A 57,671-nucleotide genomic window follows, 5' to 3' on the forward strand; every position below is an offset into this window, starting at 1 on the left:
CAGGCTTAAACCCCGATGATATCCGCAGTATCAATGTATTGAAGGGCGAGCAGGCCCAGCAGTTTGACCCAGTGGCTAGCAAGCGAGGATTGATTTTTATCACCACTAGAGCAGGGGCAGCAACTCCGGAGGTGATAGCCTTCAACAATAGGGTAGACTCCATTGCTCCAATCTATACCTCGGAGCCGGCTGAGGTAAATGCTATCGCGCCCAAGGGCCTAGCCTACATCACTAAGAACTACCCTAGCGCCCGAGTGATTGCTGTGACTAAGTACACACGCGTGAGCAATAGTGGCGTGCAATACCGGGTACAGCTAGCCGAAGGGAAGCGACCATTTTATGTCTTTCTTACGCCACAGGGAGATTTTTTAACCGAAGAGCGCCATTAATATTCCATCCGTTTTTGAATTCTCACATCCTTAGCTTTTCTATAAACCCGACTACTTACGAGCGCTCTAGCTGCATTACTGCACTTGCATTGTGCCTAGGTAACTGCGAGCAACAGTAGGCCAAGCCGGTTTCGACGGCGCCTCTCCCCCAAATGCAAGCGGCCCGCTATTATTTAAACGCGAAGCCTTCGACCAAGAAAGTCATTGAGCAGCTTGACCCTCCGTCTATGACGCACCTAGAGGTACTGGACAACTAGCAAGCCGCCACCTACGCCCAGGACCCTGACGTGAGGCGCGTGATACTAGCCCAAGCCAAGTAGCCTCGCACGCCAACAGCGGCCCGCATAATTCTCTTTTCTCATTCTCAAAAATCGCTTTGTCATGCTAAACAAACCAGCTTCCCGTGCTTCCCAACTTGGCCGCTACCTACTGGCCGCCCCCTTCATGCTGGCCCTGACCCTAGGGCACTCGGCCGCCCATGCCCAGGTGGCGCCCACGCCCGCCCAGGTGGCGCCCACGCCCGCCCCGGCCGCTCCGCCTATCCCACAAAATGTAACTTACTATATTGATGGTCAGAAAGCTGACAAGGATGCCTTGGGGAAGATTGTGCCTGATAACATCAGCTCTATCAATGTGTTGAAGGGCACTCAGCAACAACAGATTTTTGGCACTAGCTCGGCCGATGGTACGCTTGTTGTCACGACCAAAGCCAATGTCAACTCGCCGGCTGTACTAGCTCTGCGCAAGCGCATCGAAGCTGTAGCACCAACGGTAGGGCCTACGCCCGAGCAGTCGGCGGCCATCGCCGCCGTGCAGGCCTACATGACCAAGAACTATCCTACTGCCAAGGTGCAAATGGTAGGCCCAGCCAAGAATCAACCCGGCCGTTACCATACCATTTTTGAGCAGGATGGCAAGCGCCTACAACTCTTTTTTGATGGCCAGGGCAACCCCGTAAAAGAGTAACTGCGCTGCTAATAGGCACCTAGGGCAGTCGACCAGAAAAGATAGCTGAGTTTTGGGCGTTACGTTCGCTCAGGATTCGGCTATCTTTTTCTTTGCCTTGCTTTTACCCTTTCCTATGTCTAGTTCTTACCTACTAAGTTGGCGTGGTGGGCTGCTGGCCTGGCTACTGTTAGCAAGTCTCATTACCCGCGCCCAGGCCTACATCAACCTAGGGCTAGAGCCCCGCGCCAACCACGGCCAGCCGCTGGCACTGTGGGCCCAAACGGTACCACCAGGTGGGCGAGTGGTGTTTGATAGCACGGTATTTCGTCAGGGGAGAGGCAGCCTGCGACTGGAGCTACCTACCGCGGCTGAGCCTCGCGCGGCGTATATATCTACCAGTCTGGTGCCCCTTGACTCGACACGTGGGCAACTCGTGACAGTAAGCGTGTGGGTGCGCACGCAGGGCTGGCGGGGTACCATCCGGCTCAATGCTAGCAACACGGCCACTACCATTGCGGGCCTCACGAGCCAGTCGGCTTTCGCCATCGACTCGCTGCCCAATGCCGACTGGCACCGCCTCGCGCTACAGCTGCCTGTGCGTGCTGTGGCCTATAGCTTTGATATAACTATGCAGCTGCGCGGTAGTGGCCGGGTGTGGCTCGACGATATGCAACTAAGCGTGCGGGGCCGGCCGCTACCCGAGCTGCCGGTGCCAGCCACCGCCGCCCTGCTGCTGCCAGCAGCGGAAGTGCTTACCACTAACTGGGATTTTGAGCGGCGCTTGCCCCGCCTAGGGGGAGCCTACTCGCCCGGCGCAACGGTTACCCTTGATAGTGCTAGTCCGCAGCATGGCCGCCGCTACCTGCGCCTGGTGCCAGCCAGTGCGCCTGGCCAGAGAGCCCCCGCTGCCTACCTAGGAGCCCTGCGACTTATTCCTAATCAAGGCGGCCAGCGGCTTCGGGTGATGGGTTACTGGCGGCGACTTATTAGCGGCCCTAATATGGGGCCTGCCCCTAGCTTTAGCTATCGACTGCTCTCCTTTATACCACGCCCCGACGGCGGCACCTGGAAGGCAGACACCCTAGGCACTACCAGCAACCTGCCCACGCCCGGCGCGCAATGGACGAGCTTTGCCTTTGAAGTGCCGCTGCAAGGGCTTTTCAGCCGCAGCACCGACCCGGCCCACCTAGGAGCCCTCGCCCTGAGCGTGGTGCTGCCCACGCCGGGCGCGCTGGAGCTTGATAATTTGACGTTTGCGCTAGATGGCAAGCCCTACGTGCCCACCGGCCCACCCACGCCACCCCCGCCCACAGCTGCCGAGCAAGCTTGGCTGCGCACCGTGCTCAAGCCCTTGCGCTTGGCCACGCCCGCCACGGCAGGGTCTGACCTGGCCGCACTCGGCACTCTCCTAGGTCCGGCGCGGCTGGTAGGTCTGGGCGAAGTCACCCACGGCTCGAAAGAAGTTTTTAGCCTGAATGCTCGTATCAGTCAGTACCTGATTGAGCAAAAAGGCTTTAGCGGCTTGCTGCTCGAAGCCAGCCCAGCCGGCTGCGCAGCCCTGAATAACTACCTACGCACTGGCCAGGGCGACCCAGCCCGCCTACTGGCTGCGCTAGATGGCTGGCACACGCCCGCCGTGCTCGCCCTCGTGCGCAGCTTGCGCACCTACCAGCAGGCCCACCCGAGCACGCCGCTGCTAGTAGCGGGCATTGAGGTGCGGCAGCCCGAGCAGGCGCTGGCCTACCTAGGGCAGCTAGTAGAGGCCAAAGACGACTTTGCACAGCCGCGCCTGCGGCAGCTAGCCCAGCTGCTTATTGATTATCGTCACCCCGCGGCTGAAGAACTGGATGTGCGCCAGCGCCCCGACCAGCCGCGCGACTCGCTGCTGGCACCCCTGCGCCGCCTGCTGGGCGAACTGGCCTCGGGCTTCGACACCCGGGCCAAGCTGGGTCAGCCCACGAGCTTGCAGCTACTGGCTCGCCAGCGCTACTATCTGCGCTTAGTAGAGCAGGGCGCCACTTGGCGGCGGCTCGACCTAGGGTCAGCTGAGAATTATCGCCAAGCCTGCCTGGCCGAAAACGCACACTACCTCAGCCAACAGTATGGCGGCAAGCTGCTACTGTGGGCAAATAATCGCAGCGTGGCCAAGTTTATCGCCCCCGAGGAACGCCCGATGGGCGAATGGCTGCGTGCCACCCTAGGGCCAGCCTACCTGGCGCTGGGCATGTTGCTGGGGCAGGGCAGCTTTGCAGCGCAAGAGCTTACCGGCCGCTGGGCGCCGGCCTCGCTGGCGGCGGTGCGGCCCGGCTCGTATGAGGCATGGCTACGCACGGGGCCCGCTATGTCTTGGCTGGGCCTGAGCAAATTGGAGCTGACCGAAGACAACGCCTGGCTGTTTCAAAGCCAGCTGCTGCACGATATTGGGTACGCCGATGCGCATAACCAGTACATGCTGCACAGCCTGCGCGGCGAGTTCGACGCCGTGCTGTTTATTCGCGATTCGACGCCCGTGCCGCAGCTGGCCCGGCCCTAGGTGGATGGGCGGCGAACCAGTAGCCGCCCCGGCGGCGTTGGCGGACTGGGCGTAACTTGTTGCGGCGGACCTAGGGCGGCCCGCGCCCGGCCTATTTTGCTTTGCTTATGACGATGGTAGCGTCTTCTCCGGCTGCGGCAGCCGGGGCTTCTTCGGCTAATTACCCAGCTTTTGCCCAAGTGCGGGCCGAGCTGGAAGCGTATAAACGTAAGTTTTACCTCAGCCTGCTGGTGCGCGGCGGGCTCGTGGCTGCGGCGCTGCTGCTGAGCTTGTTCGTAGTTTTTAATACCCTCGAATACTTCCTGTATTTGCCCACGGCCGTGCGTGCCGGGCTGCTGTTCAGCTTCTTAGCCTTAGCCGTGTATGCAGTAGGGCGCTGGCTGTGGCAGCCCCTGGCTGCCCTCACCAACTTACGCCGCTTGCTGAGCGATGAGCAAGCCGCCCGGCAGGTAGGTGAGCTGTTTCCGCAGGTGCAAGACCGTCTGCTCAATGCTTTGCAGCTGCAAGGCCAAGCCCGCGACAATGAGCTGCTGCTAGCCAGCCTCGAGCAGCGCGCCGCCCAGCTACAGGGCGTGTCGTTTGCCCAGGGCATCGACCTAGGGCAGCAGAGCCGCCCGCTGTGGAAGTACGTGCTGCCGCCGCTGGCCGTGCTACTGCTGGCGTCGGTATTCTACCCGGCATTTATTACGCAGGGCACCAGCCGCATCTGGCACTACCAGCGCCAGTATTCGCGGCCCGCGCCATTCGATTTTGTCTTGAAAAATAAAGAGCTGCGCGTATTCAAGGGCGAGAATTTCACCCTCGACGTAGCCGTGACGGGCCAAGCCCTGCCCGCCAGTGTGAGCCTGCTCACCGATGGCACCGAGCGCCCACTAGCTAAGGTCAACGGCCGGACCGACGCGTTTCGCTACACCTTTGAGCAGCCAGCGCAGGATGTCACGTTTCAGCTCAATGGGGCGGGTTTCGTATCGCCCGAATACCATCTGACGGTAGTAGAGCGGCCCGATTTGCGCGACTTCGCGGTGCAGGTAACGTACCCCGCTTACACCGGCCGGGCAGCCGAAACTATCCGCAATGGCGGCAACCTTACCGTGCCCGAGGGCAGCCAGTTGCGCTGGCAGTTCAGCACGGCGGCCACCGAGGCGCTAAGCTTGGTATTTAACCAGCCAGCCGAGACCGTGCCGGCCACCCGCTCGGGTGAAAGCTTTGTGGCCGAGCGCCGGGTGCTGCGCTCGCAGCCCTACCAGGTGCGCCTGCAAAATGCCGCCAGCCTCAACCGCGACCCCATCAGCTACCAACTTACAGTGGTGCCCGACGCACCGCCCACGCTTACGGTCGAGGCCTTTTCGGACACGACTTCGCTCCGTTACCTGGCCCTAGGTGGCAGTGCGCAAGATGATTATGGTCTTACGGCTTTGCGGCTGCACTACCAGGTGCAGCGGGGCGGTAATAAAGGCGGTGGATATGTGAGCCGCTCCCTAGGTCTGCCTAGCGGTGCGGGCGGCACCTACTCTTACACCTGGAACCTAGCGCCGCTGAATCTGCGGCCCGGCGACCGGCTTCAGTACTTCGTAGAGGCTGTGGACAATGACGGCATCCATGGGCCCAAGAGCACGCGCTCGCGGCCGCTGGAATTCCGCCTGCCTAGCACTCGCGAGCTCGACAAGCAGCTGGCCTCGCAGGCCAATTCGGTGGCGAGTCAGCTAAGCTCGGCGGCCAAGCAGAGCAAGCAGCTCGAGCGCGAGCTGGCCCAGAGCCAGGACAAGCTCAAGACCAAGCGCGAGATGAGCTACCAGGACCGCAAGCAGCTCGAAAACATGCTCGACCAGAAGGCTCAGCTCGACCAGCAGGTGCAGGCCATGCAGCAAAAGTTTGAGCAGTTGCAGCAGCAGCAAAACCAGCTCAGCCCCAAAAGCGAGGAGCTGGCCAAGAAAGCCGAGGAGCTCAAAAAGCTGATGAACGACCTGCTCGACCCCGAAACCAAGAAGCTCTACGAGAAGCTGCAGAAGCTATTGGAGCAGCAAAAGCAGCCTGATGCCGAGATGCAAAAGCTGCTTCAGCAGCTCGAAAACAAAGAAAACACTTTACAGAAAGAGCTAGACCGCGCCCTCGAAATGTTCAAGCAAATGCAGTTTGAGCAGAAGGCCGAACAGACTGCCGACCGCCTGGAGCAGCTAGCCAAGGAAGAGGAAAAACTAGCCGATAAAACGGCTCAGAACGACAAGAACAACCCCGACAACAAGCTCAGCAACGAGCAGCAAAAGGCCGAAAACCAGAAGCTAGCCCAGGAGCAGGCCGAGAAACGCCAGGAGTTTGAGGACCTCAAAAAGGACTTGCAAGACCTGAAACAGCAAGACAAGGAGATGGGCGACCAAAACGGCATGGACGAGCAAAAGCCCGAGCAGCAGCAAACCGACCAGGACATGCAGGAAGGTGAACAGCAGCTGAATAAAAATCAGAATCAGAAAGCTAGCCAGAGCCAAAAAGCCGCCGCCCAGCGGATGAAGAAAATGGCCCAGAAGATGAAGGACCAGATGAGCGACGACGAGGAGCAAAAGGCCCAGCAGAATATCGACGACCTACGCGACATCCTAGATAACCTCGTCACGCTCAGCTTCGACCAGGAGAAGCTGATGAAGGACTTCCGGGCCGTGGACCAGAGCGACCCGCGCTTTGTGCAGCTCGGCCAAACCCAGCGCAAGCTTGGTGACGACTCGCGCATCGTGCGCGACTCGCTCCAGATGCTGGCCATTCGTGAGCCTCGCATCAAGAGCTTCGTGACCCGCGAGGTGGGCGAGATGAATAGCCGCATGAATGAGGCCCTAGGGCACATTCAGCAGCGCGACGTGCCTAGGGCCACCGCCACGCAGCAGCAGGCCATGACTAGCATGAACAACCTAGCCCTAATGCTTTCGGATGCCTTGCAGCAGATGCAACAAGACATGCAGCAGATGCAAGGCAAAGGCCAGCCGCAAAGCGGCAGCGGCAAGCCTGGCAAGAAAAAAGGCAAGGGCGGTGCGCCCGGCCCCGGCAGCCTCAGCAAGATGCAGCAGCAGCTCAACCAGCAAATTCAGCAGCTTTCGCAGAGTGGCAAAACCGGCCGTGCCCTCTCGCAGGAGCTAGCCAAGCTGGCCGGCCAGCAGCAGATGCTGCGCCAAGCCATGCAGCAGCTCGACCGTGGGCAGCCCGGCAAAGACGGCAAGCCCGGCGGTGGCAAGGAAGGAAAAGACGGGAAAGAAGGCCCCGGCGAAAAAGATGGCAAGGAGGGCAAAGACGGCCAGGGCGGCAACGCCGGCGAGATGAAAAAGCTGATGGAGCAAACCGAGACCGACCTCGTAAATAAGCGCCTCACCGAGCAAACCATTCAGCGTCAGCAACAGATTCTTACGCGCATGCTTGAAGCCGAAAAGTCGGCCCGCGAGCGCGACCAGGATACCAAGCGCGAAGCCCAGACTGCCCAAAATCACCCCCCGGTTTTCCCACCCGCTTTCGATAAGTACAAAGGCGCCGCTAAAACCCAGCAAACCGACTTGTTGCGCCGGGCGCAGCCTACCTTTACTCCGTACTACCAGCAGAAGGTGACTGAGTACTTCCAAAAAAATAAGTAGCCGCCGCGTAACCCTGCACCTAGGGCTTCGTAAGGAGCGAATCGTACTCATAAAATTCAGGCAAGGCTGCACGTAAGTGGTTGTGAAACCCCGTAGTACGCCCTGCCTGAATTTTGCACGTATTACCCTATTTTTGCCGTTCTTATTTCCGCGCTGCCTTTACTATCCTTTCGCTACCGCTTATGAAGCAGGTTAAAATTCAGATTCCGTCGCTTGTGGAAAACATCCGCGTCGTGGAGAGCTTCATTGACAACTCCAAAGACACGTTCCACATTGAGGACGACATCTACGGCAATATTATGGTAGCTGTCACGGAGGCCGTCAACAACGCCATCCGCCACGGCAACAAGTTCGACAAGGACAAAAATGTGTACTTGTCGCTGTACGTGAGCGCCAACCAATTGAAGTTTGAGATTGAGGACGAGGGCACAGGCTTCGATTTTAATAACCTCGACGACCCAACGGCCCCCGAGAACCTAGAGAACCCCGGTGGCCGCGGCATCTTCCTCATTCGCCACTTGGCCGATGAGGTAGAGTTCAGCAACGATGGCCGCCGCGTCGAGCTCACCTTCGCTCTCACGCCCGGCTCCGAGTCGCCCGAAGCCAGCACCACCTCATCCGAAGCTGCGGCCGCATGAGCAACGCCCTCGCTACCGGTGTCCGCTACTTTGAGGCGCCCGGCATAGAGTTCGTGGTAGAAGACGTGCCAGAATTTGGCTTGCACGACGCCGAGGACCTCGTAGCGTGGATTGAGCGCATTGCGGCGGTGCACGAGTACCGCATTGCACAGCTGACGTTTATTTTTTGCTCCGACGACTACCTACACAAGCTGAACGTAGAGTATCTCAACCACGACACGCTCACCGACATTATCACCTTCGATAATGCCGATGATGCCGACGTGCTCGAAGGTGACATCTTCATCAGTGTAGAGCGGGTAGCCGACAATGCTCGGGACTTAGACATCAGTTTCCGCGACGAGCTGCACCGCGTCATGATTCATGGCGTGCTGCACCTCCTAGGTTACCACGACAAGGACTTGTTGAGCCAAACGGCTATGCGCCGCAAGGAAGACTACTGCTTGTCACTGCGCGGATTCTAGGTGCTTTAGCAGGTTAGCTCTGGCTTTTCTGGTCTTATGAGTTCGGCACCTTCGCTCTCCAGCATTCCCGGCGACGTGCTGGACTACTACTTGGGCCTGGGCTACTACCGGATGAACCAGGACCTGTTTACCTGTCGGTTTTTGCCGGTAGGGCCGCGCATCTACACCGTGCACTGGCTGCGCCTAGTGGTGGCGCAGGTGCACTATGGCAGCAAGCAGCGCCGGCTGCTGCGGCACAATGCGCAGTTTACGGTAGCGATAAAGCCTTTTCGCCTTACGGCGGAATATGAGGCGCTGTATGCTCGCTACCACGCCTATATCGACTTCGACGCGTCGCCCTCGCTGGCCGACTTGCTATTGGCTGGGGCTACGCATTCGGTATTCGACACCTACATCATTGAGGTGCGCCACGGCGAGCAGCTTATTGCGGCGGGTATTTTCGACCGAGGCACTACTACCATTGCGGGCATCGTCAACTTCTACGACCCCGACTACCGCAAGCATAGCCTAGGGAAATATTTGATGCTCCTCAAGACGGAGTACGCCCGCGAGCAGCAGCTGGCTTATTACTATCCTGGCTATTTGGTGCACGGCTACCCTAAGTTCGATTACAAGCTGTTTGCCAGCCCCGAAGCCACCGAGGTGTTTGACTTTCAGAATAGCGAATGGCTACCTTTTTCTTGGGAATTAGTAGCTCGGCAGTCAGCCATCTTGCTGCCTAGCTGGCTACCGAATAACTGGCTGGGGGAGGCGGAGTAATTTTCAAATGAAATCCGTGCTTTGGTGACTAGCATCTATCATTGCTGACAGACGCTTTTGCATAATCCTACTGCATCGCATTTCTGCCAACATGCTCCAGCTCGTCCGCACGACTTCTGAAAACCCTGACTTTCGCGCGCTCGTGCAGCTGCTCGACCAAGACCTAGCGGCCCGCGATGGGGCTGAGCATAGTTTCTACGCGCAGTACAACACTATTGCTCAGCTCAACCATGTGGTAGTGGCCTATCTAGGGAGTGAGCCTGTAGGGTGCGGCGCCTTCAAGCCTTACGCTGCCGATGCGGTCGAAGTTAAGCGCATGTTTGTACAGCCGGCGCACCGTGGGCAGGGTGTGGCGCAAGCCGTGCTAGCCGAGCTAGAAAAGTGGGCCGGCGAGCTAGGCTACACTAGCTGCGTACTCGAAACCGGCAAGCGGCAGCCCGAAGCCATCGGGCTCTATGAGCGTGTCGGCTATGGGCGCATTCCTAATTATGGGCAGTACGTGGGCATCGAGAACAGCGTGTGCATGCAAAAGACCATAGGCGAGCGCAGAAAGTAAAAGGACCGGCGCTAATCGTTTTGTGGCGAACTTTGTAGCTAGTTTTTGTTGTCGTGCTGGTTACTAGTTTGAGCACGACCACCATTTAGCGCTATTTCTTATGTTCTCCGATACTGAATATGACCTCATTGTAGTAGGGGCTGGCCACGCGGGCTGCGAGGCGGCTGCCGCCGCGGCCAACCTAGGCTCGAAGGTGCTGCTCGTTACGATGAACATGAACACCATCGCCCAGATGTCATGCAACCCGGCCATGGGCGGCGTGGCTAAGGGCCAGATAGTGCGCGAAATAGACGCCCTAGGTGGCCAGTCGGGCCTCATCACCGACCGCACCATGATTCAGTTTCGGATGCTGAACCGCTCGAAGGGCCCCGCCATGTGGAGCCCACGCGCGCAAAGCGACCGTATGCGCTTTGCCGAAGAGTGGCGCCTCACGCTAGAGCAGATTCCGAACGTGGACTTCTGGCAGGAAGGTGTGACCGGCTTGCTCATCGAAAACGACGCCTGCGTAGGTGTGCGTACCGCCCTAGGTATCGAGTTTCGCAGCAAAACGGTGGTGCTCACCAACGGCACGTTCCTGAACGGCCTCATCCACATCGGCGAGAAAAACTTTGGCGGTGGCCGGGCGGCCGAGAAAAACAGCCACGGCATCACCGAGCAATTGGTAGAGCTGGGCTTCGAGGCCGGGCGCATGAAAACCGGCACGCCGCCCCGCGTGGATGGCCGCTCGCTCGACTACTCCAAAATGGAAGTGCAGGATGGTGACGCTAACCCAAGCCGCTTCTCGTACCTCGACACGCCCGCTTTGACCCGGCAGCGCCCGTGCTACATCACGTACACCAACGAGCAGGTGCACGAGATTTTGAAAGAAGGCTTTGAGAAGTCGCCTATGTTTCAGGGCCGCATCAAGGGCCTAGGGCCGCGCTACTGCCCGAGCGTAGAAGACAAAATCAATCGCTTCGCGGACAAAGACCGGCACCAGATTTTTGTGGAGCCCGAAGGCTGGAATACGGTGGAGTGCTACATCAACGGCTTCAGCAGCTCGCTGCCCGAGGATGTGCAGTACCGCGCCCTGCGCGAAATTGCGGGTTTTGAGAACGCTAAGATGTTCCGCCCCGGCTACGCGATTGAATACGACTTCTTCCCGCCTACGCAGCTGACTAATACGCTGGAGACGAAGCCTGTGCGCAACCTCTGGCTGGCGGGCCAAATCAACGGCACCACCGGCTACGAAGAAGCCGCCTGCCAGGGCCTGATGGCCGGCATCAACGCCCACCAGCGCGCCCACGACAAGCCAGCTTTCACGCTCAAGCGCGACGAGGCGTACATCGGTGTGCTCATCGACGACCTTATCAACAAAGGTACTGAGGAGCCCTACCGCATGTTTACGAGCCGCGCCGAGCACCGCATTTTGCTGCGCCAAGACAATGCTGACCTGCGCCTTACGCCCATGGCCCACGCCCTAGGTCTGGCCTCGGACGAGCGCCTAGCCCGCGTGCGCCAGAAGGAAGCTGACACGGCCGCCGTGCTCACGGTACTGGAGAAATTTGGCATCGAGCCCGCGATTATCAATGGCTTCTTGGCAGAGCGCGGCTCGGCCGAGATTCATGAGAAAACCCGTGCCCTCAACCTGCTGCGCCGCCCCAACATCGAGCTGAATGACCTAGCCGCTGCGCTGCCCGAGTTGGCCGAAAAGCTAGCTGCTTTCAGCATCGAAGCCCAGGAGCAAGCCATCATCCAGACCAAGTACGAGACGTATTTGCAGAAGGAGCAGCAGCAGGCCCAGCGTATGCGCGAGCTCGAAGACTTCCATATTCAAGGCCGCCTCAACTATGGCGCCATGCCGGCACTCAGCCACGAGGCCCGCGAAAAGCTGCTCAAGATTCAGCCCGAAACTTTGGGGCAGGCTTCGCGCATCAGCGGCGTGAGCCCAGCCGACGTATCGGTGCTGATGGTGTACCTAGGTAGGTAATTGGATAAGTTAGGCGGTCAGAAGGTAGGAGCCAGCAGTGGTGCAGCTCTTACCTTCTGACCGCCTAGCTCTTAACTTGATTTTAGGAGTGACTGAATTACTAGAACGCTGCCCGGTGTGCGGGAAGACCGACCTGCGCGAAAAGCTACAAGTACAAGACAGGTCGGTAAGCCAGGAAACGTTTACCATTGTGCAGTGCCAGGCCTGCGAGTTTCAGTTCACTAACCCCCGGCCCGACGCGGCCAGCATTGGGCGGTACTACGAGTCGGCGGCCTATGTGTCGCACAACAGCGGGGCGCAGGGGCTGATAAACCAAGTGTATAAAGTGGCGCGCTTCTTCACAGTGCGCCGCAAAGTATCCCTGATAACGAAGCTCAATGGCGGCAAGCAGGGCCGGCTGCTCGACTACGGCTGCGGCACGGGCCACTTCTTGGCCGGCGCCAAAAAAGCGGGCTGGCAGGTAACAGGGCTAGAGCCTAATGACCTAGCACGCGCCGATGCCACTACGCGGGTGGGCCAACCTATTGAGGAGCCCAGTGCCTTAGGTACACTGGCACCGGGTAGCTTCGACATCATCACGCTGTGGCACGTGCTGGAGCACGTGCATACGCTCAACGAAACGCTTGACCAGTTGATTAGAGCCCTGAAGCCAGGCGGCAAGCTGCTCATTGCGGTGCCCAATGTAGAGAGCCTCGACGCCCAGCACTACCGCCAGGACTGGGCCGCTTATGATGTACCGCGCCACCTCTACCACTTCAGCCCAGCTTCGATGCGCCAGTTGCTCAGTCGCCACGGCCTGGCCGTGCGCCAAAAGCTACCGCTGGCGCTAGATGCCTACTACGTGAGTATGCTCTCCGAAAAGCACCGCTCGCCTGAGCGGGCCGGCGGCCCACTCACCGTGCTGCGCGCCGGCTACAGCTCTAATCGCTACGCAGCTCAGCACGATGGGCAATATTCTAGCGTGCTGTACGTAGCTGAGCGCGGAGCCTAGCCGCGGCGCGTAGCACCTAGGGCGGCCATCTTTGTCTTGCTTTTTTTATTTGCTGCCCCGCATGCCTGCCGCTCGTTTTTCGCTTTTCACACATTTTCGGTTTTCATTTTTTCGTCGCTGCCTCGGTAGTCATGCTACGCGGCGCGGCTGGGCGAGCCTAGTGGCCACGGCCGGGCTGGCGGCCCTAGGTAGCTGCGCGGCAGTGAGCTCGCCCCAAGGCGGCCCGCGCGATAGAACTCCGCCCCGCCTCATAGCCACCTCGCCCGATAGCGCGGCCCGCAATGTGAAGCAGCAGTTTATCCGGCTCACGTTTTCGGAGGCGGTGCAGGTGAAAGACTTGCCTAAGAATCTGCTCATCACTCCGCAGCTCGGGCCCGATAATCAGTACCAGCTGCGCGAGGACCGCAACAGCGTGACCCTGCAGTTTCCGAAGCCGCTGGAGCCCAATACCACGTACTCGTTCAACTTCCGCAAGGCCATTGTGGATATTACGGAGAGTTTGCCGGCCAAGTACCAGGCCCTGAGCTTTAGCACGGGCCCGACCCTTGACTCGGCCAAGGTGCAGGGCACCGTGACGGACCTGCTCACGTCCCGCCCCGTGGCCGACGCCAGCGTGGGCCTGTACCGAGTGGCCGACACGGCTGGCGTGCGCCGCGGCTCGCCTTACTACCTAACCCGCGCCGATAGCAAGGGCAATTATGAATTAAATTTTATCAAAAGCGGGCAGTACAACCTGTATGCCTGGGTTGATAAAAACAACAACGGCCGCTACGACGATGGCGAAAAGCTGGCCTATCTGCCGGCGCCCCTCACCCTTAGCGACACCACCCGACCTAGGGCGCTGCTGCTCACGCAGCCCGACCGCCTGGCCCCGCGCCGCACCAACCTAGAGCGCTCGGCCACGCAAGTGCGCCTGCGCTTCAATGAAGGCTTGCGCACCCTGAGCCTGGCGCCCGCCACAGGCGCTACTCCCGCCAATACGGCGGCCTTGCAAGAATCGGTACTTGTGACCGAGAATGGTCGTGCGGCCATTCTCTACCGCACGCCCACCCTAGGCGATGGCCGCTACTTGCTGGCCGTAACCGACAGCACCGGCAACACTGCCCGCGACACGCTCAATATTACGTTTCCGGTACCTACGGCGTCTAGCCGCAAGGCCGCACCTCCTGCTGGCACCACCGTCGAGGGTAATCCGCGCTCAGTATTTAGGCAGGGCCAGGTGCAGTTCAAGTTTCCGGTGCCCGTGCGGCTAACGCCGGGCCAGCCCGTAGGTACCCTAGTCGAAGACTCGGTGAAGCGCCGCCCATTGCGCCTGCCCGCCGATGGCACCCTCAGCCCCGACCGTACCGAGCTCACTATTATCCTAGATACAAAAGCGCAGAAAAACGTCGAAATCAGCCTTGATACTACCACTATCACGGCCATTAACGGGCAGTCGCTGGGCCTGCGGCGGGCGCTGCGCCTAGCCGTGACTGACATCGACCCAAACGGTGTTATTAAGGGTACCATCCAAACTCAGGAAAAGCAATTCGACTTGCAACTGCTCGACGACAAGTACCAGGTGGTGCGGCAGCTGCGCTCGCCCAAGGGCCGCTACCGCTTCGACCGCTTGCCGCCGGGCAGCTATCGCTTACGCGTACTTGTGGATAAGGACGGCGATGGCCGCTGGCGCGGCCCCGATCCCAACCTGCGTGTGCCGCCCGAGCCGATACTAGTGTCGCCCACGCTCATTAAGTTGCGCGCCAACTTTGAATTAGACGACCCAGTGAAGCTAGCGTTTTAGCTTTCTTTTCAAGTTATCCACAGCCAGTAGCCCGGCCCGCTGTTTTTTGCGGGTCGGGCTACTTTTTTTCCACAATCCTCCCGGGCAGATTCTCAGTCAAGGCACCGCTAGCTACTGCATGAGCTAGATGCTTTGTAGCAACCTCCAGTAACTGCAGGCTGCTACGAAGCACCTAGGGTGCCATTACCCTCAAAAAGTGGATAAACCCAGTCGTTTTCCACTTCAGCATCTGCGAAAGTGGAAAACTTATCCACGTTTCCAGTTACTGAGGGCCTTTTTTGTGGCTTATCCACGGGTTTTCCACATAGTTTCCCACTACTAGCAGCCATTGTGCACAGAAAAGTGGATAACCCGACTGATAACCGTGCACAACCCGTGGATAAGTTGGGGGTAACTTTTTTTGCCGGGGCAGCTACCAGCACAGGGCCACGGCGCTGTGGATAGCGGTGGATAACTATCCACCGCCAGCAGCCCTATCCACACTGGTGGTAAGCTGTGAATAGTGGATAAGTGGATAACCCTTGTGAATAGTGGAAAACTACGCTAAGTTTTTAGCCGCCAGCCAAATGATATGCACAATGGCTGTTGATAGCCCGTGGATAAGCCTGTAGTTGTGCACCTCTTATCCACGCTGTGGATAACGTTTTAGAGTTATGAACTTATCCACTGCCCTGATGGATGAGAATAAAAAAGATTTTTAAAAAAAGATTTTAATTAAACTTATTAGCTTGTGGAAAACTTCGGGCAGTCAAAAGCTTTCCACACCCTAGAAGGGTTGGCCCGTGAAAAAACTACCTCAGGACACGCAAAGCAGTGGAAAACTCGGTCTAGCCAGAAAACGAAGCAAGCCAAGCTGCGTACCCGCTTTATGCCGTTCGATTACACCTTAGATTTCCACACGGTCGATTTTCGCCAGCACCCCGAATTGTATCGCGTAGGAAAAGGCGAGCAGGGGGTACTGCTGGTGCAGCCCTACAAGGGCGAAATCCTGCCCCACTGGCGCTTCAAGGATGCGGCGGCGGCCCGGGAGTCATCGGCAGCTATTTGGAAGCTCTTCGAGGCTTATTTGCAGGCGGGCGATTTTGTGGGCGCCGATATGGCCCGTAAGTTTTTGCAAATGGGCTTCACGCGTGCTCGGCGCTACGCCAACCACCGTGGCGGCAAAAAATACGATGGCCCGGTACCCGCCGATAAAAAGGGCCAAAGCGGCGCTCACGGCCGCGCCGAGTTACCCCGCACCGCTGCGCCTGATGTGGATAAAGTAGAAGCCGCCGCCATTTTCAAGCAGAAATGGGGCGAAGCCAAAGCGTTGCCCGAATACCAGCGCCAGAAAGCCGCCTTTGAGGCAACCTATGGGAAGTAGATGCCTAGGTGAGAGAATAAGGAGCTAAGAGTAGGAGAGGAGTCTCAACCGAAGGGAGGCAGACCTAGGGTATTTGCCACTGGTGCTGCAAGTATTCCGCTAGTTTTCAACAGGCAGTTATCCACTTATTCACATCCTCGCCTTATCCTCCAATCACTTCCCCCGTACTCACACCGCTACCTTTGTCTGACTTATAACCCCCCTGCTGATATGAATCCGCAAACCACCCCCAACAGCATCGAAGAAAACGAAATCATTCTGGGTACCGGCATGGGCCCGCTGCGCTTCGGGGCGACCATGGACGAGGTGCGCACCCTAGTGGGCGAGCCCGAGGAAATCGAAGAGTCGGAAGACGAGGACGACTTCGAGCACCAAGCGTGGAATTACTACGAAGACGACCACCTACTGTCGCTCTACTTCGACCGCGAAGATGACTTCCGCCTAAGCTGCATCGAAACCGATAACCCCGGCCTGCGCCTCTTCGGCGAGCCCATTCACGGCCGCAGCCTCGACCAGGTGCGTGACCTGATGCAGCGCCACAACCAGGGCTCGCCCGAGCTCGAAACGATGGAAGGCGGCGAAGTACGCTTGAGCTACGAGAAGTCCATGATAGACATGTATTTCGAGGAAGGCCAGCTGCAATTTGTCAATTTCGGCGTGTTTATCAACGACGATTTGGAAGTACAGTGGCCTAGCAAGTAAAGCGTGTGGAAAACTGGAAATAGGTAAAAGTTTCCTTGAATTAGCACATTTAGCTAAAAGTTATCCACAAAAAGGCCGTTTTTGGGTGTGGATAAGTGGATAACTCTGTGACCTTGGGATTATTCCTAGGTTATCGTTAGTTAACTTACCTAACCTGTCTAGCAAAAAAGCCAACCCTAATCAGGTTGGCTTTTTTCATATGGTATAGGCTACCTTAATAAGAGCAGCCTAGGTGCTGCACGAGGGTAATGAACACGTATTCGACCGCTTGTGGATAAGTCAGTGGACAAGTGTGCACAAGTTGATAGTGCATGTGATGAATAACTCACCAGTTGCTACTAAGCAAGAACCGCTAGGCTGTAAACAAAAACGCCCGGCTCTTATGAAAAGAGCCGGGCGTTGCTAGAATTGGTAAGGTATGGCAAGGCTAGCCGCTGATAGCGCGGAATAGCAGGAACAAGCCACCCGACAGCACCATTGTCACAGGCAGGGTCAGAACCCAAGCCAGGGCAATGCTGCGCACCATTTGAGGGTTTAGGTTCTTGATGCCGCGATTGGCCACCATGCTGCCCGCAATGGCCGATGACAGCACGTGCGTGGTAGAGGAAGGCAGACCGAGCTGAGTGCTAGCCCCAATCATCATAGCGGCTACTAGCTCCGAGCTGGCACCCTGGGCGTAGGTGAGGTGCTCTTTGCCGATGCGCTCGCCGATAGTTTTTACGATGCGCTGCCAGCCTATCATAGTGCCGCAGGCCAAGGACAGCGATACCATCAGGAGTACCTGCCAGGGTGCATAGTCGGTGAAGCTGCTCATCTGGCCCACGGCCGCTTTGTAGGTGTCGCGGTCGGCAGAGCTGAGGCTAACGCTCTCGCTGGCCAATAGCTTTTTGCCGCGGTTGGCAAGCAGCAGGATGGCCCGGCGAATCTCGAAGCGCGCCTGCTTGGGCAGGTCTTCTACCTTGGTTTTACCGGCAAACACGCGGTCTAGGTCGGTCGTTTGGGCCCGTACTTCGGCAAGCAGCTTTTGGTCGGCCGCGCCCAGCTCGGTGGCATTGATGCGACCAATAACGTACTCGACCTTAGTAAGTGAGTCGCGCAAATCGAGCGGATTCTTGGAATTATCGAGCGCAAAGTGCACTGGTACAATGCCAATTAGAATCAGCATAATCAGGCCTACGCCCTTTTGGCCGTCGTTGGAGCCGTGGAAAAAGCTCACCAGCGTGCAGGTTGCAATGAGGGTGAGGCGAATGAACAAGGGTGGCGGCTTGCGCTTGTGCGGCTCTTTAAAGATGGCCTTGCTGGGCGAGAAGCGCTTGAGCAAGAACATCATGCCAATGGTGAAAGTGAAGCCCAGCAATGGACCTAGGAGCAGGGCCAAGCCGCTTTCGCTAGCCTTGCTCCAGTTGATGGCCGCGCCCCGGCCGCCGGGCAGCAGCGAAAACGCGATGCCAACCCCAAGGATGGAGCCAATGAGCGCGTGCGACGACGATGAGGGGATGCCGTAGTACCAGGTGCCGATGTTCCAGATGATGGCGCCTACCAGTAGGGCACCCACCATCGCAATGCCGTGGTATACGTTCTGGTCAATCAGGCTTTCGACGGGCAGCAGGTACACGATGCCCATGGCCACCGCAATACCCCCCGAAAACACGCCGATGAAGTTCCAGAAGGCCGACCAAACCACGGCCACCCAGGGTCGCAGGGTATTGGTATAGATAACGGTTGCCACGGCATTGGCCGTGTCATGAAAACCGTTAACGAATTCAAAAGCGCAAGCTGCAAATAGACAAATGCCTAGGAGCAGCAAGACATGGGGTTCAAGTCCGAACATAAATTAAATGCCGAGTGGGGAAATCGGCCCCCAAAATTAACAGGGCCTTCACCAACGAGCATGTTACCTAATCATTACCGCCGGGCCGTCGCTTTTCACCAGCCAGAGCTAAGTACCTGACCTAAGGCCAGTGGAGCCGACAAAAATCGTACGCTGCAAGCCTAAATTGGAAAGCGTAGCGTGGCATCAGTAGCTCCGCCAAAGAGGCCATAGCCGCCTTGTATGTTGGAGCGCACTGGAGCAGGCTCGGCAAAAGGATTGCCCTCGGTGTCGTAGAAGCGCTGAATAGATTGATAAAACTCGTAGGTTTCGGCCGGGATGCTGCTCACGATAACCTCAATAAAGGCAGGCGTCGTGCTAGCAGAATTGCCGCGAAAATTGCCCGATAGATACACATCACTGCTATAGCTCAGGCGCTGGCCCTGGCGACCGGCATCGCTAATCGGTAACATCTGATACAGGTAGCCTGGCCACGACAGGTCTAGGCGAGCGAGCTTGATAGCGAGTTCCGCATTATTACGGTCTCCGTATTCTTGCTGCACGGTGCCTATGGGCTGGCCAGTGGCGTCTAGTACTCTTGCATAGGCCAGGTAGTAGTCGGTAGTGGCTGCGTTATCTCGGATGTTAAAAGTCAGGCGCCCACGATATTGATAGTTGGGCTGCGCCGGGTCGAGGGCATAGCTCCCCGATTCAATAGTGGGCGCAGCCGGTAAAGTGAGCGCCGCTGACACAGCCTCGACGCTAGGCGCGCTGGCGCGCAGCGTGTAGCGCTGGCCGGGCTGCCCCACGTAGCCGCGCACCGGCACGTAGTAGCCTTTGGTACTGTCGGTGCTGCCGTAGCCCCCGCGGCCACGGGGCCGAAACTGCTCGACCACCTGGCCACTGGCATCGCACAGTTCCACGGTGGCGTCGGCACGGCCCGCCAGGCGGTTGATACTGCCGACGTTCTGGCTGGTGCTCACGTAGAGCGAGCGGCCGTCAAAAAAATCCTGCATGCCGGTCGGGGGCGCTTGATTGCTAAGCGTGTAGGACACGGATAGCTGCGGCGTGTGGGTGGGCAGGTCCACGGGCACTACGCTTTCGCAGCCGGCCAGCCCTAGGGTAGTCGCCAGGGCCCCGCGTAGCAAAGAGGTTCTCATAAGAATAAGATAATGCTAGTGCTCAAAACTTGAAGGCCTTGCTAACCGACGGGATAATGGGAAACAGCGACACTTGGCGGTATTGGGCAGACTCGCGCACTACGCCGTCATACACGTCGGCCGGGGCGAAGTACATGTAGTAGGGATTGCGGCGGTTATACACATTGTAAAGGGAGATGCTGTTGACAACTTCGCCCCAGCGCTTCTTCTTGGTTTTGCTCAGGTCGAGGTCGAAGCGGTGGTAGGCCGCCATCCGGTACGAGTTGCGGTCACCGTAATCGTTGTAGTCTTGGTACGGACCAAGCTGGAAGCGGCTAGAAGCCAGCGTCGTAGCATTGCCAGTGCCGTAGACCCAGGTGCCCGACAACGTGAGGGTGGAGCTGAACTTGTGGATAACCACCAGTGAGATGTCGTGCCGCCGGTCGTATTTGTAGGGGAAAAGCCGCCCTTGGTTCAGCTCCGGAAAGCGGCGGTTGCTCCAGGCCAGCGTGTAGCCCAGCCAGCCAGTGGTGCGGCCGGTTTTCTTCTGCAAAAAGAACTCGCCGCCATAAGCCCAGCCCTGGCCGCTCGTGACCTTGCTCTGCCAGTCGTTATTGGTAGTGTTGAGAAAGCTGGCGCCCTCGCGGTACTCCACGAGGTTTTGCATAGGCTTATAATAGGTCTCGAAGCTGAACTCAAACTCCTCCCCGCGGTAACGCAGCGTGCGCGCCACCCCTAGTCCCACTTGGTGCGCCACTTGGGGCCGCACCTGCGCCGTGGCGGGTACCCACAGGTCAGTGGGCAAGCCGATGCCGCTGTTGGTAAGCAAGTGCACATACTGCGTGGTGCGGGCGTAGGAGGCCTTCAGCGCCCACTCGTCGGTGAGCATGTAGCGGGCGGCCAGGCGCGGCTCTAGCGAAGGGTAGAGCTTGCTATCCACGTAGAAGCTGCTTAGGCGCAAGCCCGCATTCACCTTAAAGCGGTTGCTGAGTTGGTAGTCGTCCTCCACGTACAGCCCACTTTCGCTACCTAGGTGCCCGAGGCGGCTTCGCTGGTCACGCCGGCCATGTTGTCTTGCTGCGACGAGATGCCCGGCCGAAACGTGTGCCGAATGAACTGGCCCCCAAACCGGACATAGTGCTGGGGCGAAGGCACGTAGTCGAAGTCCATTTTCAAGGTCCAGTCGCGGATGTCGGAGCGATAGCTCAGCGCATTGGTCGAAGCCACAGGCTCGCCGTTTTGTAGGAAGCGCCGCTCCTGCGCCTGGCCCACGTCAAACTGATACTGACTGTAAGTGAGGTGCGTATTGAGAAATAGCTTGTCATTGACCACGTGGTTCCAGCGCAGGGCACCGGTGAGGTTGCCCCAGCCTAGGCCATTGTCAGAACGGTTATAGTCGTCGGGGCGCTCTTGGGCATTGCGCTCATTGTAGTAAAAGTTATCGTAGCCCCGGTAAGCGCTCAGATACAAGCGGTCGCGCGAGCTCACCTTCCAGTTGAGCTTGGCGTTGAGGTCGTAGAAATAGTACCCTAGGGAGCCCGCTTTCCCTTCCTTAGCTAGCTGCGACCTAATAAAGGGCCGGGCCAGCACATCGAGATAAGTGCGCCGGGCCGACACGATAAACGAGGCCACATCCTTCTTAATCGGCCCTTCTAGCGTAAGGCGCGAGGCAATGAGGCTGATAGCCCCCTCGCCGTGCAGCTCCTGCGCGTTGCCTTCCTTCATCGAAATATCGAGCACCGACGACAGCCGCCCGCCGTAGCGCGCCGGAAAGCCGCCCTTTATCAGCTCCACGTTGTTAAGCGCATCGGCATTGAACACCGAGAAGAAGCCGAACAAATGCGAGGCATTATAGACCGGCGTGCCATCGAGCAAAATCAGGTTTTGGTCGGGCGAGCCGCCGCGCACGTACAGGCCGCTGGTGCCTTCGCCGCCGCTTTGCACGCCGGGCAGCAATTGCAATACCTTCAGCACGTCGGTTTCGCCCATCAGCTTAGGCAAGCTCTTAATCTGGGCAATGGGCACGTTGATGGTGCCCATACGGGTGCTGCGCGGGCCGTGGTCATCGGCCTGGCGGTCGCCCACTACCTCCACGCTAGCCAGCTCGTTGGTGGCGGCGGGCAGCAGAAAGTCGTGTTTGGTGCTGCTCGTGACTGGGGCGGCCCAGCGCTGGCGCGCGTACCCTAGGTAGTTGGCCACCAGCCGCACCGAGTCGAGCCCCGCCGTGGGCACCGTAAGCGAATAGAAGCCATAAGTATTGGTAGCAGTGCCTTGGCCGGTGCCCGCCAGTACCACTGCCACCCCAATCAGGTTTTCGCCCGTGGCCCGGTCGCGCACGTAGCCGCTGATGGTAATGCGGGCCGGTATGTTAGGCGTTTGGCCCCACGCTACCGCCGGGCTTACCAGTAAACCCAGCACGCAGCAGCGAAGAAGTTGATTCATAAGCAAAAACAGGAAGAGCAGGCGCCGCACCTTTGAGAGTACCAAAGTAGGTCCTAGGTTGCAGCTTCTGTTTTTTAGATGAACGAGCTCGCCCAAACTTCTTCTAAGTCCCGCCCCGCGCCCCCAGCCAGCCCGGCATTGCTGGACGTATCTGTGAAATCCGTTTAATCCGTTATAATCTGCGGTCTAACTTTGCGGCTTATGAGCAAGCCCGCCACCACTTCGCCTTCTGCTGAAAACACGCAGCTAAAAGATATTGTCGCCCACGCCAAAGAATACGGCTTCGTATTCCAGTCGTCGGAAATCTACGACGGCCTCGCCGCCGTGTACGACTACGGCCCCAACGGCGTGGAATTGAAGAACAACCTCAAGCGCCTGTGGTGGGAAGCCATGACCCAACTGCACGGCAATGTAGTCGGCATCGACGCGGCCATCTTCATGGAGCCCCGCACCTGGGAGGCCAGCGGCCACGTGGCAGGCTTCAACGACCCGCTCATCGACAACCTTGACAGCAAAAAGCGCTACCGCGCCGACGTGCTCATCGAGGAGAAAGCTGCCGAGTACGAGAAGGCCGGCGACCCTGCTCGCGGCGCGGCCCTCACCGCCGAGCTAGGCCGCCTGCTAACTGAGAATGACCTAGCCGGTGTGAAGCAGCTCATCCTAGACGAGAAAATAACGGACCCGCTCTCCGGCTCTAGCAAGTGGACCGACGTGCGCCAGTTCAACCTGATGTTCTCGACCCAGGGCTCAGCCGTAGACTCGGATGCGCCACCCGTATACCTGCGCCCCGAAACGGCCCAGGGCATTTTCGTGAACTTCCTGAACGTGCAGAAGTCGGCTCGGATGAAAATTCCCTTCGGTATTGCGCAGATTGGTAAGGCGTTTCGCAACGAGATTGTGGCCCGCCAATTCATTTTCCGCATGCGTGAGTTTGAGCAGATGGAGATGCAATTCTTCGTGCGCCCTGGCACCGAAGGCGAGTGGTACGACAACTGGAAGGCGGCCCGCCGTCGCTTCCACGAAGCCATTGGCCTGCCGGCCGAGAAGCTGCGCTTCCACGACCACGACAAGCTGGCCCACTACGCCAAGGCGGCCGTGGATATCGAGTTTGAGTTTCCCTTCGGCTTCAAGGAAATCGAGGGCATTCACTCGCGCTCGGATTTCGACCTGACCCAGCACCAGAACCTGAGCCGCAAGAAGCAGCAATACTTCGACAACGACCTAGACCCCGCCACCGGCAAGCCCTACGGTAACTACGTGCCCTACGTGGTCGAAACCTCGGTAGGGGCCGACCGCCTGTTCTTGGCCACTATCTGCCAGGCCTTCCAGGAGGAAACCATTACGGAAGGGGAGGGCGAAGCCCAAACTACTAAGCAGCGCACCTTCCTAAAGCTTCACCCGGCGGTGGCACCCATCAAGGCGGCCATCTTCCCGCTAGTGCGCAAGGACGGTATGCCCGAAAAAGCACAAGAAATTTTCGACAGCCTGCGGTTTGATTTCCGCCTCGTAATTGAGGACAAAGACGCCATTGGCAAACGCTATACCCGCCAGGACCTTATCGGAACGCCTTTTTGTATAGTGGTGGATGGCCAAACGCTGGAGGACGACACCGTGACAGTGCGCGACCGCGACACTCGCGAGCAAACCCGCATGCCCATCAGCGCGTTGCGGGCATACATCGGCGAGGCTGTAAGCTTCCGCCGCGTGTTCGAAAAACTGTAGACCTGGTTCAAACACGACCCGAAGAGGGCGGTATGAACCAACAATTTGTAAGCTTATGTGGGGACATATCGCCCTCTTTATCATCAAGTACCGGCAGTGGCTGCTGGGCCTGATTGCCATTTTTACCGTCACCATGGCCTGGTTTGCCAAGGACGTGGAGATGACCTACGACTTTGCCCAGGTGGTGAGCCCGAAGGACCCCGACATGGTGTACTTCCAGCAGTTCAAAAAGACCTTCGGCGAGGATGGTAACATCCTCGTCCTAGGTATGCAGGACAGCTCGGTGTACCAGCTAGGCAAGTTCAACCAGCTGCACCAACTGACTGATACCTTGGCTAAGGTGGAGGGCGTGAGCGGCGTGCTTGGCATTCCGCGCCTCATCCAGATTGAGAAGGACACGGTGGACTCGAAGTTCGTGACGTCGCCCATTTTCAAGAAGGCTCCGCGCTCGCAGCGCGAGCTGGACTCGCTGATGCGGGTGGTCAACAACATCGAGTTTTACAAAGGCCAGATTATCGCCCCGCGCAGCGGCGCCACGCTACTGGCCGTAACCCTCGACCCGAAGTATCTCAACTCGAATCGCCGCCAGGCCGTGATGAACAACATCCTGGGTCACGCCGAGCGGTTTGAGAAGAATACGGGCATCAAGATGCACTACGCGGGCCTGCCCTACGTGCGCTCCACGATGACGAGCAAGGTGGCCGGCGAGATGAAGTTCTTCGCCATGCTAGTGGTGGTCGTGATGGGCTTTACGCTCTTCATGTTTTTCCGCACGTGGTCGGCGGTGGTATTTCCGCTGCTGGTAGTAGTATGCGTGATGATATGCTGCGTGGGTAGCATCGTACTCCTAGGGTATAAAATCAACCTGCTCACGGGCTTGATACCTAGCATTCTGGTAGTTATCGGTGTGCCAAACTGTACGTATCTGCTCTCGCGCTACCACTACGACTACCGCAAATCGGGTAACCAGATACTGGCCATGACGCGGGTAATCCGCAAAATCGGCCTCATCACGCTGATGAATAACCTCACTACAGCCATCGGCTTCGTGGTGTTCACGTTCACCGATATTGCCATTCTCTATCAGTTTGGCATGGTGGCGACGATTAATATTTTCATCGCCTTCGCCATCAGCTTCATCATGATTCCGGCGGTGTTTACCTACCTGCCGCCGCCTACCGAGAAGCAGCTTGAGCACCTCGATTCGAAGCCGCTGCTGGGCATTATCCACTTCCTCGACCACGTGGTGCTGCACCGCCGCGGCACGGTATACCTGGCGGCCCTAGGGCTGCTGGTGATAGCCGGCATCGGTATTCGCAAGATTGAGGCTGTGTCGTACATGGTCGACGACCTGCCTAAGTCGAGCACTGTTAATACCGACCTAGAGTTCTTCCAGTCGCACTTTAGCGGGGTGATGCCGCTCGAATTTGTGGTGGATACGGGCAAGCCCAAAGGCCTGCTCAAGCTGCCCAATTTGCAGAAAATCGACCAGTTCGAGAACTTCCTGCGGGCCCAACCCGAGTTGTCGCCACCCATCAGCATGGTCACGTTTATAAAGGCCGCGACCCAGGCGTTTTATAATGGTGAGCCGGACTTTTACCGCTTGCCCAACAACGACGACAAGAACTTTATTCTGAGCTACCTGGCCAATTCGCAGGGTGGTGCTACCACCAACGTCCCCGACTCGACCAAGACTACCATGGCCCAGGGCACGGCCGGGGCATCGATGAACAAGCTGCTCAACAGCTTCGTGGATAAGAACTCGCAGAAAGCCCGTATCAGTCTCAAAATAGCCGATATTGGTTCGCACAAGCTGGATACGCTGGTAGCCCGGCGCATCGAGCCAGCCATGGAGCGCATTTTCGCCAAGTCGGGAATGACGGTGCGCCGCACGGGTACCACGGTTATTTTCACGAAGGGCAACGAGTATGTGATTGGCACCCTACGCGAGAGCCTGATGTGGGCCTTTGGGCTGGTAGCGGTAGTGGTGCTGCTGCTGTTCCGCTCGGTGCGCACCATCTTCTATGCGCTCATTCCTAACATCTTCACGCTAGCGCTCACGGCCGGTATCATGGGGTATTTTGGTATTGCGCTCAAGCCGGCTACGGCGCTCATCTTCGTGATTGCGCTGGGTATCGACGGCGACAACTCCATTCACCTACTCGCCAAATTCCGGCAAGAGATGGCAATGGCCGGCCGCACTGTCACGGAGGCCATTACTAATACAATGGTGGAGGCTGGTACCAGCATGATTTACACCAGTATCGTACTGTTCTTGGGCTTTAGCATCTTCGCTTTCAGTGAGTTTGGTGGTACGAAGGCCCTAGGTGTGCTGATGGGTGCTTCACTGCTGATAACCAACTTCTCGAACCTCGTGCTGCTGCCGACGCTGCTCGTGACGTTCGAGCACGGCAAGGGGGAGAAAATTCCCGGCAACGCGCCCATTCGCCACTACGACGATAGCTACCACGAGGAAGACGACGACATAGACCAGAACTTGCAACGCCTGAGCGTGGAGCAGACTAAGGTGAAAACTGTTTGATTAATTGCGATTTAAATTAATCTATCATGCGGCGCCTGCGAAGCATCTTATCGCACCAGAACGAGTCGTTCAGTGGTGAGAAGATGCTTCGCAAGCATCGCATGACAGACTTTTGAGAAATGACTTACCCCGAATACAAGCAGCCGCTCGACTACGCTAAGCTCGCCACCGATGTGCGAGCCTATTGGGACGCCAACGGCATCTTTGAAAAGAGCGTGAGCAGCCGCGAGGGCCAGCCCACGTTCGTGTTTTATGAGGGCCCGCCCTCGGCCAACGGCCAGCCTGGTATCCACCACGTGATGGCGCGGGCAGTAAAGGATATCTTCTGCCGCTACCAGACGCTGCTCGGCAAGCAAGTACCCCGTAAGGGCGGCTGGGACACCCACGGCCTGCCTATCGAGCTGCAAGTAGAGAAGGAGCTGGGCATCACAAAGGAAGATATCGGCCACAAAATCAGCGTAGAGGACTACAACCAACGCTGCCGCGAAACTGTGATGCGCTTTAAGGCGCAGTGGGACGAGCTGACCCAGCAAATGGGCTACTGGGTGGACCTAGACGACCCTTACATCACCTTCGAGCCTGAGTATATTGAGAGCTGCTGGGCACTGCTCAAGAAGCTCTACGACAAGGGCTTCCTGTATAAAGGCTACACTATCCAGCCGTATTCGCCGGCCGCCGGCACTGGCCTTAGCTCGCACGAGCTAAACCAGCCGGGCACGTATAAGGACGTTAAGGATACGACCATCGTGGCGCAGTTTAAGGTAGTGCGCGATGCTGTTTCGGAGAAGCTGTTTGCCGGTGGGGGTGAGGGAAATACCTATATCCTGGCTTGGACGACTACGCCCTGGACGCTGCCCGCCAACACGGGCCTAGCGGTAGGGAAGAACATTCCTTACGTGCTGGTTTCGACCTTCAATCCGTACAATGCTGCACCCATCCGGGTGGTGCTGGCGAAGGCGTTGGTGAGCCGCTACTTCTCGGAAAAAGGGGGTAATGCTTCGTTCGAAGGCTATGCTGAGGGCGACAAAAAGGTGCTGCCGTGGCGTATCGAAGCTGAATTTACGGGCGCCGACCTAGTGGGCATCCACTACGAGCGCCTGTTTGGCACCGAAGCTGGTTTTCCGCATTTTGAAGGTGAGGAAAACGCCTTCCGCGTTATCCCCGGCGACTTCGTAACCACGGAAGACGGTACGGGCATCGTGCACATCTCGCCTACGTTTGGCGCCGATGACTTCCGGGTAGCGCAGCTCAATGGCATCCCTGCCTTGATGCTGCCTGACAAAGAGGGCACCCTAGGTCCCATCGTAGACCGCACTGGCCGCTACGTGGCCGAAATGGGTGAGTTTGGCGGCCGCTGGGTGAAGAACTACGACGGCCACGACCAAAGCGGCGCCGACTATAAAACGTTGGATGAGAGCATCGCCATCCGGATGCGCACCAATGGCACGGCCTTCAAAACCGAGAAGTACGAGCACACCTACCCGCACTGCTGGCGCACCGATAAGCCGGTTCTTTATTATCCACTCGACTCGTGGTTTATCAAGACTACGGCGGTGAAAGACCGGCTCATCGAGCTCAATAAAACCATCAACTGGAAGCCCGAAAGCACCGGTACTGGCCGCTTTGGCAACTGGCTCGAAAACCTGGTAGACTGGAACCTCAGCCGCTCGCGCTACTGGGGCACGCCGCTGCCCATCTGGCGCACCCAGGACCGCACGGAGGAAATCTGCATCGGTAGCATCGCTGAGCTAAAGGCGGAGATTGACAAGGCCGTAGCGGCCGAAGTCATGACCCACAACCCCTACGCCAACGGTGAGAAAGTCGACCTACACCGCCCGTATGTCGATGATATTTTTCTCGTCTCGCCCAGCGGCCAGCCCATGTACCGCGAGCCCGACCTTATCGACGTGTGGTTTGACTCGGGCGCGGTGCCGTATGCACAGTGGCACTATCCATTTGAAAATCAAGAGGTTTTTAAAAAGAACTTCCCCGCTGACTTTATCGCTGAAGGCGTAGACCAAACGCGCGGCTGGTTCTTCACGCTGCACGCGCTGGCCGTGATGCTAGAAGACTCGGTGGCTTTCAAAAACGTGATTGCCAACGGCTTGGTGCTGGATAAAAACGGCAACAAGATGAGCAAGCGCCTAGGTAACGCAGTGGACCCGTTTGCGACCATTGCGCAGTACGGCCCCGACGCTACGCGCTGGTACATGATTGCGAACTCGCCGCCGTGGGATAACCTCAAGTTTGACCAAGCGGGCGTCGTAGAGGTGCAGCGCAAGTTCTTCGGCACGCTGTTCAACACGTACTCGTTTTTCGCGCTCTACGCCAACCTCGACGGCTTTCAAACTAGCGAGTTTGACCGCGTGCCGCTAACCGATTTGAGTGAGCTGGACCGCTGGATTCTGAGCAAACTGCACACGCTGATAGGGGAAGTGCGTGGCCACCTCGACAACTACGACCCCACGAAGGCGGCCCGTGCCATCCAGGAGTTCGTGACCGACCAGCTGTCCAACTGGTACGTGCGTCTGTCGCGCCGCCGCTTCTGGAAGGGCGAACTGACTACCGACAAGCGCGCCGCCTACGAAACCTTGCAGCAGTGCCTGGTGGTAGTGTCGCAGCTGATGTCGCCCATCGCGCCGTTCTTCGGCGACTGGCTCTACAAAAACATGACCGACGGCATGCGCGCCGAGGCCGTAGCCAAAAACACGCCCCTAGCTCCGGAGTCGGTGCACTTGACCTTGTTTGTTGAGTCAGATACTGCGCTCATCGACAAGGCGTTGGAAGAGCGTATGGAGCTGGCCCAGCGTATCAGCTCGCTCACGCACTCGCTGCGCAAGAAGTCGGTGCTAAAGGTGCGCCAGCCCTTGCAGCGCATTCTGGTGCCAGTGCTGAATGACACGACTAAGGAGCAAGTTGGCAAGGTCGAAGACCTGATTTGCGCCGAGGTTAACGTGAAGCACGTGGAGTTTTTGGACGACACGAGCGGCGTACTGGTGAAGTCGGTAAAGCCCAATTTTAAGCGCCTAGGGCAGGTGTACGGCCCGCGTTTGAAGGCAGTGGGTGCTCGCATCCAAACCCTGACCAACGACGAGCTGAGCCAGCTTGAAAAGCAAGGCGAGCTAGCCGTGGAAGTGGAGGGCGAAACCCTCACACTGCACCTCGACGAGGTCGAAATCCGCACCCAAGACCTGCCCGGCTGGCTGGTGGCCACCGACGGCCCGCTCACCGTGGCCCTCGACGTGACCCTGACCGAAGAGCTACGCCAGGAAGGCTTAGCCCGCGAGCTGGTCAACCGCCTCCAGAACCTGCGCAAAGACTCGGGCCTTGAGGTGCAGGACCGCATCAGCGTGCACCTAGGGGCCAGCGCGCCCGCTGAGCTGCAAGCCGCCGTAGCCTCGTTTGGCGACTACATCCGCGAGGAAGTGCAGGCCCTACGTCTTGACTTTGTGCCCGAAGTAGCTGGCGGCGCGGTGCTGGAGTTTGATGACTTCTTGGTGCCCGCTAAAGTAGAAGTAGTAACTGCCTGAGTATGAACAACCCGGCTGCACTTGAAACTACGGCCGGGTTTTCTTCCGCACAACGCCCTTTTCGTACCGCTTTAGATTGGTTCTCAAACCTCATAATTCGGTATAAAACAGTACAAAGTAACTTGAGTTTCATCCGTGCAGACCGATTTGCCAGTTAATTCCGCTACTACCCGGCCGCCCTATCAGGCGCGGCGCGGCAGCGTCCTTCCTTATTTCCTGCTGGCCTTGTTGGTTATCGGCATTGACCAACTATCTAAGTATTTAGTACACAGTAACGCTACCCTTACATCGGGTGGTGAAATCATGCTGATTGGCCGCTGGCTCAAGCTGCACTACACGACTAACCCCGGCATGGCCTTCGGCGTGGAGCTACCGCCGCCCTATGGCAAGCTGCTACTCACGGCATTCCGGCTAGCGGCGGTGAGTGGGCTGAGCTACTACATCGTGTACTTGTGGCGGCATCGGGCCGCTGGAGGCTTCATTGCCTGCATGGCGCTCATCCTAGGTGGGGCCGTGGGCAATTTGATAGACTCTATCTTCTACGGCATCATTTATCACAATGCGCCGGCTGGCTCGCCCTCGCCGTGGTTCTTTGGGCAGGTGATAGACATGATTTACGCCGACATCTACGAGGGCTTTTTACCTGCTGCCTGGCCACTGGTGGGCGGCAAGTACGTGTCGCTGTGGCCAATTTTTAACATCGCCGACTCGTCTATCTTCATCGGCGTGGCGCTGATACTGCTATTCCAAGGACGCTTCTTTAAGCACGAAGGAGAAGTGAAGGAGGAAGCACCGCGACCAGCGGGTCCACCCGCTTCGGACCTTGCCTAGTAAACTTGCGGCGCGGAAATTTTCCGCGCCGCTTTTTTTTGCCCCATGCCGTTACTCACCGTTCAGGACCTGACTATAGACTTTCGCTCGCAGCGCGGGCACACGCGTGCCGTAGCGGGCGTGTCGCTGACCGTGAGTAGGGGAGAGGTCGTCGCCATCGTGGGCGAGTCGGGCTCGGGCAAGTCGGTGACTTCGTTGGCGCTCCTAGGGCTTCTAGCCAAGCCCGCCGCGCATGTCGAGAGCGGCACGGCTGTGTTTGAATCGGAGAAGCTGGGCGAGGTCGATTTGCTAAAGCTTTCCGAAAAAGAATTGCAGCAAGTGCGAGGCAATGACATCAGCATGATTTTTCAGGAGCCCATGACCTCCCTGAACCCAGTGCTGACCTGCGGCTACCAAGTAGTAGAGGCGCTGCGGCTGCACACCTCATTGAGCGAGCAGGCTGCCGCGGCGCGTACCATCGAACTATTTACCGAAGCGCAGCTACCCAGGCCCGAGCAAATATTCAAGTCATACCCCCACGAGATAAGCGGCGGCCAGAAGCAGCGTGTGATGATTGCGATGGCCATGGCCTGCCGCCCAGCACTGCTCATTGCCGATGAGCCGACGACCGCGCTCGACGTCACGGTGCAGGCGCGCATTCTGCAACTCATCCGCGACCTGCGCCGCGAGCATGGCACAGCTGTTCTATTCATCACCCACGACCTAGGAGTAGTGGCGGAGATAGCCGACCGTATTCTGGTAATGTACCGGGGTAGGGTAGTGGAGCAGGGGGCAGTGCTGGACATCTTTACCAATCCTCAGCATCCGTACACCAAAGGACTGTTGGCTTGTCGGCCTCGGCTCTCTATCGGTCAAGCACGGCTGCCTGTAGTCGCTGACTTTATGAGCGTGGATGCGGCCGGTAATTTGGTGGCTCGGTCGGAAGAAGAAAAGGCGGACCTATCAAAAAAGGCTCTCGCGAGCTTACAAACCATTTCTGATACTTCCAAAACGTTCCCCGTGGAACAATTTTCACGTTCCACGGTCGCGCAGCCTCTTCTACAAGTCGAAAATCTGCAGGTGCACTTCCCAATTCGCAAGGGATTTTTTACTCGGTCCACTAGCTATATGCGGGCCGTGGATGAGGTCAGCTTCACTATCTACCCCGGCGAGACAGTGGGCTTGGTTGGTGAGTCGGGCTGCGGGAAAACTACCCTAGGACGGGCCTTGCTGCGCCTCACGGAACCAACGTCCGGACGCATCCTGTTTGAAGGCACGGACCTCGCCGCGCTACCTGCCGGGGAGTTGCGCCAGCGACGGCGCGAATTTCAATTAGTGTTTCAAGACCCTTACGCGGCCTTGAACCCGATGCTTACTGTGGGCGAGGCTATCCTGGAGCCACTGCGGGTGCACGGGGTGGGCGGCAGCCGTGCCGAGCAAAAAGCTAGGGTGCGTGAGCTACTGCGCACCGTGGGCTTAAGCGAAGACGCGGAGCAGCGTTACCCGCACGAGTTTAGTGGGGGGCAGCGGCAGCGGATTTGTATTGCGCGGGCGCTGGCCCTGCGGCCGAAGCTTATCGTGTGCGACGAGTCAGTGTCGGCGCTTGACGTAAGTGTGCAAGCGCAAGTGCTCAACCTGCTCAACGACCTCAAGCGCGACCTAGGCATTACTTACCTCTTCATCACGCACGACCTGTCGGTGGCCCGCTTTATGAGCGACCGCCTGCTCGTAATGAGCCAGGGTAAGATTGTGGAGAGCGGCCCGGCCGCCGAGCTGTACGCGCACCCGCAGCACCCCTACACCCAGCAGTTGCTAGCTGCTATCCCGAGTGACGACCCAGCCCGTATCGCAGCGCGAGTTCAAGCCTAAGCCGATGCAGTTCATTTATCCCTGCCTACCGTACCAGCCGCGCACCGTTGACCCTATGTGGGCGCCGGAGTACGAATGGGCGCGGGCGCAGGGGCTAGCCACTAGGCTAGTCGATATGGATAACGACCGAGTATGGATACCCACGCTGGCTAGCAACACTGCACAGCCCGCGCCGGTGCTGTACCGAGGCTGGATGCTGACGGCCGCCGAGTATGACCAGCTCGCCCGGTTGCTGCCGCTGGCCGTGCCGCCGGCCGAGTACCTTTCTTCGCACCAAGCAACCGGCTGGTACGAGGCAGTGGCCACTCACACCTTTCCGAGCTGCTTCCTTACGGAGCCAGTCGCCCTGGATTGCGCAGTTGGTCGGCGCTATTTTGTGAAGGGCTTGGTGAAGTCGTTCGGTGCCGACTCGGTGCTGACCAGCCAGCAGCAGTTGGCAGACTTCTGGCAGCTGCAAGAGTTGCCAGTCAGCACGACCCTTTTTGTGCGCGACTTTGTTGACTTGAAGCCCGGCTCAGAGCGCCGCTTCTTTGTAGTGCGCGGGCAGGCGCTGGGTTCTGCTGGAGCGGTACTACCCGAGGCACTGCAAGCAGCCGTGGCCGCGTTGCAGCCGCGGCTTTTCTACTCCCTAGATGTGGCCGAAACCCTGACCGGCCAGCCCGTGCTGGTAGAGGTAGGCGACGGTCAGGTATCGGACCTCAAGGAGTGGTCAGTGGCCGAATTCGGTAGCCGCGTGCTACGGACCTTGGCAGAGGGTGGGGCAGGCAAGATGCCCCATACTGTTGTTTAATTTTTGAGTGGTTCTTTGCACCACCTAGCGCGCTCGGCAAGTGAAGGCCATCCTTCCACCCAGCGCCTCGTATTACATCTCAGCCAAGCTTGTGCTTGGCGTTATCGGCCGCCTCCGTCAATCTTAATCTTAGCTGTCTGGCGGCCCGTCTTCTTTATTATGAAAAACCCTAAAGACCCCGCAGCCCCCCGCGCATCCCGCGCGAAGGCTGCCGCCACCAGCCTAAGCCAAGACATCGTGTACCGCGAGTTTGCCGATAACCCCGGCAAGGTGCTGGGCTACCGCCAGCTCTCACGTCGCCTCGGCATCACAACCAAAGCGCAGCGCGACGAGCTATTCGACCACCTGAAAGTATTGCGCCGCCTAGGCAGCATCGAGCTGCTCCAAAACGACGAGTACCGCCTAGGCAACCCTACCGACCTGCAAGTAGCCGCGAGCGCTACCAAGGGTCGCAAAACAACCAAGAAGGCCGCGCCCGCCGTCGCGCCTGAGCCGACCTTAGAAGATGAGTTTGGCCAAGACCCCATCGTGCACCGCCGCCGCTCTGCTGGCTTCGACCACGTGGGCGACGGCCCCGACCGGCCCCGCCGCGATAGCAATACCGTTATCGGGACGGTAGCCTTGGCCACGCCGCGCTTCGCCTTTGTTGTGCGTGAAGATGGCGAGGGCGATGACATCCGCGTCTTTACTGACCAGTTGCGCTACGCCCTCGATGGCGACCTAGTGCGGGTGCGCCTGCGTGGTGTCCGTGATGGACGCCTCACTGGCGACGTTGTAGAGGTGCTCAAGCGCCAGCGCTCGGAAGTGGTGGGCCGCCTGCAAGTGCAAGGCTCCATCGGCTTCGTAAAGCCGGACAACCGTAAGTCATATTTTGAGGTGATGGTACCGCCCCAAGAGCTAGGCGAGTCGCGCAACGGCGACAAGGTGCTGGTGCGCATCACTGACTTTCCGGAGCACGAAGGGCAGGGCAAAAGCCCGGTCGGTACCATCATTCGCAACTTCGGCGCGGCCGGCCAAAACGAGGCTGAGATAAATGCCATCATGGCGGAGTTCGGTTTGCCTTTCGAGTTTCCGAGCGCGGTGGAGGAGGAGGCCGATGCCATTCCGACCACCATCTCGAAAGAGGAAATTGCCAAGCGCCGCGACTTCCGCGACATCCTCACCTTTACCATTGACCCGGCCGACGCCAAGGACTTTGACGATGCGCTCAGTCTGCGTACCCTCGAAAATGGCAACTACGAAGTGGGCGTGCACATCGCCGACGTGACCCACTACGTGCGCCTAGGTACCGAGCTCGAGCGCGAAGGCAAGAGCCGCGCCACCTCGGTGTACCTAGTCGACCGCGTGATTCCAATGCTGCCTGAGAACCTCTCCAATGGTCTCTGCTCGCTGCGGCCTAATGAGGACAAGCTGACTTTCTCAGCCGTGTTTGAGCTCGACGAAAAGGGCAAGCTGCAAGACTCGTGGTTTGGCAAAACCGTCATTCACTCCGACCGTCGCTTCAGCTACGAGGAGGCGCAGGAGCGCATCGAAACCGGCGAGGGCGACCTAGCCGAAGAAATCAACCTGTTGAACCGGCTCGCCAAAAAGCTATCGGCTGAGCGCTTCCGCAAGGGCGCTATCAGCTTCGAAACGCAGGAGGTGAAGTTCAAGCTAGGGGAGGATGGCAAGCCGCTCGGCGTGTATGTGAAGGAGCGCAAGGACGCGCACAAACTCATTGAGGAGTTCATGCTGCTTGCCAATAAGCGGGTGGCCGAGTTCGTATTTGGCCTCAAGAAAACCAAGCCGCGCTTCACGATGGTGTACCGTACCCACGACGCACCCGACCCCGACCGCCTCGAAAACTTCGCGCTGTTCGCTCAGAAGTTCGGCCACAAGCTGAACCTAGCTAATCCTAAAAAAGTCAGCACTGAGCTCAACAAGCTCAGCGAAGATGTAGTGGGCAAGCCCGAGCAAAACGTGATTCAAGGCTTGGCCATCCGGTCGATGTCGAAGGCCATTTATACTACCGAGCCCCTAGGTCACTTCGGGCTGGCCTTTGCCCACTACTCGCACTTCACCTCGCCCATCCGCCGCTACCCCGACATGATGGCCCACCGCCTGCTCGAGCACTACCTAGAGGGCGGCAAGAACGTGCCCGTCGAGCCAGTGGAAGAAGAGTGCAAGCACTCGTCAGCTCGCGAAAAACTGGCCGCCAATGCTGAGCGCGCCAGCATCAAATACAAGCAGGTCGAGTACATCGGCGCGCACATTGGTGAGCAGTTTAAGGGCGTGGTATCGGGCCTTACCGAGCGCGGCATCTACGTCGAGATTGAAGAAAACAAGTGCGAAGGCATGGTGCGCATCTCCGACATTCCGGGCGATACGTTCGAGCTAGATAAGGACAACTACCGCCTAGTGGGCCGCGGCTCGAAGCGCATTATCCAGTTCGGCGACGAGCTACAAGTCGTCATCACGTCGGCCAATCTGCTAGACCGCACCATTGACATGGAGCTGGTCGATAACCGCCCCGAGCACGTGAAGCAGCGTGAGCGGGCCGAGCGCGAAGCTGGCCGCGCCAGCCGTGGCGGTGGCTACCGCGGCGACAAGGGCGGCAGCTCACGCGGTGGTTCTGGCAAGGGTGGCCGCGGCGACCGCGAAGGCGGCAAGCGCCGCCGCTAAGCTCCGGCTATCGCCCTAGGTACATATGAAGGACCTTCTCGTAGCAGGAGGCAACTGGGACCAACGGCCCAGGTGCACTCTGACTAGGGAAGGTCCTTTGGCGTTATAAGCGCAGCAACAAAACACCGGCCGCCCAGCCATCCTAAACCTACCTTTGCCCCCGTGCAAACCGACCTTCCCAACCTCCTTCAGCAAGCTTTAAAAGAGCTTGACTACGGCCAGCAGCCGGCCGCCCTCTACGACCCCATCCGTTACATCATGAGCCTTGGGGGGAAGCGCCTGCGCCCGCTCCTGACGCTGCTCAGCGGCCAGCTCTTTACCGATGACCTAGGGCCGCTGGTGAAGCCCGCCCTGGCTACCGAGGTCTTCCACAACTTTACCCTGGTGCACGACGACCTCATGGACCAGGCGCCCCTACGCCGCGGCCAGCCCACCGTGCACGAGAAGTGGAACCCCAGCACGGCCATTCTCTCGGGCGATGTAATGCTGGTACGGGCCTATGAGCTGCTCTTCGAAAATGTACCCGTGACGGTGCTGCCCCAGGTACTGCGTCGCTTCTCGCAGACCGCTGCTGAGGTGTGTGAGGGCCAGCAGTGGGATATGAATTTCGAGACAGAAACTGGTGTCACCATTGCGCAGTATCTCGATATGATTCGGTTGAAAACGGCCGTGCTCCTTGGCTTCGCCCTAGAGCTAGGGGCTGTGTTGGGCGGCGCTTCGGCCGACGATGCCGAGCACCTGCGGCAGTTCGGTACCGACATTGGCTTGGCCTTTCAGCTCCGCGACGACCTGCTCGACGTGTACGGCGATGCTGCCACGTTTGGTAAGCGGGTAGGGGGCGACATCATTTCCGACAAAAAAACCTATCTGCTCTTGACGGCCCAGGCGCAGGCCAACGCTACCCAGCAGGCGGCCCTAGCGCAGCACATCGGCCAGCCCGTTGCAGATGCTGAAGCCAAAGTGCAAGCCGTGCGCAACGTCTACGACGAGCTTAATATTCGCCCCCAGACGGAGGCCCTTATCAACCAATACTTCGAGGACGCGCTGCAACACCTAGGTCGCATCAGCGCGCCTGCCACTCGCAAAGAGCCCTTACGCCAGTTGGCATTGCAGCTGCTCGAGCGCGAGTCGTAGCGTTGTAGAGCGGGCTACTAGCCCGCTCTTTTTGCTCATACTAATTGCCTACCTGCGGACCAAAACCCCGCGTCATCCCACCTTACTTATGCCGCTCAATCCGCTCCTTATTCTGCTTGGTCTTACTGTAGCCGTGTCGGCCTACGCGTGGTCGAACCAAGAGCTAATGAATAACTGGATACTCGACCCCTACCAGATGAACCGCCGCGGAGGGCAGTGGTACCGCTTCATCACCTCCGGTTTTCTACACGCCGACTGGGGGCACCTGCTCTTCAACATGATTACCTTCTACTCGTTTGGTGGGCTGGCCCTGTCGGCCTTCACCTATCACCTAGGTGACACGCCCGGCATCCTCGCCTTTCTGGCGCTGTACCTAGGTGGTATTGTAGTATCCGACTTACCCACGTATTTCCGCCATCGCCACGACCCTGGCTACCGCAGTCTAGGGGCTTCGGGCGGGGTGGCCTCAGTGCTATTTGCGGGCATCTTGTTTCAGCCCATTAGTGGGATAGGAATGGTCTTTTTGCCAGGCCTCGAAATTCCAGCCTTTATCTGGGGCGTGCTTTACCTGATGTATTCCTACTACATGGGCCGTCGCCGGGGCGATAATATCAACCACGATGCCCACTTCTATGGGGCACTATATGGAGTAGTGCTCACTGTGGCCTTATTACCTAATGTACTGCTCAGCTTTATTCAACAAGTAGCAGCTTTTAGATTTTAACTATCTGATTATTAAATATTTGAGGCTGAGTAGGTATCTAAGTGATAGTGAGCCGCGTACAGTACGCACATTCTTTCACCAAAATACCTTCTCCTCACATGAAATCTCTCCGCTCTTTCTCCGAACGCCTCCCCTTACTAGCCACCTTACTGTTACCCTTGCTGCTGCTTACTGCAAGCTGCTCCCGCTTTAATGCAGACGGTAGCTTAGCTCCTTGGGGTATCCTGCTTCTTATCCTGGATGTGCTGGCTATCATCAACGTATTTAATAAGCCTTGGGAAATTGGCAAAAAACTAATTTGGGCCGCCATTATCTTCTTCTTTCCCTTCGGTGGTCTCATTCTGTATTACCTATTCGGCCGCAATAGCTAATAGTGCTAATCAATAAAAAGGGCCCCTTGCTATGCAGCAAGGGGCCCTTTTTTGTGCAAGGAAGATTAATGGCTACCTACCAAACGGTTCTTCTCTAGATGAGCTACCCCACGCAGTAGGTTGGCAGTGTTTGTGATTTCTTTTACCTGCCAGTGGTCATCAGCCTGCTTCAGCAACTTCACTTCAAGTACCATCGTCGTGTCGTATTTAGGTTGTGTAAACTCTAAGCCGACCAGCGCTTCATCACCTTTCTCCGTCGTGTACTTGATGCCTTTGAATTGGCTATCGGCACCAACTACCCGTCCTGCCAAGCTCGTGAGCGAAAGGTTGACTAGTCGCTTAGGAGCCGCAGATGTTGCAGCTGCCAGCGAGCCAGTCTCAATGTATCGCTGCACTTCTTTGTGGGCAGCCTTTGCTAATTGTGGCTTCAAGAAGCGTAGCGCGCCATTCACTGCCAAGCTACCACCTGGTACTAGCGAAGTCAATATCGAGCCTTGGTTTGCTACATCATCGACTAAGTGGCTGGTAAGCGCATCAACGTCTACGTAACGTTCAAAAGCAGCTAAATCGTGGGTTCTAGTAGCTGCTGCTGCTTGTAGTAGCGCATAGTTCGGACCCGATTTAAAGGAGTTATAATAGTAGTAGCCACCTGCCGCTAGGGCTAATAGAACCACAAAGAATATTAGTTTTTTCATATTAAATGGAAAGTAGCACCACGTGGTGCCTCACAAATTTACCAATCTAGCTGCTTAGGTAGTGTAGAGCAGATGGAATGACCTGAGTAGCTTATTAGCGCGTACAGCGGACATGAGCAACAATAAATCAAGCCTTGGGCAGCATTACCGGCCCGAAGTGCATGGGCACCGCGGATGCCGTGGCCTACGCCCCGAAAACACGTTACCAGCCTTTCTGCACGCTGTGACACTAGGTGTGGATGTCATAGAACTGGACGTTGTCATTTCTCAAGACCACCAGGTAGTCGTTTCGCACGAGCCTTGGCTTGCGGCTAACCTAGGGCGCAGCCCAATAGGAGAGATAATAGACCCTAAGCAAGAGCAGCAATTTAATTTATATCAGTTACCCTACAGCCTTATCAAAAGCTGCCCAGTAGGAGAGTGGCCGCACCCCAATTTTCCTGAGCAGCAACCAGTGCCTAGCTGCCGGCCCTTGCTGCGCGAAGTGCTGCACCAAGTTTCTACTTTAAGTCAGCAGCTAGGTCATACAGTAGGCTTCTCCGTGGAGATAAAATCATCACCAGTTGGTGATGATATTTTTCACCCAAGGCCAATGCAATTCGTCGACCTAGTAGTTTCTGAATTGCAAACCGCTGGCGCTATCGGCAGCACTACACTACTAAGCTTTGACGCGCGGATTCTACAGGCTGCTCGGCAATCCTATCCCGATTTGGCACTGTGCTTACTCATCGAAGACCACCTGCCTGCTGTCACCATGCTGTTCCTTGACCTAGGGTTTGAACCCGAAGTTCTCGGTCCAGATTTCCAATTGCTCTCAGCTAGCCTGGTACAGAGCATTCGCAATAGCTATCCTAACCTCCGGTTGGTACCATGGACAGTTAATACGCAAGCTGAACTGATGACGGTCCTGAAATGGCAACCCAATGGCATTACTACCGATTATCCAGACCGCCTGTTGGCTTTGCTCGACGTGTATAATTAGTAGAGATGGAATAGTTACACGTATACTGTTCGTAAAGCCAATTTGTGTAACATAATGTGATAATGATACACTGTATCTGTTTGTAAAGATAAAGATTCAGGTGTTACACATGATAGTTGTAATCTGTTTGGTGATACAGAATTTTATATCTATAAATTAGGTTTACACTTTGATGTATTACATATTTGTTTGTAATAAATAATTTCATCCATGCTCCACCAAGGCGAAATAGTGCAGGAAGCTATCAAGAATAGCGGTATTTCCATCACGCGTATAGTGGAGGAGCTAGGAATAACACGACCTACCATCTATCGTAAATTCAAAGATGATACACTTGATGCTAAATTTGTAAGGCGAATAGGCGAAATAATAGGACACGATTTCGCACAAGACTTTACAATGCCCGAACAATCATCTTTGCCTTTTGTATCATCAGTATCCAAAAGCTATGTTACACAATCTGTTGTATCGCCTGTAACACCCCGTGTAACAACCTCACAAGTATCTGATTTAGATGCTTCTCATCAGCTTTTAGCCTTGCAAGGCAAGTATATTGCCCTACTAGAGGCCTATAATGAACTACTACTAAAAGTGTACGGACCAAAATGAACGAAAATGTTTCACGTGGAACATTTTCGTTCATTTGTGCGATACAGCCTTACCGTTGTATGTGAAGAATGATTACAGGTCGTCTATTAACCAATGCTGGTCAGGATGTATGCCCAATGCAGATGGTATTCAAACAGCACCCATAACGAGATAGACGCTCAAGTTGCGACTCACTATAGCCAGCGTGCTATGAAGCCAAAGATGTGCTGTTCCTTCTTTCCTAAAGGAATACACCTCTTGACTGTCTAAAGAAAAATAACCTCCGTTACAGCTTGTTCTCCCACCTCAGCATTGAGTAGTTCAAGCACCCTAGTCTTCGCCATCACAAGCTCGTGCTTGAGAGGAGCCGAAGTGAGACGCACAAAGAGCTTGCCCTTGCTTACATAGACCTCTTTAGTTTTCTGCGCAACTGCTTTGCCCATGACGCGTTCCCAACTGGCTACAACGGTTACTTCATTTAGTTTGCCACCTAGGCGATAGGCTCGAACTAGGGCTTCTAATCCCTCCTTGAGCGGAATAATATCGGCCCGACGTGAGGAGGCAGAAGGAAAAGGCTTTTTCATAGGACAAAAGGCGAGTAACGAAAGCAAAAGACGTACTAGCCATTCGTAGCAGCACTAGCAAACTGGAAGGCAAAATTACATTGCCTATGGCCTGCAACTTTCTGCTAAGATTAAATAGGAGTAACAGAACCAGCTTGCACTCGAAAGCGACGAATGTCACTGCTTATGCCAGCTAGGGCTTGGTCGGTTCGGCTAAGGCTCGTATCCGTGATAAAGACCTGCCCGAAGGTGTGTTCGGCCACAAGCTGTAGCAGCCGCGCGATGCGCTTGTCGTCGAGCCGGTCGAAGATGTCATCGAGCAATAGTAGGGGTTTACTAGCTGCCAGGCTATCCATAGAGGCGGTTGCCGGATGCGTACGATTAGCGAGCATTTCAAACTGGGCTAGCTTCAAAGCAATAACAAATGATTTTTGCTGTCCTTGCGAGGCATAAGTCTTGACGGGTAGCTCATCCATCAAAAAGATGAAATCATCACGATGTGGTCCCACATTACTGCGCTGCATGGCTAAGTCACGGCGCTCATTAGCTAGCAGAAGATGTCGGAAGTTTTGTCCCGGCAGCTGGCTTTTGTAAACTAGTGAAACGACTTCACGTCCCTCTGCCAGCTGTTGATAATGGTTTTGGAATACAGGAGTAAACTCAAGTAAAAAGCTAGCCCGCATAGCCGACAGTTGTTCTCCGATAGGCGCCAACTGGTCGTCGAGCGCTTGCAGATATAGTACATCAAAGCCATGACTGCCACTAGGCTGCTTCAGTGTAGCATTGCGTTGACGTAGTAAGCCATTATACTGAATGAGCAGTTGCAGAAAGTCAGCGTCCAACTGTGATTGTAGGCTGTCAAAGTAGCGCCGTCGCTCTTCACTGCCTTGCCTTATTAAATCAGTATCATAAGGTGAAATGAGCACAGCTGGATAGCGGCCAATGTGGTCGGCCATGCGCTCATAGGGTTGCTTATCGTGCGTGAGCGTTTTTTTTTGACCTAGGCGCAGGCTGACTTGAATAGTTTCGGGGCGGTCGAGTAGGGGTGAGGTAAACTTGCCCTTCACTACAAAGAAGTCAGCCCCTTGCTTAATGCTTTGAGCATCGAGCGTAGTAAAAGCACTCTTAGTGAGTGCTAAGTAATGAATAGCGTCAAGTAAATTGGTTTTGCCGCTGCCGTTGTCCCCAATGAAACAATTAATACCAGGACTCAGACTTAAAGAAGCTTCGTCGTAGTTTTTGAAAAACAGCAAGTGGAGCTGGTCGAGGGTCATTAAGGGCGGTTGGGGAGAGTGCAAAATGATATTACGTAACTACGGAGAGAATTACGTAATTTCGCCCTCCCAACGCGAAATTATAACCCCAGATTATGGCGGAGTCGAAAGTAAAGGATGCGTCTAAGGTTGGCGCCAATGGCAGCAATGGTGGTGCGTCTGCATCAACACCCAAAGCCGTCGATGCAACTACGGGCGTAGAAACCGTGCAGCAGCCCGCAGTAGAAGTACTGCCTGACGCGCACGCTGGCGATAATCCCGCCAACGAGCCCAAGGCTACTTCGCCCGCTGAGCCGAAGTTCTCTAAGGAGACCTACATGACTTGGTACGAGCAAATGCAGCTCATTCGCAAGTTTGAGGAAAAAACTGGTCAGCTTTATGGCCAGCAAAAAATCAAAGGCTTTTGCCACCTCTATATTGGCCAAGAGGCTTGTATAGCTGGGGCAGTGTCGGCACTAGAAAAAGGCGATAAGTACATCACCGCATACCGCGACCACGCTCACCCTTTAGCACTGGGTACATCACCCAATGCTGTAATGGCAGAGATGTTCGCTAAAGTTACCGGCTGCTCGAAAGGCAAAGGTGGCTCGATGCACATGTTCGATAAAGAGGTTGGCTTCATGGGCGGCCACGGTATCGTGGGTGCACAAGTGCCGATGGGTGCAGGTATTGCTTTTGCTGAGAAGTACAATAAAACCGGCAAGCTCTGCATCTGCTACATGGGTGACGGGGCCGTGCGCCAGGGTGCCTTGCACGAGGCCTTCAACATGGCCATGTTGTGGAAGCTGCCCGTGATTTTTGTAGTCGAAAACAACGGCTACGCAATGGGTACGTCGGTAAAGCGTACTTCTAACGTAACTGAGCTTTATCACATCGGCCGGGGCTATGATATGCCTTCGGAGCCCGTGAACGCTATGAACGTAGAGGATGTGCACGATGCTGTAGCTCGTGCTGCCGAGCGCGCCCGTGCTGGTGAAGGCCCCACTTTCCTAGAGTTCAAAACCTACCGCTACAAAGGTCACTCCATGAGCGACCCCATGAAATATCGCACTAAGGAGGAACTTGAAGAGTACCGCCAGCGTGATACCATCGAGGCGGTGCGTCACACCATCTTGACCAACAATATGGCTACGGAAGATGACCTAGCAGCCATTGATGAAAAGATAAAGGCGCGGGTGCTAGAGGCAGTAGAGTTTGCCGAAAACTCTCCTTACCCCGAGGCAGCCGAACTGTACGAGGACGTATACGTGCAGAACGATTACCCTTACATTCACGATTAAGTAGATTAATTGACACCCGGCTGGCGCACCTTCGCACTAGCCTTATCTGCGGCGCGGCTCCCCTACGAGCCGCGCCGTTGAGCTATCCTAGCTGATGTCTAAAATTCCTTATACCGGCAAAACGCCGGGAGCTCGCCAGCCCGTCCGCCCAGTGTCGACCGACCCGCTAGCTCCGGCCGAAGAAAACTACGTAACCGAGAACCCGCTGCTCGAAGACCCCGATGCGTTAGCTGCTCGCTTAGCCGACTCGGAGGACTTTATACGTCGCAATCGTACGGTACTGCTCGCCGTGTTGGCCGCAGTGGTGCTAGCTGTAGGAGGTTTTTTTGGCTACAACTATTGGAAGGGCCAGCAGAACACACAGGCGCAAGCTGCTATGTTTCGAGCCGTCGACAATTGGGAAGCTGACTCACTGAAGCCAGCGTTGCAAGGAGATGGCAAGCTGCCGGGTCTAAACCGCGTAGCTAGCGAGTATGGTAGCACCAAAGCTGGTAATCTCGCTAACTTCTACGCTGGGGTAGCACTACTCAAGCAGGGCAAGTTTCAGGATGCCTACAACGCGCTCGATAAGTTTAGCTCCGATGACTATTTAGTGCAGTCGCGGGCTTACTCACTGATGGGTGATGCACAGCTAGAGCTTAATAAGCCTAAGGAAGCAGCTGACCTATACGGCAAGGCAGCCGACCACAAGGCCAACGAGTATTTCACGCCTGGCTACTTGCTAAAGCAAGGCGTAGCTCTGGAAGCTGCAAAGGATAATGGCGCGGCTATTAAGGCTTATGACCGCATTCTGGATGACTATGCTACTTCACAAGAAGCAGCAGAAGCGCGGCAAGCCAAAGCGCGCCTACAGCAGTAGCAATCGTTAAATTGCGTAGTTCATAACGGCACTCTTCTGCAAAGGAGGGTGCCGTTAAACTTTTACAGCGTGCTGCTTATTTAAGCCCTAGGTTGCTATCGGCAATCAAAAATTTCAACTGCTTTCTATGTCGTTTTAAGCAGCACATTGTTTTACCCTACAGTTCAACCTTATGGCAACTGCCCTACAAAACCTTAGTACTTACGACAGCTCCGGATTTATCGACATCAGTGAAAAGCGCTTTGGGCTAGTGGTAGCTGAGTGGAACCGTGAGCTCACCGATACGCTCAGCGCTGGGGCATATGAAACGCTGCTCAAGCATGGTGCAAAACCAGAGAACGTATTTCGCAATACGGTACCTGGCAGCTTTGAGCTGACCCTGGGGGCCCAACTGCTAGCTCAACACGAGGAAGTAGACGCCGTTATCTGCCTAGGCGTCGTGATTAAGGGCGACACAAAGCATGACGACTATATCTGCCACGCAGTAGCACAGGGTCTAACCACCGTGGGCCTGAAGTATAACAAGCCAGTGATTTTTGGATTAGTGACTACGAACACCCTGGAGCAAGCCTGGGACCGGGCCGGTGGCCAACACGGTAACAAAGGGGTAGAGGCTGCCGTTGCGGCCATTCAAATGCTAGGCTTCTAGCAGTAACGCTTTAAAACCACCTAGGAGGCATTATATTTGTGGTGGCATGGGTAGCTACTCCGTAACTTATCCTCCGAATTGCCAACTAGACAGGCTAACGGGCACTAAACTTTTTAGCTAGGTCTTGTGTTTGGCTGCCAAGCTGGCGCGAGCTAGTAATTGACTTACCTTTAATGCCTTTACCTTCCAATGACTGAGGAAAACCTGCGCTACTCGCGCGAAGATTTGGCGGAGTTCGATAAGATTATCCAGGAGAAGCTTACTGCTGCCCGCAAAGAGCTGTCTTTTATTAAGGAAACGCTTACCCGCAACAACGAGTCGGGCACCGACACCACAGCGGCTTCGCTGAAAGTGCTGGAGGATGGCGCAGAAACTGCTGAGAAAGAGAGCCTTAATCAGCTAGCTTCGCGGCAGATGAAGTTTATCCAGCAGCTAGAGAATGCGCAGCTCCGCATCAAGAATGGCACCTATGGGGTGTGCATTGGCACGGGCAAGCTTATTCCGAAGGAGCGCCTGCGGGCAGTACCCCACACCCAGCATTCGATTGAGGCCAAAATGGCCCGTCGCGACTAGAGATTACATTATTTTCCGGCCCGGACCCGTGGCTGGCGCTTTGGCAGCCAGCTACCGGGTCCGGGCCTTTTTTTACGAGGTTGCTGGTTGCCGGATAGTTAGAAGTAGATAACACCGCGGCTCCGACAACTAAAGGCTAGCCTGCCAGTACACCCTTTAACCCGCTCCTAGCAACCAGCCATCTATATTATGGGTAAGCAACATTCTTCAGACTATAAGCCCGGCCGGCGTGGCCCGGCAGGGAGCGGTAGCCGCCCCGACCGCTCTAATCGGCCCGAAGGCCGAGGGGGCTACGAGCCTCGCGGCAACAGCGGTAGCTACGGCGCCCCCCGTGGTGGCGCTGGGCGTGATAACGACCGCTCTGCTGGACGTAGCGAATACACAGGGTCGCGGCCAAGCTTTGGGCAAAGCAACAAATTTGGGGGACGCCCCGGCGCTGGTGATAACCGGCGCAACGATACCGGTGGCCGCAGCTTTGGTGACCGTGACCGTCGCAATTCATTTGGCGACGATGCCCGCCCACCCCGACGTTTTGAGGCTGGTGACGGCGGCGAGCGCCGTAGCCGCGACGAGCGCGGTGAGCGGCCTGCTTACCCACCTAAGCCCATTTGGCAGGGGCAGCCGGTGCGCTACGAAGGCAAACCCACGGTGCCCCGTGGTGTAGCCGGCGAGCGCAACCGGAAATTTGTAAAGCGTAATCCTGACGGCAGCGAAGCTACCCCCTCTACCGAACGCCCCCGCCTAGACCGCGGCAAGCGCTCGGAGCGCCCAGCCTACACGGGCCAGAATGAGCGCCGCTCATTCGAAGAGCGCGACGCTCCTCGGCAGCGTCCTAGCGGCGACAGCTACGAGCGGCGCGATGACCGCCGTGGTAACGACCGTGGCAGCTTTGGTGGCGACCGCCCCAACCGGCGCGAAAGCGAAGGCCGCGATGAGCGCCGCAGCTATGGCAACCGCGATGGTGCCGACAACCGCGACCGCAAACCCTACGGCGACCGTGACGCTAGCCGGCCTACCAGCTATGGTAATGACCGCGACCGCAAACCCTATGGTGACCGCGACGCTGGTCGCCCCAGCAGCTATGGCAACGACCGCGACCGTAAGCCCTACGGGGAGCGCGCTGCTGGTAGCTTCGACAAGCCGCGTAGCACTGGCGAGCGTCCTAGCACGGGCGGCACGTTCCGCGAGCGCCGCGAAGCCATGCGGGCTGCTACGAGCGGCCCGCGCTCGAGCACGAGCTACGGCCGGGCCGACAAGCCTAAATACGGCGAAAAGCCCGGTGAGGCGCCAGAATACAAGAACCTCAAGCACTACGAAAACGACAAAACGCGAGGCAATAAGCGCCGCGCCAGCGAAGAGGATTTCGGCAATGAAGAGCTACGCCTAAACCGCTACATCGCCAATGCAGGCATTTGCTCGCGCCGTGAGGCCGATGCGCTGATTGCGGCCGGCGAAATTCGGGTAAACGGCGAAGTGATAACTGAGATGGGCTACAAAGTGCAGCCAACGGACACGGTGCAGTACGGCAAAACCAATCTGAACCGCGAGAAGCTGGTGTACGTGCTACTCAACAAGCCTAAAGACTTCATCACCACTACCGACGACCCTGAGGGCCGCAAGACTGTGATGGACCTCGTAGCAACGGCTTCGAAGGAGCGCATCTTCCCGGTGGGCCGCCTCGACCGTAACACCACGGGCCTACTGCTCTTCACAAATGATGGTGAAGTGGCGCAGAAGCTGACGCACCCCTCCCACAAAAACAAAAAAATCTACCAAGTAGAGCTCGATAAGCCCCTCACGGCTGAGCACCTAGGGCAGATAACGGCGGGCTTGGAGCTAGAAGATGGCAAAGCTGAGGTAGACGATGTGGCTGTAGTAGCCGGCAACCCGCATTTTGTGGGCATTGAGCTGCACAGTGGCCGCAACCGCATTGTGCGCCGCATTTTTGAGCACCTAGGCTACGATGTAGTTACCCTTGACCGGGTGCAATACGCGGGGCTCACCAAGAAGGACCTGCCCCGTGGCAAGTGGCGCTACTTGAACGAGCAGGAAGTTATTCGCTTGAAGTACTTTATGTAAGCGTCTAACTAAGAAGGGGCAAGTAGTAATGCGCTAGACATTACTACTTGCCCCTTCTTAGTTAGCCTTCACTAGCAATAAGTTATGACTACGCTAGCGCTTGACCTAGGTAATACTGCGCTGAAATACGGGGTATTTACGGCAGTTGGCTTGCAAGAAAGCGGTGTCCTAGCTGCCCCAAGTCAACTGCGTGACCTTTGGGAACACCATCAGCCGCAGCACGCCATCTTGGCATCGGTGGCTACAGAGGCCGAGGCCCAGCCCTGGCTAGGTGAGTTGAGTAGCGTATTGCGCCACATACTGCCATTGCGGCCAGGCTTTACGCCGGTACCCTTAAGCAACGCTTATGCAACGCCTCACACCCTAGGAGCCGACCGACTGGCGGGTGCCGTGGGCGCAGCGCACTTACGGCCCGGCCAGCCCACGCTGATACTTGATGCCGGCACGGCGCTGAAATTTGACCTCGTCACGGCCGACGGTACGTACCACGGTGGTAGTATCGGGCCGGGCCTGCGCATGCGGCTGCGGGCGCTACACACGTTTACGGGGCGGCTGCCGTTAGTGGAATTGCCCGAGCCGGGTGCAGCGGTGCAACTAATTGGCGACTCCACGGCCTCTTCGCTGCTGAGCGGCGTGCTCAATGGGGTGGTGGCGGAAGTAAACGGCCTAGTAGCCGAATACCGCCACCGCTACCCCGGCCTGGGCCTCGTGCTCACGGGCGGCGACGCTCCTTATCTGCAGCCGCATCTAGCCCCGGTCGTGGGCCTTATCTTTGTAGTCCCCGAACTTGTGCTACTAGGCCTGGACCGGATTTTACGCCATAATGTTGACCGATAAAAAACTACTTCTGGCCGCGCTGACCGCTGCCCCGTTGCTGCTGGCCGGCTCGGCCCGCGGGCAAGGTCTTGGTAACTCGCCCTACTCGCGCATCGGGCTGGGCGACAATGTCGGCAACCTAGGTGGCGTGCGCCAGCTCGGCATGGGCGGCGTAGGCCAGGCTGCCCCTAACACGGGCAACGTGAACGAGCTCAATCCAGCGCTGCTCTACTACACGCCCCGCACCACTTTTGAGGTGGGGGTCAATGGCCAGTACAAAAGCGTGCGCAACGCCAGCGAATCGTACCGCACGGGTAGTGCAACGTTGGCTTATCTGGCCCTAGCTGTGCCGATAAACAAGCGCTGGGGCGCCGCCGTAGGGCTAAAGCCTTACAGCGTGGTAGACTACCAAGTAAACACAACCGGCACTGTTAACGGCGACCCCTATGCCATAGCCTATAAGCAGTACGGTGGCACTGGTGGCTTGTCGGAGGCTTATTTTGCCCACGGCTTCCACATCCTGCGCGACCTCAATATTGGGGGTAGCGCATCGTACTTGTTTGGCACGCTCGACCAAACCAACGGCACCGCGATTGCCACAAGCACCGTGGCGGCCAACCAACTTGTGGTAGAGCGCGAGCAACTGCGCTACGCCGACTTTTTGCTGCGGGGAGCCATCCATTACCGGCACAAGCTCGGCAAGGAGCTAAATATGAACCTAGGGGGTACCTACACTTTCGCTACTAATACGAAAGTGACCCGCCAACGCACCCAGGAGCAGCGCGATGCCAATGGCGCACTTCTCGGTACGGCCGTAAGCCTGACCGATGACTCGGGCCACACCTTTGTTCCAGCGCTCACGCAGGTAGGGTTCTCGCTCGATAACAGCCGCAATTTCTCCGTTAACGTGGATGGAGCGTACCAGCAATGGTCGCAGTTCCAGGCGTTTGGTGGGGCGCCCATATCACAGCTCAGCGACACGTGGCGTGTGGGTGTGGGTGGCGAATTCACGCCTGACCCTGGCTCGGTACAGCACTACTTCCAGCGCGTTACGTACCGCTTCGGCCTGAGTGTGGCCCAAATGCCGTATCGGCCCCAAAGCCAAACGCTCTATGACCGCGCCATTCACTGGGGCTTTGCTTTCCCGCTGCCCACAGCCACGGCGCTCGAATCGACGATTATCAGCCTAGCCTTCATGTATGGCGTTCGGGGCAACACCGACTACCTGTACGGCACTGGTGGCAGCAGCGCCAGCAATGTGCGCGAAAACTACCTGCGCGCTCAGCTCGGTGTCACACTCAGCAACCGGTGGTTCATCAAGCGCCGCCTGCAATAAGTATGCGTGTGCTAAGTAGTTGGCGGCTGGCAGCAGCCGGCTTGGTACTGGCCATGCAGTCACTGGTAGGCTGCGGAGACAAGGAGGTCGAAGTTGCCCCAGTTGTCTACACCGGTCCCCTTGCCGAAACCACTAATGTAGAAACGTTGGTGAGCGACTCAGCACGCTTGCAGTTGCGCCTCACCGCGCCGCTCGAGCAGCAGTTCGAGAACGGCGATGTGGTGTATCCCAAGAGCGTTAAGGCAGTTTTCTATGACAAGCTCGGCAAGTCGGTAGCTAGCACCCTGGAAGCTAACTACGCCAAAGTCGAGAAAAGCACCCAGCTGTACACCATGCGTGGCAAGGTGCGCATGGTGAGCGTGCCCGAGCAGCAGACAGTGACATCGGAAGAAGTTTTCTACGATAAGCTAAAGCATCGAATTTATACCGACACCGCCATGTTTGTGCGGGTGCAGTCGCCCACCCAAGTGCTGCTTGGCTATGGGCTAGTAGCAAATGAGGATTTATCGCGGTACACGGTTAAGCGACCTACTGGCATTTTCACGCTTGAGGAAGCCAAAGCGCAAGGCAAATAGGAGTTATGAAGTTTGACAAGTCGCTGCTCAAAACCGTCCTGTTTTCCTTAGGTGTCGTCACGTTCGTTATTGCCACTTACCAAACAGTGCTGCAAAACGACCTAGTACGCAATTACTGGATATACATGATATCGCTGAGCTGCTGGCTGCCGCTACAATACTGGCGCCGCCAAGAAGCCCGCCGGGCCAAGGAAATAGAAGTAGCCAAGCAGGTAGCAGCGCTTAACAAGCCCACTGGCAAGAAAAAGGGGAAGAAGCGCTAGCGCGACCAAAGACCAAGCAGTGCGGCGGCCGGCTCGAAAGCCTAGATGAAATTTTCGAACCAGCCGCCGCACTACTCATTTTAGGACTTTCGGTGGCAATCAAGGCCTTCCGGCAAGCGGCTCAGCTTGGGAGTTCGCGCAAATTGTGGTTATTTTGCGCCTCATTTGACTAGTGCGCCTACATTTTTTAGACTGATAAATGGCTTTAATTAACACGATTCGGGAAAAATCGGGGGTGGCCGTCGGGGCCGTCGCCATCGGGATGCTGCTCTTTATCGTGGGCGGTGACTTGATTGGGGGGCGCAACCGGCTGTTTGGCCGCGACGAGCAGATGGTAGGGGAGGTAAACGGCGAGAAAATCGAGCTACCCGAATTCACGGCCGCCTTAGAGCAAGCCAAGCAAAACTTTACCCAGCAGCAGGGCCGCCCGCCCGACGACCAGGCCCTGAGCTACCTGCGCGAGCAAACCTGGAACCAGCTACTGGCCCGTCGTGCTTACCAGCCTGAGTTCGATAAGCTCGGTTTGCAAACGTCGGATGAGGAGATTATAGACCTTGTGCAGGGCGATAATATCAGCCCCAGCCTGAAGCAGGCCTTCACGGACCCCAAAACTGGTCAATTTGACAAGGCCCGCCTCATCGAGTACCTCAAAAACCTTGATAAGCTACCGCCCGAGTCACAGGCCGCGTTCCGCAACTTCGAAGCTAGCCTGCGCGAGTTTGACCGCCCGCTGACCAAATACACGGCGCTGCTTAAAAACTCGGTGTACGTAACCTCGGCCGAAGCCAAGCGCTTCGACGACGCTCAGAATGCCAAGGCTAGCTTCCGCTACCTGTTTGTGCCCTACACCAGCGTGTCGGATTCGGCTGTGAAGCCCACCGATGCCCAACTGCAAGACTACCTGGACCGCCACAAGGGCCGCTACAAGGTAGAAGATGGCCGCAGCATCGAGTACATCGTTATTCCGGAAGTAGCTAGCAAGGAAGACAGCGCCGCCATCCGTCAGAACATGGACGCGCTGGCGCAGCAGTTCCGCACCGCTCCCAATGACTCGCTGTTTGCCAAGCAAAACACCGACCCCGAGCGCCCCTACAACCACGCTTTCCTCTCGCCCGCCGACCTACCCGAGAAGCTGCGTCAGCAGCTACCGCTGAAAGTAGGCCAGGTGTATGGCCCCTACGCTGAGAATGGCACCTACTCGGTGTACAAAGTGCAAGCCGAAAAGGCCGGCGCCAAGCCCGCCGCTCGCGCTAGCCACATCCTCATCAAGCCCACGGCCGAAACGCCCGAAGCCAAAGCTGAGGCTAAAGCCAAAGCGCAGGATATTCTCAACAAAATCAAGGCTGGGGCTGACTTCGCCACGATGGCGCGGCAGTTTGGCTCGGATGGTACCAAGGAGCAAGGCGGTGACCTAGGCTGGTTCGACGAGAGCCGCATGGTGCCGGCGTTCAGCAAGGCAGTATTTGCCACCAACTCGGTGGGCCTGCTACCGAACTTGGTAGAAACCAACTTTGGCTACCACATCGTGAAGGTGACGGCGCCCAAGACCAACCAGACCTACCAGCTGGCAGCTATCGTGAAGGCCGTGCAGCCCAGCGAGGCGACCCAGAACGCTACCTACGACCGCGCGCAGCAGCTGAAAGCCGACGCACCCGACCTGGAGGCCTTCCGCCAGCTTGTAACCAAAGACAAGACCCTGCAAAAGCAGGAAGCCAAGTATGTAGACCGCGCGGCTCGTTCGCTAGGTACGCTCCCGAATGCCCGCGAAATCGTGCGCTGGGCCTACGGCTACGGTCCCGATGGCGGCAAAACCAACGTGGGCGACGTGCAGCTGTTTGACATCGGCGACCAGCACATCCTGGCTGCCCTCACCGACACTCGCGAAAAAGGCACAGCTACTGTGGCTAGCATCAAACCCGAGCTGACGGCCGCTGTTCGCAATGAGCTTAAGGCAAAGCAAATCATCGCCAAGCTGCAAGGCAAAAATGGCTCACTCGAAGACCTAGCCAAGCTGGCTGGCCCCGGCGCCCAAGTACAAACCGCCGAGGGCGTAGCCCAGAGTCAAGGCACCATCCCAGGTGTTGGCTACGAGCCTGAAGCCATCGGCCGTGCCTTCGCCCTGAAGCCGGGTCAGAAATCAGCCCCCATCCAGGGCGAGCAAGGAGTACTGGTAGTAGAAGGCACTAGCGTAACGCCGCCCGCCACGCCTGGCGACGTGAAAACCCTGCGCACGCAGCTAGCTCAGCAGCGCCAGCAGCGCCAAGATGGGCTGATTTACGAAGCCATCAAGGCCCACGCCGAAGTAAAGGACAACCGTTCGAAGTTCTTCTAAGCGCCGCAAGCCCCCTAGGGTAGCGCCTGACTGAGTGCTGAGGCCGTGCCTCCACTTGGTCAGGCGCTTTTCTTGTATCTTGCTAAGCGAGTTCTCTTAAGATTCAATCTAGGCTGCTATAGTTATGACGTCGAAGCCTCTTGTTTCTTTTACCAAGCGCGGGCTCCCAGGCTTGTTGTTGATAGCCCTAGGGCTCATGCTGGGCCTGAGCCTTGGCCGGCACAGCTCGTGGTCTGTTGAGGTAAAGCCCATAGTATACCCCCTGGCCCTGCTGCTGGCCGTAGGTGGGTGCAACATGATAGGCAGCTACATCCAGCAGCGGCCATTCCGTACTATGCGAACGGCACTGCTGGCCTCGACTGTGCTAGTGGTGTCACTGTGGCTAGGCTCCTTAACACACTAGTGTAGCAATTGGCGCAGCCTGCTAGTATTCGAGAAGCAATGGGCAACGGGTAGCGTTTGAACAAAGTACTTGGACAGCGGCGTTTAAGCTTATTATCGTAAGTTTTAGAGGTATGAAAACTATGCGTCGACTGTCGTTGCTGCTGTCGCTAAGCTGGTTGGCGCTAGCTGCGCCCCTGCGCGCCCAGCCTACCATAGGGGGCCCGCGCCCGGGCAGCTGGGCCCCCGTGAGCGGCGCTACACTAGCCAAAGACTACGCCCGCCGCGGCGAGTACGAGAAAGCTAGCTTTCTCTTTAGCCAACTCAAGGCCGACGAGCAAACTAGCCCGGCGGTGCTACCCGACTACCTAGCTGCTTTGCAAGCTCAGAAGCGCTATAAAGACGCCGAGAAGCTCGTGAAGCGCGCCATCAAGCAGCACCCCGAGGAAGGAACCTACGGCGTGGCCCTAGGTGGCCTATACGCGGCCAGCGGCGATGCTGCCGCGGCCGACAAGCAGTATCAGCGTGTGATAAGCCAGTTGACGCCCGCGCAAGTAGCGCCGGTGGCCTCCGAGTTTGGGCGCCGTGAGCAGCCAGCCTGGGCCGAGCGCACCTACCTGCGTGGGCGCGAACTGGCCAAGAGCAACTCGGAATATGCGCCGGAACTCATTCAGCTTTACACCCAAAGCCAGCAGCAAGACAAATTATTGGCCGAAACCCTGCGCCTAGTGCAGCAGGATGAGCAGCAGCTGCCCTTTGTGCGCAACATGCTTCAGAATGCGCTGCACGAAGAAAAAGACTTTGATGCACTCGAGAAGCTGCTGGTGATGGCCGTGCAGGACCACCCCGAGCAGGGCGCCTACAGCGAGCTGCTACTGTGGCTCCAGGTGCAGCGCCACGACTTTGCGGGGGCATTAATACAAGCCCGCGCTCTCGACCGGCGCAGTAATACCAAGGGCAGCCGCGTGCTACAACTTGGTAGCATTGCCGAGCGCAATAAAGACTACGAAAGCGCCATTGCGGCCTACGATTACGTGGTGCGCGAGTATCGCCAGGGTCCCTACTACCAAGTGGCTCGCCAGCGCCTGCTACAAGCCCGCGAGGCCCAGGTGCGAGACACCTACCCCGTAGACCAAGCCAAGGTGCGCGCCCTGGCCACCGAGTACGAAAGCCTGCTCACCGAGCTAGGCCGCACACCCGACACAGCCCCGGTGATTCGCAGCTTGGCCGACCTCTACGCCTTTTCGCTAGATGATAGGGCCAAGGCCATGAGCCTCTTGCAAGAAGTCATTGCCATGCCCCGGGCCAGTGCCGACGTAGTTGACGAGTCCAAAACCGCCCTAGGAGACCTGTATTTGCTAAAAGGCGAGCCTTGGGAGGCCACGCTACTCTATTCGCAGGTCGAGAAGGCGCATCCCGAAGCGCCTCTGGGCTACGAAGCCAAGCTTCGCAATGCCCGCCTGAGCTACTTCGCTGGCGACTTCAAGTTGGCCCAAAGCCACCTAGATATTCTCAAGGAGGCCACCACCCGCGAAATTGCCAACGATGCCATGCAGCTCTCGCTGCTCATTCAGGAAAACACGGCCGAAGACACCCTAGGTACCGGTCTCAAAGCCTACGCCGCCGTGGAGGAGTTGGTGTTCCAGAATAAGCTCGCCGAAGCCAAGACTGGCCTCGACAACCTGCTGCGTAGCTATCCTGGACACGCCCTCACCGACGACGCGCTGTACTTGAAAGCCCAGCTCCAGCGCCGCACCGGCGACTTGCCCGGTGCAGTAGCTACCCTCAAGCTACTCACCGAGAACCCTAAGTATGACGTGCTTAGCGACGACGCGCTATTCCTGCTAGCTCGCATTCAGGAAGAGGACGTGAAGGACAAAGCCCAGGCGCAGACGCTCTACCAGCAGCTACTCACCAAGTACCCCGGCAGCATCTACGTGGCAGAGGCACGCAAACGCTTCCGTCGCCTGCGCGGCGACGCGGTGCAGTAGTGCATTCGTAATCGCATAAGCAGGGTCCATTTGTAACCGATTGAGCATTGCTGCCTACCTAGGCGAGCTACCCTAGGCGGGAGAATGTCGTGGCATGAGGCTTACTCAAAACCATAGCTGTTTAGCTGGCCCGCAGCCTGCATAGGCCGTAGCAGGCTAGGAGGGACGGCGCTGCCCGGGCGTGTGCCGTTCTCCCGGCGTTACCTTCGCGTCGGTGCTGGCCACGAGTAACACTACCAGAGGTAGCTAGTCGCGGTTTTGTCGAGCGTAATTCCTACCCCTTCTACCATGAGTTTAATGTACCAAAAGCTTCGGGCGCGTGGCCTAACCTTCACCCACGTGTGTGAGGTAGGCGTTTATATTCCGGAGACTTCCAACATTCTCGACTTTATCAACAACGGGGTGCGGGCAACCCTAGTAGAGGCCGACCCCGACGTAGCGCAGAAAATAAAGGCCGCCTTCGCTACCAAAAACATCGACCTGCACCCAGTGGCTGTGTGGGATACCAACGGCACGCTAAAGCTATCTAAAGCTGCCTCTTCCACGTTTGCCACCGAGTTGCCCACAAGCCCCGCGCTCGAAAATGACCGCTACCATGTGAGCGAGGCTACGACCTTTGAGGTGCCTTGTGTGCAGTTCTCAACCATTGATGATGGGACCATTGACCTGCTCAGCATCGATATCGAAGGGGGCGAATGGTACGTGCTGAAGCACCTAGTAAGCTCTCCTAAAGTATTATCAATCGAAACGCACGGTAAATACTACACCAACCCTTTTCTAACAGAAATAACTGCTTGGCTAGCGCAGCATCAGTACACGCTTTGGTATAAAGATGGCAGTGATAGTGTTTTCATAAAGGAAGGTCTTTTCCCTATTAGCGTCTTCGACAAACTAGCTACAAAGCGAGTTGAGCTGCTTATTCGTTGGAAAAAGTTTAAGCGGATTTTTAAAAAGAAGTAAGCTAGCTGAGCTAACTAATTATCGCGCCACGGAAGAACGCTAACATTCTTTTTCTGGCTTCCAGTTTTAGTCGCGAGTAATAAATGTGGACTTTTTTTTCGGAAGCTAGGGTACGTCGATTAAGCGTTTTTTTTGGAATAGTAATAATAGCTGGAATATTCCTTTCTGCTTTTATAAGAATATTGCCTAGTATAGGCATCGCGGGCCTGTTTCTAACAGGGGTGGGCTACAGTTTGGCGCATAAACGTATCGCGCAGCGAGCTCAGTGGCCCGTGTTAGGGAGCTTCATACTCATCTACCTACTGCACGCGGCCACCGGAATTTGGGCTTGCTTTTTTAGAAACGGCTCGGGCGAATTACTCCTGCAAGACTTGGTGCTACAGTTGCCCTTGCTGTTGCTACCGCTCTCTTTCTTGCTGTTGCCTACCTGGCACGAGCAGCAGCGAATCACCCTGTGGGTTGTGCTGATTGGTTGCTGCCTGCTCTCTGCACTTGGCAGCACTGTTAATTATTTCATTCATTACGAGCAAATTGACCAGGGTTACGTGCGTTCGCAGGTAATGCCGACTGTTCCGGATTATATCCGGTTTAGCTTGCTAATCAGCATGTCCGTGCTCGCAGGAGCAATGCTCTTGTTTCAAAAGGCGCTGCCCGCCGGCTGGCGTTGGCCAGTGGCGGGGGCGATAGTATTGCTATTCATTTTCCAGCACCTGCTAGCAGTGCGCAGTGGCCTGCTGACCATGTACGCGGGTGGAGTACTACTACTCGGGTGGCTGGGCTGGCAGCCCAAGCACCGGAAAACACTACTGCTACTAATCACGTCGCTGGCGGTAGTAGCAGGAATATGCTTACAAGTATTTCCGACGCTGCAAAATAGAGTTGTGAATACACGCTATGATACAGAACTATTAAATTTTACGGACGCTGCTAATAATCATTCTATTACTGCTCGCTTTTACTCTTACAAAGTAGCGTGGATTATTATCAGTGAATACCCAATAGCAGGTGTGAGTAAAATCAAGCTAGACGAAGCAGTAGCCGAGCAGTACGGCTATATGTATCCCGAAATAGAAGTTGCGCATTACCTACTGCCACACAATCAGTTTTTATATAATTTAGCCGCATATGGTATAGTGGGATTGCTCTTCTTTTTGATTGCTTTCTATTATCCGCTATGGGTAGGGCTGCGCACCAAAAACGTATTGCTTATTCTGATTTACACGATAGT

General features: G+C 56.9%; 46 protein-coding genes (2 of these 46 running past the window's edge). 39 read left to right on the forward strand and 7 right to left on the reverse strand.

Annotated elements, in window-relative coordinates; all coding sequences use genetic code 11:
• From FNT36_RS07030 to FNT36_RS07090, 13 genes are all read left to right on the forward strand, one after another.
• A protein-coding gene (locus tag FNT36_RS07030) for a M56 family metallopeptidase (protein ID WP_144845865.1) crosses the window boundary here: on the forward strand, positions 1-389 show its 3' end. It extends 982 nt beyond the left edge of the window; only the last 389 of its 1,371 coding nucleotides appear in the window; its start codon lies off the left edge, out of view; its stop codon occupies positions 387-389.
• A 381-nt stretch (positions 390-770) separates the two neighbouring features.
• Positions 771-1,355, forward strand: coding sequence for a hypothetical protein (locus tag FNT36_RS07035; protein ID WP_144845867.1), 585 nt, complete (start codon positions 771-773; stop codon positions 1,353-1,355).
• Positions 1,356-1,470: 115 nt separating this feature from the next.
• Positions 1,471-3,870: an erythromycin esterase family protein gene (locus FNT36_RS07040; RefSeq protein WP_144845869.1), complete on the forward strand. Its 2,400-nt coding sequence runs from the start codon at positions 1,471-1,473 to the stop codon at positions 3,868-3,870.
• A 113-nt stretch (positions 3,871-3,983) separates the two neighbouring features.
• Positions 3,984-7,478, forward strand: a complete 3,495-nt coding sequence (locus FNT36_RS07045; protein ID WP_144845871.1) for a DUF4175 family protein — start codon at positions 3,984-3,986, stop codon at positions 7,476-7,478.
• A 182-nt stretch (positions 7,479-7,660) separates the two neighbouring features.
• Complete coding sequence (locus tag FNT36_RS07050; protein WP_144845873.1) at positions 7,661-8,116, forward strand: ATP-binding protein; 456 nt, start codon at positions 7,661-7,663, stop codon at positions 8,114-8,116.
• The gene (gene ybeY, locus FNT36_RS07055) at positions 8,113-8,580 is read left to right on the forward strand and encodes an rRNA maturation RNase YbeY (protein WP_144845875.1); all 468 of its coding nucleotides are present in this window, start codon (positions 8,113-8,115) and stop codon (positions 8,578-8,580) included. The genes FNT36_RS07050 and ybeY overlap by 4 nt, the downstream gene beginning before the upstream one ends.
• A gap of 36 nt (positions 8,581-8,616) precedes the next feature.
• Positions 8,617-9,339 carry a GNAT family N-acetyltransferase gene (locus FNT36_RS07060; protein ID WP_233635742.1) on the forward strand — a complete coding sequence of 241 codons (723 nt, stop codon included), beginning with the start codon at positions 8,617-8,619 and terminating at the stop codon, positions 9,337-9,339.
• A 91-nt stretch (positions 9,340-9,430) separates the two neighbouring features.
• Entirely contained in the window at positions 9,431-9,895 is a 465-nt protein-coding gene (locus FNT36_RS07065) for a GNAT family N-acetyltransferase (protein WP_144845877.1), read from the forward strand.
• Between the two features lie 100 nt (positions 9,896-9,995).
• A complete protein-coding gene (mnmG, locus tag FNT36_RS07070) occupies positions 9,996-11,864 on the forward strand; it encodes a tRNA uridine-5-carboxymethylaminomethyl(34) synthesis enzyme MnmG (protein ID WP_144845879.1) in 1,869 nt (622 codons plus the stop codon).
• A gap of 88 nt (positions 11,865-11,952) precedes the next feature.
• On the forward strand, positions 11,953-12,855 hold the full coding sequence (locus FNT36_RS07075) for a class I SAM-dependent methyltransferase (RefSeq protein ID WP_144845881.1): 903 nt from the start codon (positions 11,953-11,955) through the stop codon (positions 12,853-12,855).
• A 61-nt stretch (positions 12,856-12,916) separates the two neighbouring features.
• On the forward strand, positions 12,917-14,638 hold the full coding sequence (locus FNT36_RS07080; RefSeq protein ID WP_144845883.1) for an Ig-like domain-containing domain: 1,722 nt from the start codon (positions 12,917-12,919) through the stop codon (positions 14,636-14,638).
• An 868-nt stretch (positions 14,639-15,506) separates the two neighbouring features.
• Entirely contained in the window at positions 15,507-16,001 is a 495-nt protein-coding gene (locus FNT36_RS07085) for a DUF4385 domain-containing protein (protein ID WP_144845885.1), read from the forward strand.
• Positions 16,002-16,211: 210 nt separating this feature from the next.
• The gene (locus FNT36_RS07090) at positions 16,212-16,703 is read left to right on the forward strand and encodes a hypothetical protein (RefSeq protein ID WP_144845887.1); all 492 of its coding nucleotides are present in this window, start codon (positions 16,212-16,214) and stop codon (positions 16,701-16,703) included.
• Between the two features lie 427 nt (positions 16,704-17,130).
• On the opposite strand, the gene FNT36_RS07095 is transcribed toward FNT36_RS07090, so the two are convergent.
• The 4 genes from FNT36_RS07095 to FNT36_RS25415 form a co-directional block, all read right to left on the reverse strand.
• Entirely contained in the window at positions 17,131-18,534 is a 1,404-nt protein-coding gene (locus FNT36_RS07095) for an inorganic phosphate transporter (protein ID WP_144845889.1), read from the reverse strand.
• A gap of 161 nt (positions 18,535-18,695) precedes the next feature.
• A complete protein-coding gene (locus FNT36_RS07100) occupies positions 18,696-19,673 on the reverse strand; it encodes a DUF4249 domain-containing protein (protein ID WP_144845892.1) in 978 nt (325 codons plus the stop codon).
• Positions 19,674-19,695: 22 nt separating this feature from the next.
• Positions 19,696-20,661: a TonB-dependent receptor plug domain-containing protein gene (locus FNT36_RS25410; protein WP_233635743.1), complete on the reverse strand. Its 966-nt coding sequence runs from the start codon at positions 20,659-20,661 to the stop codon at positions 19,696-19,698.
• Positions 20,662-20,681: 20 nt separating this feature from the next.
• Positions 20,682-22,094, reverse strand: a complete 1,413-nt coding sequence (locus FNT36_RS25415; protein WP_233635744.1) for a TonB-dependent receptor — start codon at positions 22,092-22,094, stop codon at positions 20,682-20,684.
• Positions 22,095-22,295: 201 nt separating this feature from the next.
• Here FNT36_RS25415 and FNT36_RS07110 point away from each other — a divergent pair, with 201 nt between their 5' ends.
• The 10 genes from FNT36_RS07110 (at position 22,296) to FNT36_RS07155 (ending at position 38,247) form a co-directional block, all read left to right on the forward strand.
• Positions 22,296-23,816, forward strand: a complete 1,521-nt coding sequence (locus FNT36_RS07110; RefSeq protein WP_144845894.1) for a glycine--tRNA ligase — start codon at positions 22,296-22,298, stop codon at positions 23,814-23,816.
• 55 nt (positions 23,817-23,871) lie between these two features.
• Entirely contained in the window at positions 23,872-26,358 is a 2,487-nt protein-coding gene (locus FNT36_RS07115) for an efflux RND transporter permease subunit (protein WP_144845896.1), read from the forward strand.
• A gap of 119 nt (positions 26,359-26,477) precedes the next feature.
• Positions 26,478-29,888 carry an isoleucine--tRNA ligase gene (gene ileS, locus FNT36_RS07120; protein WP_144845898.1) on the forward strand — a complete coding sequence of 1,137 codons (3,411 nt, stop codon included), beginning with the start codon at positions 26,478-26,480 and terminating at the stop codon, positions 29,886-29,888.
• 147 nt (positions 29,889-30,035) lie between these two features.
• A complete protein-coding gene (locus tag FNT36_RS07125; RefSeq protein WP_144845900.1) occupies positions 30,036-30,719 on the forward strand; it encodes a lipoprotein signal peptidase in 684 nt (227 codons plus the stop codon).
• Positions 30,720-30,764: 45 nt separating this feature from the next.
• Positions 30,765-32,567 carry an ABC transporter ATP-binding protein gene (locus FNT36_RS07130; RefSeq protein ID WP_144845902.1) on the forward strand — a complete coding sequence of 601 codons (1,803 nt, stop codon included), beginning with the start codon at positions 30,765-30,767 and terminating at the stop codon, positions 32,565-32,567.
• Positions 32,527-33,357, forward strand: coding sequence for an ATP-grasp domain-containing protein (locus FNT36_RS07135; RefSeq protein ID WP_144845904.1), 831 nt, complete (start codon positions 32,527-32,529; stop codon positions 33,355-33,357). Before FNT36_RS07130 ends, FNT36_RS07135 begins: the two co-directional genes overlap by 41 nt.
• A 159-nt stretch (positions 33,358-33,516) precedes the next feature.
• A complete protein-coding gene (gene rnr / locus FNT36_RS07140) occupies positions 33,517-36,018 on the forward strand; it encodes a ribonuclease R (protein ID WP_144845906.1) in 2,502 nt (833 codons plus the stop codon).
• A gap of 162 nt (positions 36,019-36,180) precedes the next feature.
• Complete coding sequence (locus FNT36_RS07145) at positions 36,181-37,152, forward strand: polyprenyl synthetase family protein (protein ID WP_144845908.1); 972 nt, start codon at positions 36,181-36,183, stop codon at positions 37,150-37,152.
• Positions 37,153-37,240: 88 nt separating this feature from the next.
• On the forward strand, positions 37,241-37,876 hold the full coding sequence (locus tag FNT36_RS07150; protein ID WP_144845910.1) for a rhomboid family intramembrane serine protease: 636 nt from the start codon (positions 37,241-37,243) through the stop codon (positions 37,874-37,876).
• A 98-nt stretch (positions 37,877-37,974) separates the two neighbouring features.
• On the forward strand, positions 37,975-38,247 hold the full coding sequence (locus tag FNT36_RS07155) for a PLD nuclease N-terminal domain-containing protein (protein ID WP_144845912.1): 273 nt from the start codon (positions 37,975-37,977) through the stop codon (positions 38,245-38,247).
• A gap of 65 nt (positions 38,248-38,312) precedes the next feature.
• Here the strand turns inward: FNT36_RS07155 and FNT36_RS07160 are convergent, their stop codons facing one another.
• The gene (locus tag FNT36_RS07160) at positions 38,313-38,942 is read right to left on the reverse strand and encodes a hypothetical protein (RefSeq protein WP_144845915.1); all 630 of its coding nucleotides are present in this window, start codon (positions 38,940-38,942) and stop codon (positions 38,313-38,315) included.
• 112 nt (positions 38,943-39,054) lie between these two features.
• On the opposite strand from FNT36_RS07160, the gene FNT36_RS07165 reads away from it, so the two are divergent.
• A complete protein-coding gene (locus tag FNT36_RS07165; protein WP_144845917.1) occupies positions 39,055-39,924 on the forward strand; it encodes a glycerophosphodiester phosphodiesterase family protein in 870 nt (289 codons plus the stop codon).
• 210 nt (positions 39,925-40,134) lie between these two features.
• Positions 40,135-40,533, forward strand: a complete 399-nt coding sequence (locus FNT36_RS07170; protein WP_144845919.1) for a helix-turn-helix domain-containing protein — start codon at positions 40,135-40,137, stop codon at positions 40,531-40,533.
• Positions 40,534-40,778: 245 nt separating this feature from the next.
• On the opposite strand, the gene FNT36_RS07175 is transcribed toward FNT36_RS07170, so the two are convergent.
• A complete protein-coding gene (locus FNT36_RS07175) occupies positions 40,779-41,096 on the reverse strand; it encodes a DUF721 domain-containing protein (RefSeq protein WP_144845921.1) in 318 nt (105 codons plus the stop codon).
• 110 nt (positions 41,097-41,206) lie between these two features.
• A complete protein-coding gene (gene recF / locus FNT36_RS07180; RefSeq protein ID WP_144845923.1) occupies positions 41,207-42,349 on the reverse strand; it encodes a DNA replication/repair protein RecF in 1,143 nt (380 codons plus the stop codon).
• A gap of 317 nt (positions 42,350-42,666) precedes the next feature.
• Here recF and pdhA point away from each other — a divergent pair, with 317 nt between their 5' ends.
• The 14 genes from pdhA to FNT36_RS07250 form a co-directional block, all read left to right on the forward strand.
• A complete protein-coding gene (gene pdhA, locus FNT36_RS07185; RefSeq protein WP_144847430.1) occupies positions 42,667-43,629 on the forward strand; it encodes a pyruvate dehydrogenase (acetyl-transferring) E1 component subunit alpha in 963 nt (320 codons plus the stop codon).
• 94 nt (positions 43,630-43,723) lie between these two features.
• Positions 43,724-44,488, forward strand: a complete 765-nt coding sequence (locus FNT36_RS07190; protein WP_233635745.1) for a tetratricopeptide repeat protein — start codon at positions 43,724-43,726, stop codon at positions 44,486-44,488.
• Between the two features lie 172 nt (positions 44,489-44,660).
• A complete protein-coding gene (gene ribH / locus FNT36_RS07195; protein ID WP_144845925.1) occupies positions 44,661-45,137 on the forward strand; it encodes a 6,7-dimethyl-8-ribityllumazine synthase in 477 nt (158 codons plus the stop codon).
• Positions 45,138-45,326: 189 nt separating this feature from the next.
• Positions 45,327-45,710 (forward strand): TraR/DksA family transcriptional regulator, encoded by a 384-nt coding sequence (locus FNT36_RS07200; protein ID WP_144845927.1) that lies wholly within the window; start codon positions 45,327-45,329, stop codon positions 45,708-45,710.
• Positions 45,711-45,899: 189 nt separating this feature from the next.
• Complete coding sequence (locus FNT36_RS07205; RefSeq protein ID WP_144845930.1) at positions 45,900-47,789, forward strand: pseudouridine synthase; 1,890 nt, start codon at positions 45,900-45,902, stop codon at positions 47,787-47,789.
• Between the two features lie 84 nt (positions 47,790-47,873).
• Positions 47,874-48,626, forward strand: coding sequence for a type III pantothenate kinase (locus FNT36_RS07210; RefSeq protein ID WP_144845932.1), 753 nt, complete (start codon positions 47,874-47,876; stop codon positions 48,624-48,626).
• On the forward strand, positions 48,613-49,941 hold the full coding sequence (locus FNT36_RS07215) for a hypothetical protein (RefSeq protein ID WP_144845934.1): 1,329 nt from the start codon (positions 48,613-48,615) through the stop codon (positions 49,939-49,941). The genes FNT36_RS07210 and FNT36_RS07215 overlap by 14 nt, the downstream gene beginning before the upstream one ends.
• A 2-nt stretch (positions 49,942-49,943) precedes the next feature.
• Entirely contained in the window at positions 49,944-50,516 is a 573-nt protein-coding gene (lptC, locus tag FNT36_RS07220; RefSeq protein WP_144845936.1) for an LPS export ABC transporter periplasmic protein LptC, read from the forward strand.
• 5 nt (positions 50,517-50,521) lie between these two features.
• Entirely contained in the window at positions 50,522-50,779 is a 258-nt protein-coding gene (locus FNT36_RS07225) for a hypothetical protein (protein ID WP_144845938.1), read from the forward strand.
• A gap of 199 nt (positions 50,780-50,978) precedes the next feature.
• Positions 50,979-53,111, forward strand: a complete 2,133-nt coding sequence (locus FNT36_RS07230; protein WP_144845940.1) for a peptidylprolyl isomerase — start codon at positions 50,979-50,981, stop codon at positions 53,109-53,111.
• A gap of 124 nt (positions 53,112-53,235) precedes the next feature.
• Positions 53,236-53,514 (forward strand): hypothetical protein, encoded by a 279-nt coding sequence (locus tag FNT36_RS07235; protein WP_144845942.1) that lies wholly within the window; start codon positions 53,236-53,238, stop codon positions 53,512-53,514.
• Between the two features lie 112 nt (positions 53,515-53,626).
• Positions 53,627-55,483: a tetratricopeptide repeat protein gene (locus FNT36_RS07240; RefSeq protein ID WP_233635746.1), complete on the forward strand. Its 1,857-nt coding sequence runs from the start codon at positions 53,627-53,629 to the stop codon at positions 55,481-55,483.
• A 288-nt stretch (positions 55,484-55,771) separates the two neighbouring features.
• The gene (locus FNT36_RS07245) at positions 55,772-56,443 is read left to right on the forward strand and encodes an FkbM family methyltransferase (protein WP_144845944.1); all 672 of its coding nucleotides are present in this window, start codon (positions 55,772-55,774) and stop codon (positions 56,441-56,443) included.
• Between the two features lie 83 nt (positions 56,444-56,526).
• Positions 56,527-57,671, forward strand: the 5' portion of a protein-coding gene (locus FNT36_RS07250; RefSeq protein ID WP_144845946.1) for an O-antigen ligase family protein. Its footprint extends 133 nt past the window's final position; only the first 1,145 of its 1,278 coding nucleotides appear in the window; it begins with the start codon at positions 56,527-56,529; the stop codon falls past the right edge of the window.

This window comes from Hymenobacter setariae (assembly GCF_007713685.1).
GTDB lineage: Bacteria > Bacteroidota > Bacteroidia > Cytophagales > Hymenobacteraceae > Hymenobacter > Hymenobacter setariae.

What these genes read in the sequence shown, in the direction of transcription:
- FNT36_RS07035 (WP_144845867.1), top strand. Translation starts at nt 771, where the DNA reads ATGCTAAACAAACCAGCTTCCCGTGCTTCCCAACTTGGCCGCTACCTA.
- FNT36_RS07040 (WP_144845869.1), top strand. Translation starts at nt 1,471, where the DNA reads ATGTCTAGTTCTTACCTACTAAGTTGGCGTGGTGGGCTGCTGGCCTGG.
- FNT36_RS07045 (WP_144845871.1), top strand. Translation starts at nt 3,984, where the DNA reads ATGGTAGCGTCTTCTCCGGCTGCGGCAGCCGGGGCTTCTTCGGCTAAT.
- FNT36_RS07050 (WP_144845873.1), top strand. Translation starts at nt 7,661, where the DNA reads ATGAAGCAGGTTAAAATTCAGATTCCGTCGCTTGTGGAAAACATCCGC.
- ybeY (WP_144845875.1), top strand. Translation starts at nt 8,113, where the DNA reads ATGAGCAACGCCCTCGCTACCGGTGTCCGCTACTTTGAGGCGCCCGGC.
- FNT36_RS07060 (WP_233635742.1), top strand. Translation starts at nt 8,617, where the DNA reads ATGAGTTCGGCACCTTCGCTCTCCAGCATTCCCGGCGACGTGCTGGAC.
- FNT36_RS07065 (WP_144845877.1), top strand. Translation starts at nt 9,431, where the DNA reads ATGCTCCAGCTCGTCCGCACGACTTCTGAAAACCCTGACTTTCGCGCG.
- mnmG (WP_144845879.1), top strand. Translation starts at nt 9,996, where the DNA reads ATGTTCTCCGATACTGAATATGACCTCATTGTAGTAGGGGCTGGCCAC.
- FNT36_RS07080 (WP_144845883.1), top strand. Translation starts at nt 12,917, where the DNA reads ATGCCTGCCGCTCGTTTTTCGCTTTTCACACATTTTCGGTTTTCATTT.
- FNT36_RS07085 (WP_144845885.1), top strand. Translation starts at nt 15,507, where the DNA reads ATGCCGTTCGATTACACCTTAGATTTCCACACGGTCGATTTTCGCCAG.
- FNT36_RS07090 (WP_144845887.1), top strand. Translation starts at nt 16,212, where the DNA reads ATGAATCCGCAAACCACCCCCAACAGCATCGAAGAAAACGAAATCATT.
- FNT36_RS07095 (WP_144845889.1), bottom strand. Translation starts at nt 18,534, where the DNA reads ATGTTCGGACTTGAACCCCATGTCTTGCTGCTCCTAGGCATTTGTCTA.
- FNT36_RS07100 (WP_144845892.1), bottom strand. Translation starts at nt 19,673, where the DNA reads ATGAGAACCTCTTTGCTACGCGGGGCCCTGGCGACTACCCTAGGGCTG.
- FNT36_RS25415 (WP_233635744.1), bottom strand. Translation starts at nt 22,094, where the DNA reads ATGAATCAACTTCTTCGCTGCTGCGTGCTGGGTTTACTGGTAAGCCCG.
- FNT36_RS07110 (WP_144845894.1), top strand. Translation starts at nt 22,296, where the DNA reads ATGAGCAAGCCCGCCACCACTTCGCCTTCTGCTGAAAACACGCAGCTA.
- FNT36_RS07115 (WP_144845896.1), top strand. Translation starts at nt 23,872, where the DNA reads ATGTGGGGACATATCGCCCTCTTTATCATCAAGTACCGGCAGTGGCTG.
- ileS (WP_144845898.1), top strand. Translation starts at nt 26,478, where the DNA reads ATGACTTACCCCGAATACAAGCAGCCGCTCGACTACGCTAAGCTCGCC.
- FNT36_RS07130 (WP_144845902.1), top strand. Translation starts at nt 30,765, where the DNA reads ATGCCGTTACTCACCGTTCAGGACCTGACTATAGACTTTCGCTCGCAG.
- rnr (WP_144845906.1), top strand. Translation starts at nt 33,517, where the DNA reads ATGAAAAACCCTAAAGACCCCGCAGCCCCCCGCGCATCCCGCGCGAAG.
- FNT36_RS07150 (WP_144845910.1), top strand. Translation starts at nt 37,241, where the DNA reads ATGCCGCTCAATCCGCTCCTTATTCTGCTTGGTCTTACTGTAGCCGTG.
- FNT36_RS07155 (WP_144845912.1), top strand. Translation starts at nt 37,975, where the DNA reads ATGAAATCTCTCCGCTCTTTCTCCGAACGCCTCCCCTTACTAGCCACC.
- FNT36_RS07160 (WP_144845915.1), bottom strand. Translation starts at nt 38,942, where the DNA reads ATGAAAAAACTAATATTCTTTGTGGTTCTATTAGCCCTAGCGGCAGGT.
- FNT36_RS07165 (WP_144845917.1), top strand. Translation starts at nt 39,055, where the DNA reads ATGAGCAACAATAAATCAAGCCTTGGGCAGCATTACCGGCCCGAAGTG.
- FNT36_RS07170 (WP_144845919.1), top strand. Translation starts at nt 40,135, where the DNA reads ATGCTCCACCAAGGCGAAATAGTGCAGGAAGCTATCAAGAATAGCGGT.
- FNT36_RS07175 (WP_144845921.1), bottom strand. Translation starts at nt 41,096, where the DNA reads ATGAAAAAGCCTTTTCCTTCTGCCTCCTCACGTCGGGCCGATATTATT.
- recF (WP_144845923.1), bottom strand. Translation starts at nt 42,349, where the DNA reads ATGACCCTCGACCAGCTCCACTTGCTGTTTTTCAAAAACTACGACGAA.
- pdhA (WP_144847430.1), top strand. Translation starts at nt 42,667, where the DNA reads ATGACTTGGTACGAGCAAATGCAGCTCATTCGCAAGTTTGAGGAAAAA.
- FNT36_RS07190 (WP_233635745.1), top strand. Translation starts at nt 43,724, where the DNA reads ATGTCTAAAATTCCTTATACCGGCAAAACGCCGGGAGCTCGCCAGCCC.
- ribH (WP_144845925.1), top strand. Translation starts at nt 44,661, where the DNA reads ATGGCAACTGCCCTACAAAACCTTAGTACTTACGACAGCTCCGGATTT.
- FNT36_RS07200 (WP_144845927.1), top strand. Translation starts at nt 45,327, where the DNA reads ATGACTGAGGAAAACCTGCGCTACTCGCGCGAAGATTTGGCGGAGTTC.
- FNT36_RS07205 (WP_144845930.1), top strand. Translation starts at nt 45,900, where the DNA reads ATGGGTAAGCAACATTCTTCAGACTATAAGCCCGGCCGGCGTGGCCCG.
- FNT36_RS07210 (WP_144845932.1), top strand. Translation starts at nt 47,874, where the DNA reads ATGACTACGCTAGCGCTTGACCTAGGTAATACTGCGCTGAAATACGGG.
- FNT36_RS07215 (WP_144845934.1), top strand. Translation starts at nt 48,613, where the DNA reads ATGTTGACCGATAAAAAACTACTTCTGGCCGCGCTGACCGCTGCCCCG.
- lptC (WP_144845936.1), top strand. Translation starts at nt 49,944, where the DNA reads ATGCGTGTGCTAAGTAGTTGGCGGCTGGCAGCAGCCGGCTTGGTACTG.
- FNT36_RS07225 (WP_144845938.1), top strand. Translation starts at nt 50,522, where the DNA reads ATGAAGTTTGACAAGTCGCTGCTCAAAACCGTCCTGTTTTCCTTAGGT.
- FNT36_RS07230 (WP_144845940.1), top strand. Translation starts at nt 50,979, where the DNA reads ATGGCTTTAATTAACACGATTCGGGAAAAATCGGGGGTGGCCGTCGGG.
- FNT36_RS07235 (WP_144845942.1), top strand. Translation starts at nt 53,236, where the DNA reads ATGACGTCGAAGCCTCTTGTTTCTTTTACCAAGCGCGGGCTCCCAGGC.
- FNT36_RS07240 (WP_233635746.1), top strand. Translation starts at nt 53,627, where the DNA reads ATGAAAACTATGCGTCGACTGTCGTTGCTGCTGTCGCTAAGCTGGTTG.
- FNT36_RS07245 (WP_144845944.1), top strand. Translation starts at nt 55,772, where the DNA reads ATGAGTTTAATGTACCAAAAGCTTCGGGCGCGTGGCCTAACCTTCACC.